Source organism: Nonomuraea rhodomycinica (assembly GCF_013363995.1).
Taxonomy (GTDB): Bacteria; Actinomycetota; Actinomycetes; order Streptosporangiales; family Streptosporangiaceae; genus Nonomuraea; species Nonomuraea rhodomycinica.
In genome coordinates this window covers 57,672-111,786 of the sequence record NZ_JABWGO010000009.1, presented here as the reverse complement: position 1 = coordinate 111,786, position 54,115 = coordinate 57,672, and the positions used below count along the sequence as shown (strand labels likewise).

General features: G+C 72.3%; 62 protein-coding genes, 1 tRNA gene and 1 riboswitch (1 of these 64 running past the window's edge). Of the genes, 36 read left to right on the top strand and 27 right to left on the bottom strand.

The window, feature by feature from the left end; translation table 11 throughout:
• The 3 genes from HT134_RS30535 to HT134_RS30525 all read left to right on the top strand — a co-directional run.
• Window positions 1–65, top strand: partial view of an HAD domain-containing protein gene (locus tag HT134_RS30535; protein ID WP_246365889.1) — the end only. Its footprint begins 454 nt before the window's first position; the window shows 65 of its 519 coding nt (coding positions 455–519); its start codon lies beyond the left edge, outside the window; its stop codon occupies window positions 63–65.
• Between the two features lie 119 nt (window positions 66–184).
• Window positions 185–856, top strand: a complete 672-nt coding sequence (locus HT134_RS30530; protein WP_175603939.1) for an HNH endonuclease family protein — start codon at window positions 185–187, stop codon at window positions 854–856.
• 239 nt (window positions 857–1,095) lie between these two features.
• Window positions 1,096–1,536, top strand: coding sequence for a nuclear transport factor 2 family protein (locus HT134_RS30525; protein ID WP_175603938.1), 441 nt, complete (start codon window positions 1,096–1,098; stop codon window positions 1,534–1,536).
• Here the strand turns inward: HT134_RS30525 and HT134_RS30520 are convergent.
• Window positions 1,530–1,946: a hypothetical protein gene (locus tag HT134_RS30520; RefSeq protein WP_175603937.1), complete on the bottom strand. Its 417-nt coding sequence runs from the start codon at window positions 1,944–1,946 to the stop codon at window positions 1,530–1,532. The genes HT134_RS30525 and HT134_RS30520 overlap by 7 nt on opposite strands.
• Window positions 1,947–2,068: 122 nt before the next feature.
• The gene (locus HT134_RS30515; protein ID WP_246365888.1) at window positions 2,069–2,809 is read right to left on the bottom strand and encodes a TetR/AcrR family transcriptional regulator; all 741 of its coding nucleotides are present in this window, start codon (window positions 2,807–2,809) and stop codon (window positions 2,069–2,071) included.
• A gap of 112 nt (window positions 2,810–2,921) precedes the next feature.
• Here HT134_RS30515 and HT134_RS30510 point away from each other — a divergent pair, with 112 nt between their 5' ends.
• Genes HT134_RS30510 through HT134_RS30495 form a run of 4 tightly spaced genes read left to right on the top strand, consistent with a single transcriptional unit; the run spans window position 2,922 to window position 6,885 of the window.
• Window positions 2,922–4,055, top strand: a complete 1,134-nt coding sequence (locus HT134_RS30510) for an FAD-dependent oxidoreductase (RefSeq protein WP_175603936.1) — start codon at window positions 2,922–2,924, stop codon at window positions 4,053–4,055.
• Between the two features lie 56 nt (window positions 4,056–4,111).
• On the top strand, window positions 4,112–4,729 hold the full coding sequence (locus HT134_RS30505; RefSeq protein ID WP_175603935.1) for a DUF4291 domain-containing protein: 618 nt from the start codon (window positions 4,112–4,114) through the stop codon (window positions 4,727–4,729).
• Between the two features lie 10 nt (window positions 4,730–4,739).
• Entirely contained in the window at window positions 4,740–5,615 is an 876-nt protein-coding gene (locus tag HT134_RS30500) for a DUF72 domain-containing protein (RefSeq protein WP_175603934.1), read from the top strand.
• A 46-nt stretch (window positions 5,616–5,661) separates the two neighbouring features.
• A complete protein-coding gene (locus HT134_RS30495; RefSeq protein ID WP_312888565.1) occupies window positions 5,662–6,885 on the top strand; it encodes a cytochrome P450 in 1,224 nt (407 codons plus the stop codon).
• A 97-nt stretch (window positions 6,886–6,982) separates the two neighbouring features.
• Here the strand turns inward: HT134_RS30495 and HT134_RS30490 are convergent, their stop codons facing one another.
• A complete protein-coding gene (locus tag HT134_RS30490; protein ID WP_175603933.1) occupies window positions 6,983–8,392 on the bottom strand; it encodes an AlkA N-terminal domain-containing protein in 1,410 nt (469 codons plus the stop codon).
• Between the two features lie 204 nt (window positions 8,393–8,596).
• On the opposite strand from HT134_RS30490, the gene HT134_RS30485 reads away from it, so the two are divergent.
• Window positions 8,597–8,893, top strand: coding sequence for a putative quinol monooxygenase (locus HT134_RS30485; RefSeq protein ID WP_175603932.1), 297 nt, complete (start codon window positions 8,597–8,599; stop codon window positions 8,891–8,893).
• 4 nt (window positions 8,894–8,897) lie between these two features.
• On the opposite strand, the gene HT134_RS30480 is transcribed toward HT134_RS30485, so the two are convergent.
• Window positions 8,898–9,395, bottom strand: coding sequence for a hypothetical protein (locus tag HT134_RS30480; protein ID WP_175603931.1), 498 nt, complete (start codon window positions 9,393–9,395; stop codon window positions 8,898–8,900).
• 219 nt (window positions 9,396–9,614) lie between these two features.
• Between HT134_RS30480 and HT134_RS30475 the strand changes: the two genes are divergently transcribed.
• The 6 genes from HT134_RS30475 (at window position 9,615) to HT134_RS30450 (ending at window position 13,689) form a co-directional block, all read left to right on the top strand.
• Entirely contained in the window at window positions 9,615–9,959 is a 345-nt protein-coding gene (locus HT134_RS30475) for a hypothetical protein (RefSeq protein WP_175603930.1), read from the top strand.
• 9 nt (window positions 9,960–9,968) lie between these two features.
• On the top strand, window positions 9,969–11,147 hold the full coding sequence (locus HT134_RS30470; protein WP_175603929.1) for a sensor histidine kinase: 1,179 nt from the start codon (window positions 9,969–9,971) through the stop codon (window positions 11,145–11,147).
• Window positions 11,135–11,779 carry a response regulator gene (locus HT134_RS30465; protein WP_312888563.1) on the top strand — a complete coding sequence of 215 codons (645 nt, stop codon included), beginning with the start codon at window positions 11,135–11,137 and terminating at the stop codon, window positions 11,777–11,779. The genes HT134_RS30470 and HT134_RS30465 overlap by 13 nt, the downstream gene beginning before the upstream one ends.
• Before the next feature lie 10 nt (window positions 11,780–11,789).
• Window positions 11,790–12,596 carry an MBL fold metallo-hydrolase gene (locus HT134_RS30460; RefSeq protein ID WP_175603928.1) on the top strand — a complete coding sequence of 269 codons (807 nt, stop codon included), beginning with the start codon at window positions 11,790–11,792 and terminating at the stop codon, window positions 12,594–12,596.
• A gap of 78 nt (window positions 12,597–12,674) precedes the next feature.
• Window positions 12,675–13,310 carry a PadR family transcriptional regulator gene (locus HT134_RS30455; RefSeq protein WP_175603927.1) on the top strand — a complete coding sequence of 212 codons (636 nt, stop codon included), beginning with the start codon at window positions 12,675–12,677 and terminating at the stop codon, window positions 13,308–13,310.
• Window positions 13,279–13,689, top strand: coding sequence for a hypothetical protein (locus HT134_RS30450; protein ID WP_175603926.1), 411 nt, complete (start codon window positions 13,279–13,281; stop codon window positions 13,687–13,689). Before HT134_RS30455 ends, HT134_RS30450 begins: the two co-directional genes overlap by 32 nt.
• 8 nt (window positions 13,690–13,697) lie before the next feature.
• Here the strand turns inward: HT134_RS30450 and HT134_RS30445 are convergent, their stop codons facing one another.
• Complete coding sequence (locus tag HT134_RS30445) at window positions 13,698–15,386, bottom strand: sensor histidine kinase (RefSeq protein ID WP_175603925.1); 1,689 nt, start codon at window positions 15,384–15,386, stop codon at window positions 13,698–13,700.
• Between the two features lie 122 nt (window positions 15,387–15,508).
• Window positions 15,509–16,204: a response regulator transcription factor gene (locus tag HT134_RS30440; RefSeq protein WP_175603924.1), complete on the bottom strand. Its 696-nt coding sequence runs from the start codon at window positions 16,202–16,204 to the stop codon at window positions 15,509–15,511.
• 110 nt (window positions 16,205–16,314) lie between these two features.
• On the opposite strand from HT134_RS30440, the gene HT134_RS30435 reads away from it, so the two are divergent.
• Window positions 16,315–16,854, top strand: coding sequence for a hypothetical protein (locus tag HT134_RS30435; RefSeq protein ID WP_175603923.1), 540 nt, complete (start codon window positions 16,315–16,317; stop codon window positions 16,852–16,854).
• Window positions 16,855–16,869: 15 nt separating this feature from the next.
• Here HT134_RS30435 and HT134_RS30430 read toward each other — a convergent pair whose 3' ends face one another.
• Window positions 16,870–17,955, bottom strand: a complete 1,086-nt coding sequence (locus tag HT134_RS30430) for an Rv3169 family protein (protein WP_175603922.1) — start codon at window positions 17,953–17,955, stop codon at window positions 16,870–16,872.
• A 102-nt stretch (window positions 17,956–18,057) separates the two neighbouring features.
• Window positions 18,058–18,600, bottom strand: coding sequence for a hypothetical protein (locus HT134_RS30425; RefSeq protein ID WP_175603921.1), 543 nt, complete (start codon window positions 18,598–18,600; stop codon window positions 18,058–18,060).
• A 157-nt stretch (window positions 18,601–18,757) separates the two neighbouring features.
• Here HT134_RS30425 and HT134_RS30420 point away from each other — a divergent pair, with 157 nt between their 5' ends.
• Both HT134_RS30420 and HT134_RS30415 read left to right on the top strand, forming a co-directional pair.
• Complete coding sequence (locus HT134_RS30420; RefSeq protein WP_175603920.1) at window positions 18,758–19,294, top strand: peptidylprolyl isomerase; 537 nt, start codon at window positions 18,758–18,760, stop codon at window positions 19,292–19,294.
• A 103-nt stretch (window positions 19,295–19,397) separates the two neighbouring features.
• Window positions 19,398–20,258, top strand: a complete 861-nt coding sequence (locus HT134_RS30415; protein WP_175603919.1) for a rhomboid family intramembrane serine protease — start codon at window positions 19,398–19,400, stop codon at window positions 20,256–20,258.
• Between the two features lie 50 nt (window positions 20,259–20,308).
• On the opposite strand, the gene HT134_RS30410 is transcribed toward HT134_RS30415, so the two are convergent.
• On the bottom strand, window positions 20,309–20,557 hold the full coding sequence (locus HT134_RS30410; RefSeq protein WP_175603918.1) for a cell division protein CrgA: 249 nt from the start codon (window positions 20,555–20,557) through the stop codon (window positions 20,309–20,311).
• 143 nt (window positions 20,558–20,700) lie between these two features.
• Here HT134_RS30410 and HT134_RS30405 point away from each other — a divergent pair, with 143 nt between their 5' ends.
• From HT134_RS30405 to HT134_RS30395, 3 genes are read left to right on the top strand one after another with little or no spacing between them, the layout of a single operon-like run.
• A complete protein-coding gene (locus HT134_RS30405) occupies window positions 20,701–21,342 on the top strand; it encodes a class E sortase (RefSeq protein ID WP_312888561.1) in 642 nt (213 codons plus the stop codon).
• A 4-nt stretch (window positions 21,343–21,346) separates the two neighbouring features.
• Window positions 21,347–21,505: a hypothetical protein gene (locus HT134_RS30400; RefSeq protein WP_175603916.1), complete on the top strand. Its 159-nt coding sequence runs from the start codon at window positions 21,347–21,349 to the stop codon at window positions 21,503–21,505.
• Window positions 21,502–22,074, top strand: a complete 573-nt coding sequence (locus tag HT134_RS30395; protein ID WP_175603915.1) for an anthranilate synthase component II — start codon at window positions 21,502–21,504, stop codon at window positions 22,072–22,074. Before HT134_RS30400 ends, HT134_RS30395 begins: the two co-directional genes overlap by 4 nt.
• Before the next feature lie 235 nt (window positions 22,075–22,309).
• Here the strand turns inward: HT134_RS30395 and pknB are convergent, their stop codons facing one another.
• The 7 genes from pknB to HT134_RS30360 all read right to left on the bottom strand — a co-directional run bounded on the left by pknB (window position 22,310) and on the right by HT134_RS30360 (window position 31,132).
• The gene (pknB, locus tag HT134_RS30390) at window positions 22,310–24,169 is read right to left on the bottom strand and encodes a Stk1 family PASTA domain-containing Ser/Thr kinase (RefSeq protein WP_175603914.1); all 1,860 of its coding nucleotides are present in this window, start codon (window positions 24,167–24,169) and stop codon (window positions 22,310–22,312) included.
• A gap of 84 nt (window positions 24,170–24,253) precedes the next feature.
• On the bottom strand, window positions 24,254–25,702 hold the full coding sequence (locus HT134_RS30385) for a serine/threonine-protein kinase (protein ID WP_175603913.1): 1,449 nt from the start codon (window positions 25,700–25,702) through the stop codon (window positions 24,254–24,256).
• 21 nt (window positions 25,703–25,723) lie between these two features.
• On the bottom strand, window positions 25,724–27,187 hold the full coding sequence (locus HT134_RS30380) for a peptidoglycan D,D-transpeptidase FtsI family protein (protein ID WP_175603912.1): 1,464 nt from the start codon (window positions 27,185–27,187) through the stop codon (window positions 25,724–25,726).
• Window positions 27,184–28,572: an FtsW/RodA/SpoVE family cell cycle protein gene (locus HT134_RS30375; RefSeq protein ID WP_175603911.1), complete on the bottom strand. Its 1,389-nt coding sequence runs from the start codon at window positions 28,570–28,572 to the stop codon at window positions 27,184–27,186. Before HT134_RS30375 ends, HT134_RS30380 begins: the two co-directional genes overlap by 4 nt.
• Window positions 28,573–29,907 carry a Stp1/IreP family PP2C-type Ser/Thr phosphatase gene (locus HT134_RS30370; RefSeq protein ID WP_175603910.1) on the bottom strand — a complete coding sequence of 445 codons (1,335 nt, stop codon included), beginning with the start codon at window positions 29,905–29,907 and terminating at the stop codon, window positions 28,573–28,575.
• Window positions 29,904–30,374, bottom strand: a complete 471-nt coding sequence (locus HT134_RS30365) for an FHA domain-containing protein FhaB/FipA (RefSeq protein ID WP_175594525.1) — start codon at window positions 30,372–30,374, stop codon at window positions 29,904–29,906. Before HT134_RS30365 ends, HT134_RS30370 begins: the two co-directional genes overlap by 4 nt.
• A 17-nt stretch (window positions 30,375–30,391) precedes the next feature.
• Window positions 30,392–31,132, bottom strand: a complete 741-nt coding sequence (locus tag HT134_RS30360; protein ID WP_175594526.1) for an FHA domain-containing protein — start codon at window positions 31,130–31,132, stop codon at window positions 30,392–30,394.
• Between the two features lie 199 nt (window positions 31,133–31,331).
• Between HT134_RS30360 and HT134_RS30355 the strand changes: the two genes are divergently transcribed.
• A tRNA-Leu gene (locus HT134_RS30355) sits at window positions 31,332–31,417 on the top strand.
• 247 nt (window positions 31,418–31,664) lie between these two features.
• Here the strand turns inward: HT134_RS30355 and HT134_RS30350 are convergent.
• The 4 genes from HT134_RS30350 to HT134_RS30335 all read right to left on the bottom strand — a co-directional run bounded on the left by HT134_RS30350 (window position 31,665) and on the right by HT134_RS30335 (window position 35,588).
• Window positions 31,665–32,558, bottom strand: coding sequence for a hypothetical protein (locus tag HT134_RS30350; RefSeq protein WP_175603909.1), 894 nt, complete (start codon window positions 32,556–32,558; stop codon window positions 31,665–31,667).
• A gap of 7 nt (window positions 32,559–32,565) precedes the next feature.
• Window positions 32,566–32,937, bottom strand: coding sequence for a peptidase inhibitor family I36 protein (locus HT134_RS46130; protein WP_175603908.1), 372 nt, complete (start codon window positions 32,935–32,937; stop codon window positions 32,566–32,568).
• A 264-nt stretch (window positions 32,938–33,201) separates the two neighbouring features.
• Complete coding sequence (locus tag HT134_RS30340; RefSeq protein WP_175603907.1) at window positions 33,202–34,233, bottom strand: hemolysin family protein; 1,032 nt, start codon at window positions 34,231–34,233, stop codon at window positions 33,202–33,204.
• Window positions 34,230–35,588, bottom strand: a complete 1,359-nt coding sequence (locus HT134_RS30335; RefSeq protein ID WP_175604175.1) for a hemolysin family protein — start codon at window positions 35,586–35,588, stop codon at window positions 34,230–34,232. The genes HT134_RS30340 and HT134_RS30335 overlap by 4 nt, the downstream gene beginning before the upstream one ends.
• A 243-nt stretch (window positions 35,589–35,831) precedes the next feature.
• Between HT134_RS30335 and HT134_RS30330 the strand changes: the two genes are divergently transcribed.
• Window positions 35,832–37,172 carry an LCP family protein gene (locus HT134_RS30330; RefSeq protein ID WP_312888558.1) on the top strand — a complete coding sequence of 447 codons (1,341 nt, stop codon included), beginning with the start codon at window positions 35,832–35,834 and terminating at the stop codon, window positions 37,170–37,172.
• A gap of 54 nt (window positions 37,173–37,226) precedes the next feature.
• On the opposite strand, the gene HT134_RS30325 is transcribed toward HT134_RS30330, so the two are convergent.
• Window positions 37,227–37,886 carry a GOLPH3/VPS74 family protein gene (locus HT134_RS30325; protein ID WP_175603906.1) on the bottom strand — a complete coding sequence of 220 codons (660 nt, stop codon included), beginning with the start codon at window positions 37,884–37,886 and terminating at the stop codon, window positions 37,227–37,229.
• 45 nt (window positions 37,887–37,931) lie between these two features.
• Between HT134_RS30325 and HT134_RS30320 the strand changes: the two genes are divergently transcribed.
• The 5 genes from HT134_RS30320 to HT134_RS47830 are packed head-to-tail and all read left to right on the top strand — an operon-like array spanning window position 37,932 to window position 41,030.
• Window positions 37,932–38,537, top strand: coding sequence for a TenA family protein (locus tag HT134_RS30320; RefSeq protein ID WP_175594530.1), 606 nt, complete (start codon window positions 37,932–37,934; stop codon window positions 38,535–38,537).
• A 15-nt stretch (window positions 38,538–38,552) separates the two neighbouring features.
• Window positions 38,553–39,431 carry an Fpg/Nei family DNA glycosylase gene (locus HT134_RS30315; protein WP_175603905.1) on the top strand — a complete coding sequence of 293 codons (879 nt, stop codon included), beginning with the start codon at window positions 38,553–38,555 and terminating at the stop codon, window positions 39,429–39,431.
• A gap of 50 nt (window positions 39,432–39,481) precedes the next feature.
• Entirely contained in the window at window positions 39,482–39,895 is a 414-nt protein-coding gene (locus tag HT134_RS30310) for a winged helix-turn-helix transcriptional regulator (RefSeq protein ID WP_175603904.1), read from the top strand.
• Complete coding sequence (locus tag HT134_RS30305; RefSeq protein ID WP_175603903.1) at window positions 39,892–40,215, top strand: rhodanese-like domain-containing protein; 324 nt, start codon at window positions 39,892–39,894, stop codon at window positions 40,213–40,215. The genes HT134_RS30310 and HT134_RS30305 overlap by 4 nt, the downstream gene beginning before the upstream one ends.
• 59 nt (window positions 40,216–40,274) lie before the next feature.
• Window positions 40,275–41,030 carry a GNAT family N-acetyltransferase gene (locus HT134_RS47830; protein ID WP_175603902.1) on the top strand — a complete coding sequence of 252 codons (756 nt, stop codon included), beginning with the start codon at window positions 40,275–40,277 and terminating at the stop codon, window positions 41,028–41,030.
• Between the two features lie 2 nt (window positions 41,031–41,032).
• Here the strand turns inward: HT134_RS47830 and HT134_RS30295 are convergent, their stop codons facing one another.
• Complete coding sequence (locus HT134_RS30295) at window positions 41,033–41,932, bottom strand: LysR family transcriptional regulator (protein ID WP_175603901.1); 900 nt, start codon at window positions 41,930–41,932, stop codon at window positions 41,033–41,035.
• A gap of 80 nt (window positions 41,933–42,012) precedes the next feature.
• On the opposite strand from HT134_RS30295, the gene HT134_RS30290 reads away from it, so the two are divergent.
• The 4 genes from HT134_RS30290 (at window position 42,013) to HT134_RS30275 (ending at window position 46,615) form a co-directional block, all read left to right on the top strand.
• Window positions 42,013–43,266, top strand: a complete 1,254-nt coding sequence (locus tag HT134_RS30290) for an MFS transporter (RefSeq protein WP_175603900.1) — start codon at window positions 42,013–42,015, stop codon at window positions 43,264–43,266.
• 2 nt (window positions 43,267–43,268) lie between these two features.
• A complete protein-coding gene (locus HT134_RS30285) occupies window positions 43,269–44,162 on the top strand; it encodes an SDR family oxidoreductase (protein ID WP_175603899.1) in 894 nt (297 codons plus the stop codon).
• Complete coding sequence (locus HT134_RS30280; protein WP_175603898.1) at window positions 44,159–45,079, top strand: SMP-30/gluconolactonase/LRE family protein; 921 nt, start codon at window positions 44,159–44,161, stop codon at window positions 45,077–45,079. Before HT134_RS30285 ends, HT134_RS30280 begins: the two co-directional genes overlap by 4 nt.
• A gap of 68 nt (window positions 45,080–45,147) precedes the next feature.
• A riboswitch (TPP riboswitch) is annotated at window positions 45,148–45,260 on the top strand.
• On the top strand, window positions 45,251–46,615 hold the full coding sequence (locus HT134_RS30275) for a purine-cytosine permease family protein (RefSeq protein ID WP_175603897.1): 1,365 nt from the start codon (window positions 45,251–45,253) through the stop codon (window positions 46,613–46,615). (Overlaps the previous riboswitch by 10 nt.)
• Here HT134_RS30275 and HT134_RS30270 read toward each other — a convergent pair.
• A complete protein-coding gene (locus tag HT134_RS30270; RefSeq protein WP_175603896.1) occupies window positions 46,593–47,153 on the bottom strand; it encodes a methylated-DNA--[protein]-cysteine S-methyltransferase in 561 nt (186 codons plus the stop codon). The two genes, HT134_RS30275 and HT134_RS30270, sit on opposite strands and share 23 nt — an antisense overlap.
• 93 nt (window positions 47,154–47,246) lie before the next feature.
• Between HT134_RS30270 and HT134_RS30265 the strand changes: the two genes are divergently transcribed.
• Both HT134_RS30265 and HT134_RS30260 read left to right on the top strand, forming a co-directional pair.
• Window positions 47,247–49,115: a PAS domain S-box protein gene (locus tag HT134_RS30265; protein ID WP_175603895.1), complete on the top strand. Its 1,869-nt coding sequence runs from the start codon at window positions 47,247–47,249 to the stop codon at window positions 49,113–49,115.
• Between the two features lie 142 nt (window positions 49,116–49,257).
• Window positions 49,258–49,698 carry an ATP-binding protein gene (locus HT134_RS30260; protein ID WP_312888556.1) on the top strand — a complete coding sequence of 147 codons (441 nt, stop codon included), beginning with the start codon at window positions 49,258–49,260 and terminating at the stop codon, window positions 49,696–49,698.
• Between the two features lie 30 nt (window positions 49,699–49,728).
• On the opposite strand, the gene HT134_RS30255 is transcribed toward HT134_RS30260, so the two are convergent.
• The 3 genes from HT134_RS30255 to HT134_RS30245 form a co-directional block, all read right to left on the bottom strand.
• A complete protein-coding gene (locus tag HT134_RS30255; protein ID WP_175603894.1) occupies window positions 49,729–50,376 on the bottom strand; it encodes a YidC/Oxa1 family membrane protein insertase in 648 nt (215 codons plus the stop codon).
• A 118-nt stretch (window positions 50,377–50,494) separates the two neighbouring features.
• Window positions 50,495–50,716, bottom strand: coding sequence for a DUF6412 domain-containing protein (locus HT134_RS30250; RefSeq protein ID WP_175603893.1), 222 nt, complete (start codon window positions 50,714–50,716; stop codon window positions 50,495–50,497).
• 18 nt (window positions 50,717–50,734) lie between these two features.
• Window positions 50,735–50,905: a hypothetical protein gene (locus HT134_RS30245; protein WP_175603853.1), complete on the bottom strand. Its 171-nt coding sequence runs from the start codon at window positions 50,903–50,905 to the stop codon at window positions 50,735–50,737.
• Window positions 50,906–50,998: 93 nt separating this feature from the next.
• On the opposite strand from HT134_RS30245, the gene HT134_RS30240 reads away from it, so the two are divergent.
• A complete protein-coding gene (locus tag HT134_RS30240; RefSeq protein WP_175603892.1) occupies window positions 50,999–51,697 on the top strand; it encodes a response regulator transcription factor in 699 nt (232 codons plus the stop codon).
• Window positions 51,694–52,863, top strand: a complete 1,170-nt coding sequence (locus HT134_RS30235) for a sensor histidine kinase (RefSeq protein ID WP_312888555.1) — start codon at window positions 51,694–51,696, stop codon at window positions 52,861–52,863. Before HT134_RS30240 ends, HT134_RS30235 begins: the two co-directional genes overlap by 4 nt.
• Before the next feature lie 124 nt (window positions 52,864–52,987).
• Here the strand turns inward: HT134_RS30235 and HT134_RS30230 are convergent, their stop codons facing one another.
• A complete protein-coding gene (locus tag HT134_RS30230) occupies window positions 52,988–53,386 on the bottom strand; it encodes a hypothetical protein (protein ID WP_175603891.1) in 399 nt (132 codons plus the stop codon).
• Between the two features lie 245 nt (window positions 53,387–53,631).
• On the opposite strand from HT134_RS30230, the gene HT134_RS30225 reads away from it, so the two are divergent.
• On the top strand, window positions 53,632–53,979 hold the full coding sequence (locus HT134_RS30225) for an STAS domain-containing protein (RefSeq protein WP_175594545.1): 348 nt from the start codon (window positions 53,632–53,634) through the stop codon (window positions 53,977–53,979).
• Window positions 53,980–54,115: the final 136 nt, after the last annotated feature.

Sequence of the window (54,115 nt, the reverse complement as noted above, 5' to 3'; positions counted from 1 at the left end):
ACCCTTGCCGCGGCCTCACCGAGGGCGACGTCATCGTGATCGCACGGTGGCTGGCCGAGGTGTGAGACGGCAGGTCAGGACCGGTTGGCGTCCTGATGTGGCGACGGCGGGAGACGCTTGGCTCACCCTTTGGTGCGCGGAGTATCGCTGCCACCACTTCTGACTTCCTGGTAAGGGTGGAGTCATGATCTTCTTGAGGCGGGCGGTCCAGGTCGCCGTACTCACCCTCGTGGCCCTGCCCATCGCCGCCGTCGTCGCGGCCCCTCCAGCGGGAGCCGCCCCGCGCAAGCGATCACAGGTCGAGGCCGAGGCCGAGGCCGGGGCGCTGGCCCGGCGCATGCTGGTCCAGCTCAAGGTCGCCCGGCCCCTGTCACTGCGCGGCTACAGTCACCGGCGCTTCCAGCCCAGATGGGCGCACCACAAGGGCACCTGCGACACGCGCGAGGTGGTGCTGGCCCGCGACGGGCGGCGCGTGCGCAGGAACGCCGCCTGCCATCCGGTCAAGGGACTCTGGTACAGCCCGTACGACGGCAGATGGCTCAAGAGCGAGAAGCAGGTGGACGTCGACCACGTCGTGCCGCTGGCGTACGCCTGGCGCTCCGGGGCCCGCAAGTGGAGCCAGGCGCGGCGACGGGCCTTCGCCAACGACCTCACCCGGCCGGAGCTGATCACGGTCAGCCACTCCGCCAACATCGCCAAGGGCGGCCAGGGGCCGCAGAGCTGGCGTCCGCCGCGCCGCGCCCACTGGTGCCGCTACGCCACCTCGTGGATCACCGTGAAGCACCACTACCGGCTCTCCGTCACCCGCCGGGAGCGGGTGGCCCTGCTCAACATGCTCCGCACCTGCCGCGGGTGAACGGCGGAGACCCCTGGCGTCGCCGGTTCGGCCGCCGCCCGCATGACGGTCGCCCTGCGCGCGCTGATCACCTCAGAGGCCCGGCGCTTCCCCGAGCTCGGCCGCGCCTGGCGGGAGCTGCTGTACCCGCATATCGTGCACAGCCGCTACGGTGACAGACTCGACCCCGAGCTCGCCGATGACCTCATCGCCACGGGTGTCGACATGTCCGTCACGCGGCTCACCAGGAGGTCTGCCAGGTGTCCGAGGCCAACAAGCTGTTCCTGCGAGGAGTCTTCGCCGAGACCGCGAAGGGCAACGGGCGGCCCTTCGTCGACGCCCTGGCCGACGACGTCCGCTGGACGATCATCGGGCACACCGCGTGGTCGCGCACCTATGAGGGCAAGCGGGCCGTGCTGGAGGAACTGCTCCGCCCGCTCTCGGAGCAGCTCGGCGGACGCAACGTCGTCAGCGCCGGGCGCTTCGTGGCCGATGGCGACGTGGTCGTCGTCGAGGGCCGCAATCACAGCGTCACGGCGTCGGGGCGGGACTACCCGAACCGTTACTGCTGGGTCTTCGTCATGCGCGACGGCGAGATCGCCGAGATCACCGAGTACACCGACACGCAACTGATCGCCGAGGTTCTCGCTCCGCCTGCGGCTCGGCCCGGGCCGCAGGCGGAGGGGCCGTCCGGTCAGTAGCAGCGCATGTCGAAGCCGCCGTCGTAGGCGCCGTCCAGGTCGATGATCAGCGATCTCCTGGAGGTCGGCCCGCTCTCCGGCGTCCCTGACTCGTCGAAGATCGTCCAGGCCGTGACCTCGTAGTCGCCGAGGTCTCCGTCGGGGTCCTCGATCCTCGCCTGGCGGTAGTGGCTCAGCACCTCCTGGACGGTCGCGCCGGTGGACAGCTCGAAACGGATGGTGTACCAGCAGTCGCCGGAGTCGCCGCTCACCTCGACCTGCGGGTCGAAGTACCCCCATTCGGCCGTGGCCGGCAGCGGATGCTCCTGGATCCGGTCCACCATGCGTGCCAGCTTGTGGTCGCTGATCCAGACGGGCGCCATGACGACCATTCCGAGCAGCGCGAACGGCGCCAGCAGCGCCGACGGCACGACCAGGCAGCTGATGCGGAGGGCCCTCCAGAAGCCTCGGGACCGTCGGGGCGATGGCGCCTCTGGCGCCTCTGGCGCGTCTTGGGGGGACGACATGCGTCACATGATCGCGTACCGAGGGCTCACGCGCGGGGCAGGCGGGCGGCGATGCCGTCGAGGACGCAGTCCAGCCCGGTCTCGAACGTGGTGTCCGCGTCGGTGTGGCTGGCGTCGCGGACGAACCGGGCCAGCGTCGGGTAGCGCCCCGTGGCCAGCATCCGGGCGAGGTACGGGTAGGCGGCGTGCTGCCACTCCCGTTCGTCCATGCCGGTGGCCCGGGCGGCGCGCAGGTCGGCGATCTGCCGCTGGAGCGCCCCGAGCACGTAGACGTTCACCGTCCCGACCGCCAGCATGATGGTGTCGATGTGGTCGAACCCCGGGGCGCCGTCCAGCGCGGCCAGTGACGCCTCGCCGTGGGCCAGGGCGTGGGGGCCGAGATTCGGCCGGCCGCTGAGCAGGTTGATGAGCCACTCGTGGCGCAGGCCGGCGGCTCTGACGCCGTGGGCCAGGGAGCGCAGGGCGCCGCGCCAGTCGTCGCCGGCGCGCACCGGTGGCGGGATCTCGCCGTACACCGCGTCGGCCATGAGGTCCAGCAGCTCTTCCTTGGTGGACAGGTAGCCGTACAGCCGCATCGGGCCGGCGTCCAGCGCGGCGGCGACCTTGCGCAGCGACACCGCCTCCAGCCCGTCGGCGTCGGCCAGCTCGATCGCGGCCCGCACGATCCGGTCCCGGCTCAGGGGGCTCGGCGCAGGCCGGCTCGGCGGCTCGGGCCGCTCCCAGACCAGCATGGGCTCGCCCTCCCCGGCTTCTCGTCGCGCCGCCATCGTGCCGCCTCCCCTTGCGCGGTGCCGTTCGTACGAGCTTAGGATACGGCACATCGGTACGATACGGTGTATCGAGTATATACGCCGTATCGAGACATCTGGAGGAGAACCCATGAGCACGGACATCGCCATCGTCGGGGGCGGCCCCGGCGGCCTCACCCTGGCCCGCGTCCTGCGCCTGCACGGCATCGACGCCGTCGTGTACGAGCGCGAACCGTCCCCCGCCGCCCGCGGCCAGGGCGGCATGCTCGACCTGCACGTGGACAGCGGCCAGCGGGCCCTGCGCGAGGCCGGGCTGGAGGCGGAGTTCCACGCCATCGCCCGCGGCGAGGGCCAGGACATGCGGCTGCTCGACCACACCGGCGCCCTGCTGCTCCAGGAGGACACCCCCGACGACGCCCCGCTCCTCCGCCCCGAGGTGGACCGCGCCGACCTGCGCGACGTCCTGCTCGGCTCGCTCCCGGAGGACGCCGTCGTGTGGGGGCGCGCCTTCCGGCACGCCACGCCCCTGCCGGGAGGCGGCCACACCCTGCACTTCGCCGACGGTTCCACCGCCGTCTGCGACCTGCTCGTCGGCGCGGACGGCGCCTCCTCCCGGGTGCGCCCGCTCGTGACCGACGCCCGGCCGTTCCACTTCGGCGTCAACTTCGTCGAGCTGGGCGTCCCCGACATCGACCGCACCCATCCCGAGCTGGCCGCCGCCGTGGGACGCGGCACCTACTGGGTCATGGGGCCGGGCCAGTCCCTGTCGGCGCAGCGCAACGGCGACGGCCGCGTCCGCCTCTACCTCGGCTTCCACACCCCTGAGGACTGGTTCGCCACCTGCGGCGTCCCCTTCGACGACCCGGCACGCGCCCGGGCCGCCCTGGCGGAGCTGTTCGCCGGCTGGGCGCCGGACGTGACCGCCCTGATCCGGGCCTGCGACGACACCGTCATCCCGCGCCCGCTCACCATGCTGCCCGTCGGCCTGACCTGGCCGGCCACGCCCGGTGTCACGCTGATCGGCGACGCCGCCCACCTGATGCCCCCGGCCGGCGAGGGCGTGAACATGGCCATGCTCGACGCCCTCGAACTCGCCCTGGCCCTCGCCGCCGACCCCGGCGACCCGGCGGCGGCCGTCGCGCGCTACGAGAAGGAGATGTTCGAGCGCACCGCCCCCGTCGCCGAGCGGTGCGTCCGGATCACGGAGATCATGACGGCCCCGGACGGCGCCCAGCGCATGCTCCGCTTCTTCCAGGGACACTGACCGGCGCGTCGTAATCCGGTTGCGGGACGGGGTGCGGGTTGCGCATCCTCACCAGGATGAACGTCCCCCATCGGCAGATCCGCGCCGTCCACACCGACACCTCCATCACCGTCTACCAGGCGTACGACCTCGCCATCGCGGAGCCGGCCGTCGCCGCGCGGCGCTTCGTGCCGCCGTTCAAGCGCGAGCGGATGACCTGGATCAAGCCGTCGTTCCTGTGGATGATGTACCGCTGCGGCTGGGCCACCAAGCCCGGCCAGGCGAGGGTCCTGGCCGTCGAGATCACCCGCGCCGGGTTCGCGTGGGCGCTGGAGCACGCCTGTCTCAGCCATCCCGAGCCCGGGGCCGACGCGGCCGGGTGGAGGCGGCGGCTGCGGGCCAGCCCGGTGCGCGTCCAGTGGGATCCCGAGCGCGACCCGCACCACCGCGCCCTGCCGTACCGGTCGATCCAGGTGGGCCTGTCCGGTGAGGCCGTGACCCGCTACCTCGACGAGTGGATCACGGGGATCACCGATGTGACCGGCATGGTCCACGACGTCCACCGGGCCCTGCGCGCCGGCCGGGACGTCACCGACCTGCTGCCCCGCGAACGCCCGTACCCGCTGCCCGCCGACCTGGCCCGGACCGTCGGCGCCACCCCGGACGATCCGCTTCCGGGAGGGCAGGGCGTGTAGCGTCGTGGGCATGCGGCTTCACGTCGGATGCGCCATGTGGACCCACGCCCCGTGGCAGGGACGCTTCCTGCCGCACCCCCTTCCCCCCTCCGAGCGCCTGAGGGCCTACGCCACCTGGTGCGACGCGGTCGAGGGCAACACCACGTTCTACGCGACCCCGTCGCGCGGCACGGTGGAGACATGGGCGGAGCAGACCGGTCCCCACTTCCGGTTCGTGGTCAAGCTGCCCAGACCGATCACGCACGAGCGCCGTCTCACCGGCGCCGAGGAGGAGCTGCGCGCGTTCCTCGACGCGATGGAGCCGCTCGGGCCGCGCGCCCACACCCTGTGGATCCAGCTCCCGGGCTCGTTCGGGCCGAACGACGTCGGCGCGCTCGCCGCGTTCCTCCACCGGCTGCCCCCGCACCACCGGTACGCCGTCGAGGTGCGCCACCGCGCCTTCTTCGCCGACGCGCGCGCCACGGGCCTGCTGGAGCGGGTCCTCGGCCGGGCCGGGGCCGAGTGGATCCCGTTCGACACCACCGCGTTCTTCGACACCCCGCCCACCAGCGACGCCGAGCGCGACGCATGGATGAAGAAGCCGCGCGTGCCCCGCCGCGCCGCCGCACTCACCGACCGCCCGATCGTCCGCTACCTCGGCCGGGACGACGTCACCCGCACGGTCGAGGGCTGGCGGCCGTGGGTGGCCACGGTCGCCGGGTGGCTGCGCGAGGGCCGTTCGCCGACGGTGTTCATCCACACCCCGGACAACGCCGAGGCCCTGCCGCTGGCCCGGCGCTTCCACGAGGACGTGCGCGCCGTGCTGCCCGGGCTGGAGCCGCTGCCGGAGCCCGTGTCGCCGTCCGACGTCCCGTCCTCCGGCGACGAGCCGCTGACGCTCTTCTGACCTCCGGCTCTCTGACACGCCGGGCGCCCTCTGTCACGATGGGCGGGTGACCTCTGACGCCTTAGAGCGCTTGCAGCGTCTGCACGGGTTCTACCGCGACCCGTACCCGGTGTACGCCGAGGCCCGCCGCGCGCGTGGCCTGACGTTCGTGCCGGAGCTCGACGCCTGGCTGGTCAGCCGGCGTGCGGACGTCCGCGAGGTGCTGAGCAGACCCGACCTGTTCTCGTCGGCGGGGGCGCTGCGGCCGGACGTCCAGCCCGGCGGGCGCGCCCTGTCCGAGCTGGCCAAGGGGTACGGCGGGGCGCGGGCGGTGCTCTCGGCCGACGGCGAGGCGCACCGGCGCCTGCGCAGGCCGCTCGTCCGGGGCCTGTCCGCGGCGCGGGTCGCCGCGGCCCTGCCGTTCGCCACCGGACGCGCCGAGGCGCTGATCGGCGCCTTCGCCGGCGACGGACGGGTGGAGTGGATGGCCGCCTATGCCAGGCCGCTGCCCGCCGAGGTGATCGGCCACCTCATGGGCCTGGACCCGGCCGACACCCCCGGCGCGATCCACGGCGGGCACCAGGCCGAGGCGCTGCTGTTCGCCCCGCTGACGGAGGACGAGCAGGTCGAGGCCGCCCGGGAGGTCGTGGCCCTGCACCACCTGCTCGACCGGTACGCCCGCGCGCGCAGGGCCGAGCCCCGCGACGACCTGATCACGGAGCTGGTCCGCGCCCTCGCCCCCGGCTCCGGCGAGCTCACCCACGACCAGCGCAGGGAGATCGTCTCCAACGTCCAGAACCTGCTGCTGGCCGGCCACCTCACCACCACCGCCCTGCTCGGCACGGTCATGCTCAACCTGCTGCGCGACCGGAGCCAGTGGGAGCTGCTGTGCGAGCGGCCGGAGCTCGTCCCGGCGGCCGTCGAGGAGGCGGTCAGGTTCGAGGCGCCGATCCAGGGCTTCCGCCGCACGGTCACCGAGGACGTGACGCTCGGCGGCACGCGGCTGCGCCGGGACGACGTGGTGTTCGTCTCGTACGCCTCCGCCGGTCGCGACGCCGACCCCGCCACCCGTCCGGACACCTTCGACATCACCCGGCCGGCCGCGCGCCACCTGTCGTTCGGCCACGGCGCCCACGGCTGCCCGGGCTCGCAGCTCGCCAGGGAGCAGGTGCGGATCACGCTGGAGATCCTCATCCGCGAGCTGCCGGGCCTGCGCCTGGAGCGCGCGGACGTCACGATGGCCCCCACCCTGATCCACCGATCTCCGGAAGAGCTGCACCTGACCTGGTGACCGCTCGATGCGGATTTCTCGCGCTCCGGAAAGACTGCCCCATTCGCTGATTCAGGGTGCCCGAGTTCCGTACCCGATAAAAGAATTCTGAACGGTTTCATTCGGCGTAAAGCGACGAGGCGGGTTTTCTCCGGCGGTCGCCGTACGCCATGAGGTGGGTGGCGGCGAGGGCACGCCAGGGGCGCCATCGGCCGGCCGTCCACGAGTCCGCGTTTCGCGGGGGCACGCCCAGCTCCTCCAGCGCCGCCCGCAGCGAGGGGTCCGCGAGCGGGAACGCCTCGCGCCGCCCCAGCCGGAGCCCCAGGGCCTGGCGCAGGTCCTCGTCCAGGTACGGCAGCGCCGCGAACGCGTCGGGGTCCGTGCCGTACCCGAGCCTCCCCGCTCCTTCGGCCAGAGCCGCGACCGCCCCCACCTCGTCCGCGGGCAACCGCCTGCCGGGGGTCACGGTCAGGGACGCCAGCCGGGCGCGGGTCAGCGCCTCCGGCGGCGGGAACGCGTGGGTCAGCCCGTCCGGCAGGCCCGGTACGGGCGTCCCGAGCGCCTCCACCAGCGCCTTCAGCCACCGGGCGGCCTCCTCCGGGTCCCGGTCCCGGCCCAGGACCTCCCGTACGCCCACCTCCAAGGCGCTCCACGCGCCCGGCACCGCCAGCCCGGGCCGCTCCCGCACCACCGGTCCGAGCACCGGGTCGGCGGACAGCGCGGCGACCCCGGCCGCGTGGTCGGTCTCCGTGCCGAGCAGGCGGCCCACCTGGTCGACGACATGGATGAGCCCCTCCCAGTACGGCAGGTGCGCCACCAGCAGCAGGTGTCCCGCGGCGTCGCCGGGCGACACCTCCAGCAGGCCCGGGGCGCCGTCCACGGTGATCGTGCGCCGGTACGTACGGCCCCGCACCGCCTCGACCCCCGGCGTCGCCCGCGCGGCGAGGAAGTCCCGCACCGCGTCCCAGTCGTAGCCGGGCAGGACCGGCAGCCGCAGCGCGAGCCCGCCGTCGGCGACGAGCCGGTCCGCCCGGTGCCGCCGGTCGCGCAGGTCGGTCGGCGAGGCGCGGAACACCTCCCGCATGATCCGGTTGAACTGCCGCAGGCTGCCGAACCCCGACGCGAACGCGATGTCCAGCACCGTCAGGTCGGTGTCGTCGAGCAGCCGGCGGGCGAAGTGCGCCCGGCGGGAGCGGGCGAGCTGGTCGGGACTCGCCCCCAGGTGCCTGAGGAACAGGCGCCGCAGGTGGCGCGGCGACAGGCCGACCCGCTCCGCGAGCGCCGCCTCCGTGCCCTCGTCCAGGATCCCGTCGATGATGAGCTGCCACGCCCGGCACACCAGCTCCGGCGTCTCGGCGGCGACGGGCCCGGCCACCCGGTACGGCCGGCAGCGCAGGCAGGCCCGGAACCCGGCGGCCTCGGCGGCGGCGGCCAGCTCGTACGTGCGGGTGTTCCTCGCCAGCGGCTTCGCGCCGCACCCCGGCCGGCAGTAGATGCCGGTGGTGACGACGGCGGAGTACGTGGTCATGGACCAGATCTACGGCACCGCCCCCGCCGACGCCAGACAGATCCGGACATGACCGGACGCAGGAGGCGTGTCCGCATCTGACCGGACCCCGCCGGGGCGCCGGGTCGAGGATGTCGGTCGTCCGATCACAGCGCCCGGGCTCCGGAGGCGCTGCCCGACCGCGGCGCCCGAGCGACGCGGGCGCCCGACCGACCAGGAGGATCCGTGCTCGCCAAGGTGTTCCCCATCAAGCTCAAGGACGGCATGCAAGAAAGGGCCGAGGAGATCGTGCGGGAGTTCGCCCCCGAGGGACCGGCGGTGGAGGACGGCACGCTGTCGTTCCGGGTGTACCGGGACCCGGCCAAGCCTGACTACCTGCTGTTCGTGGAGCATTTCGCGGACAAGGCGGCCTACGACGTCCACACGGGCTCGGCGGCGTACCAGGAGCTGATCGCCGGCCGGTTCGGCGAGCTGATCGTGGAGTTCGTGGAGATCGACCACGAGCTGCTGGTCGCGCTCTAGCGGGTCAGAGGAAGCGCCTGAGCCGGAACGGGCGCACCACCAGGGGCACGGTGAAGCGGCTGATCACGCGTACCTTCCTCAGACGCGTGTGCTCGTCGATCGTGACCTTCACGCACTTGAGGTGCGCCAGGTGGTCGCCCGGGAAGGCGTAGTAGGAGATGCCGACGCCGCGCCGGCCGAGCCCCCGGTCGGACAGCCCGAGCCCCACCTCGCGGTAGATCCGCCACGAGCCCTTCAGCGTGAACGCGGTGGACCCGATGAGCGCGTGGTTGGCCTTCGTGGGGCAGTGGACGAAGACGCGCACGGTGTCGTTCTGACGCGGCCACTGCGGCAGGATCCGCAGGGAGGTGCGCTTCTTCCAGTCCTTGGGCAGCGGGCCGCGGGAGGCGGCCACAGGGGCCGCGGCGTTCGCGGCGGCGGGCGGGCACGGGACGGCCGCGAGCGTGGCCGTGGCCGGGCTCGCCAGGAGAACGGCGGCGGCCGTTCCTGTCACGGAACGCATGGGAGCCTCCCCGCCGGGCGTTCGCCACCAGGATGATCACCTCATTATGGCGAGCGTTCACGGCGGAAAAGGACGCCACGCCGTACATCCCCTCATGAATGCTTCACCGCCGAATTCGGCACCGAAATCAGCGGCCGGCGCGGCATAACCGAGTACGTGATCAATATGTGATCGCACATGTCCTTGATGGCGTTTGACGTGTTTTAGGATCGCTGTCTTGTGAACCCGCCTGAAGACCAGCCCGAGCTGGACGTCGACGCGGCCTTCGCCCGCCTGACGGCCGGCGTGCGCCTGAAGCCGCCGGGGCTGGGCTGGCGGCTCCGGCTCGCCTTCGCCCCGGGCGGCCGCCTGCGCCGGCGCGTGCTGATCGTGGTGGTCTGCCTGGTCGTCCTGGCCGCGGGCGCGCTCACCCTCCAGGCCGTGGACCGCCGTCCGGATCCGGTGCCGCCCCCCGCCGACGACACCCCGCCCGTCCTGACGGCCCTGCCCGCCGTCGGGAAGGCCCGGGCAGAAGGGGCGAAGGTCTACCTGGCACTACTGACCTCGGGCGCCGTCCGCGGATAGTGTCGCCGGGTGCTCGTCAGGACCGCGCTGGAAGCGCTCGCCCAGCGGCCGATCCCCTTCCTGCGGTCGGCCTGGCCGTGGCGCTCCCTGGCCTACCTGCTGGCCGGGGCCGTGCCCGGCCTGCCCGTTCTCGGCGTCGTGGCCGCCGTGGCGGTGACGTCCTCACCGGCCGTCCTGGCCGCCGGCGTGGCGGTGGCCGCGCTGATCACCCCGATGGCGGGGAGGTACGAGCGGTGGCGGCTGCGGCTGGTGGACGGCGTGCCGCTGCCCGCCGGGGACACCGCCTCCCGCGGGCGGCGGGAGGAGGGCCGGGTGGTCGCGCTCGGCGGGCTCGCGCTGCTCGTGCTGTGGTGGATGGACCTGGTCATGGCGGCGTTCGGCGCGGCGGGGCCCGTCCTGCTGATCCTGTCGCCGGCCGTGCAGCCCGAGGTGGAGCCGGTCGCCGCCGTCGCGGCCTCGGCCGCCGGGGTGCTCCTGGTGCCCGTCGCCGCGTACACGCTGACCGCCTGGGCGGGCGCCCGGGGCGCCATGACCCGGGCGATCCTCGCCCCGCAGGCCACCGAGCTGGCGGAGGTGCTGCGTTCGCGCGCCCGGCTCGTCGACGCGTTCGAGACCGAGCGGCGCCGGATCGAGCGCGACCTGCACGACGGCGCCCAGCAGCGGCTGGTGGCGCTCACGATGACCCTCGGCATGGCGCGGCTGGACCTGCCGGAGGACAGCCCCGCCGCCCGGGCGGTCGAGCGGGCCCACGGCGAGGCCAAGCAGGCGCTGGCCGAGCTGCGCGCGCTCGTCAGGGGCGTGCACTCCCAGGTGCTCACCGACCGGGGCCTGCCCGCGGCCGTGCGCGATGTCGCCGGCCGCTCGCCCGTCCCGGTGGAGGTGGACCTCGCGCTGGAGGAGCGGCTGCCCGCGGCCGTCGAGGTCACCGCGTACTACGTCGTGACGGAGGCCCTCGCCAACGTCGCCCGGCACAGCGGCGCGAGCGCGGCCCGCGTCACCGGCGGCGCGGCGGACGGCACGCTCCTCCTGGAGATCCACGACGACGGCCGGGGCGGGGCCGACCCCCGGCGCGGCACCGGCCTGACCGGGCTGGCCGACCGGCTGTCCGTCGTGGGCGGCAGGCTGTCGCTGTCGAGCCCGGCCGGCGGCCCGACCCGGATGCGAGTGGAGATCCCGTGCGCGTCGTGATCGCCGAGGACGCCGTCCTGCTCCGCGAGGGCCTGATCGGTCTCCTCGAACGCTTCGGCCACACCGTGCCCGCCGCCGTCGGCGACGCGCCGTCGCTCGTCGCGGCCGTCGAAGAGCACCGGCCGGACGTCGTGCTCACCGACGTCCGCATGCCGCCCGGCTTCTCCGACGAGGGGCTGCGCGCCGCCCTGGAGCTGCGCCGCTCGCGCCCGGCCCCGGCCGTGCTCGTGCTCAGCCAGTACGTGGAGCAGACGTACGCCGCAGAGCTGCTCGACTCCGGCGGCGGCGCCGGGGTCGGCTACCTGCTGAAGGACCGCGTCGGCGACGTGCGCGAGTTCGTGGACGCGCTCGGCAGGGTCGCGGCGGGCGGCACGGTCGTCGACCCCGAGGTGGTGCGCCAGCTCCTGCGACGCTCCCGCGACCCGTTGCTGCGGCTCACGCCCAGGGAGCGCGAGGTGCTGGCGCTGATCGCCGAAGGCCGCTCCAACGCCTCGATCGCCGGCGAGCTGTTCGTCACGGAGGCGGCCGTGGCCAAGCACATCGCCGGGGTCTTCACCAAGCTCGACCTGCCGCCCGCGGCCGACGGTCACCGGCGGGTGCTGGCCGTGCTCGCCTACCTTCGCCGTCAGTAAGGTTTCGTCCATGAGAGAGCAATGGCGGGAGGTCGGCGACCGGGTCTACGTCCGGCGCCACAGGTCGTACGACATGAACGTCGGCCTCGTCGTGGGCGACGGGCACTGCCTGGTGCTCGACACCAGGGCGTCGCACCGTGAGGCCGCCGACCTGATCGACGCGGTCCGGCGGATCACGAGCAGCCCCTGGACGGTCGTCAACAGCCACACTCACTTCGACCACGTGTGGGGCAACGCGCTGTTCCGCCCGGCCGAGATCTGGGGACACATCCGCTGCGCCGAGGAGATGGAGCGGCACGGCGAGGAGCAGCGGGCCAACGTCATCCGGATGATGCCCGAGGAGCGGCGCGAGGAGTTCGAGGAAGTGGTGATCGTGCCGCCCGACCACACGTTCACCACCGCGGCGTCGCTCGACATCGGCGGGCGGATCGTCCACCTGCGCCACTTCGGGCTGGGCCACAGCAGCAACGACATCGTGACGTACGTGCCCGACGCCGGTGTGGTGTTCGCCGGTGACCTGGTCGAGCAGGGGGCGCCGCCGGCGTTCGGCGACTCCTACCCGCTCGACTGGCCGGTGACGACGGCCGCCATGCTGGCCGAGCTGCCCGGCGAGGTGATCGTGCCCGGTCACGGCGCGGTGGTGGACCGCGCGTTCGCCGAGGCGCAGGGGGCCGAGCTGGCCGCCGTGGCCGAGCTGGCGAGGCGGGCGCACGCGGAGGGGCTGCGCGACCTGATCAAGCAGTTCCCGTATCCCGAGGACGTCAGCCGGCAGATCATCGAGCGCGCCTTCCTGCAGCTCGACAGCAGCCTCGCCTGACGCATCCCGCCCCGGCGGGCCCTCGACAGCCTCGGCGGCTCCTTCTATAGTGCAAAATGCACTATAGAAGGAGGCACTATGGCGCAACGCCATGACCTGGTCGGGCTGACCGTGCTCGCCCTGCTCTCGGTACGCGCCGGTCACCCGTACGAGCTGCACCGCCTCATCGTCGACACGCACAAGGACTACGTGACCGGGCTGCCCAGGAGCCTGTACCACGCGGTCGCGCGGCTGGCCCGCGACGAGCTGATCACCCCGTCCGCCACCGGACGTGAGGGGCGGCGGCCGGAGCGGACCGTCTACGAGATCACCGCCGAGGGCCGCGAGGAGCTGGCCACGCGCCTGCGCCGCCTGCTGGAGCGGCCGGACCCCGACCAGCGCGTGCTCGTCGCGGGGATGTCGCTGATCGGCGCGCTGCCGGTGCCCGAGGCGCGGCGCGCGCTGCGCAGCCGGGCCGCGGCGTTGGAAGCGGCGGTCGCCGGCCTCGACGCGCACCTCGCGGGCATGGCCGACAACGGCCTGCCGGAGGTGCTGGCGCTGAAGCTCGACTGTCAGCGGGCCGCCCAGGCGGCCGAGCTGGCCTGGGTGCGGGGGGTGCTGGAACGGCTGGAGAGCGGCGCGCTCGACTGGCCGGACACGGTCAAGCGGTCACTGCTGGAGCGGGCTTCCCAAGGAGGCGGGCATGAGCGGCAAGGACAGGAAACTGATCACTGAGGTGTCGGGCGTGGTCGAGGCGCCGGTGGGGCGCGTGCGAGAGGCCCTGCGGAAGGCGCTGCTGCCGGACCCGGTGCCCGACGGCGACCGCTTCACCGTCGAGGACTTCCCGGGGCACAGGAGCACCGTCGAGGTCACCGACCGGATGATCGCCCTCCAGGGCGGCTGGTGGTACCGGGCCGAGTGGACGCTCGCCCCCCACCCCGACGGCACGCGGCTCACCCACCGGGTCTACAACGTGGCCACGAGCCTGCGCTGGGGGGTGCCGCTGGCCAACCGGTTCTTCGTCGGCTACGACCGGGCCACACGCGACTCCTTCGCGACCGGCCTGACCCGGCTGGGCGCCGACCTCGGCTGCCCGGTCCACCTGACCCCTTAGCCGAACGCTCAGGTGGTCGTGAGGAGGGCGGCACGGTCATCAGTCGAGACCGCGGGGAGGGCGGCGCCGTCAGGGGAGATCGCCGGGAGGGTGGCGCGGAAGCCGCCGTCGATCGCCACCAGCGTGCCGCCGTGCAGGCCCGCGATGTCCCGGGCTATGGGGAGCCCGAGCCCCGCGCCGCCGTCGTCCCTGGCGCGGGCCTCGTCCAGCCGGGTGAACCGGTCGAACACCGCCTCCCGGTGCTCCGGCGGGATCCCCGGCCCGTCGTCCAGCACCTCCAGCACCGCCACGCCGTCGCCCGGCCGCACCCGGACCGTCACGGTCGTCTCGGCGTGCCGGCGCGCGTTGTCGAGCAGGTTCGTCACCAGCCGGGCGAGGTGGCCGCGCGAGCCCCGGACCACCACGTCGGGTTCGATGTCCACGACGACCTTCGGCTCCGCGGCCGGGCCCGAGCGCACCGACTCCTCGAAGGCCACCTGCCCGAGGTCGAGCGAGGTCGTGCGCACCGGTTCGCCGGCGTCGAGCCTGGCCAGCATGAGCAGGTCGCCGGCCAGGGCCTGGAGGCGTTCGACGTCGGCCAGCGCCTCGCGGGTCAGCTCGCTCGGCGGGGCCAGCTCCAGCCGGGCCCGCAGGGTGGCGATCGGGCTGCGCAGCTCGTGCGCGGCGTCGGCGACGAACCGCTGATGGGTCCCGACGGCCGTCTCCAACCGGTCGAGCGTGCCGTTGACGGTCGTGGCCAGGGCCGCGATCTCGTCGCGCGAGCGCGGCACGGGCACGCGCTGGTGCAGGTCCCGGGCGGTGATGTCGGCCATCTTGGCGCGGATCGCGGCGACCGGCTTCAGCGCCCGGCTCACCGAGAACCAGGTCATCGCGGCCACCACGCCCAGCAGCGCGGGCACGCCGGGCAGCAGGGCGCTGTCGAGCGTCTGCAACGCCTCGTCGGCCCCCGCCCGGGAGGCCCTGGCCCACACCGTGGACGTGCCCTGCTTGGTGTCCACCTTCAGGGCCGCCACCGCGTACTGGTCGGGCTCCGCCCATCCCTTGTCCACGGCCGCCTTCCCCGCCGCGTCGACGAGGACGACGTCGGGATCGCCGACCGGCTTGAGCTCCGTGCCCTGCACCACCGAGGCTTTCGTCGTCCCGTCGGCGGGAGCGGCCGGGGTCCCCTGGATCCGGCCGACGAGCGCCGCGACGTGGCCGGCGGGTGACACGGCCACGGTCTCGGCGGGCGATACGGCCACGGTTTCGGCGGGCGGTACGGCCAGGGTTTCGGCGGGTGGTACGGCCACGGTGCGAGCCGGTTCGGGCATGGTGCGCGAGGTGCCGGCCACGCCGTCGGGCCCGGCGCCGGTCGTGGGCGCGGCCTGGATGCCCTCGATCGACTGGATCAGCATCGGCGCGGCGGCCACCGCGCGTCGCGCGGCCTCGGCGTCGGTGCTGGCCTCCAGGCTGCCGCGCAACGTGACGACGAGCACGGCCGCGGCGGCGCCCAGGGCGAGCGCCACCACCAGCGTCGCCGCCGCCGTGGCCCGCAGCCGCACCGACGACAGCCCGGCCGACAACCCGGCCGGCAGCCCGGCCGGCAGTCCGGCCGACAGCCTCGCCGACAGCCTCGTCGGCAGCCTCGCCGGCAGTCCGGCCGGCAGCCTCGCCGACAGTCCCGCTGACAGCCTGCTCGGCAGTCCCTTCGGAAGCATCGCGGGGATCCTCATCCGCGGCCGGGCCGGCGGCGGATGAGGATCCCCGCTCGTCCCGCCACCCGTCGCGCGACTCCTCCCGCCGCGCGCGTCGCCCCCCGTGTCACCGTCCATGTCGCCGTTCATGTCGCCTCCAGGCGGTAACCGGCGCCTCGCACCGTGATCAGCGAAGACCGGCCGAACGGCTGGTCGATCTTGCGGCGGAGCGCGCTGATGTAGACCTCGACGATGTTCGGGTCGCCGTCGTAGGCGAAGTCCCACGCCTGGGCCAGCAGCTCGCTCTTGGAGACCACCTCGCCCGGCCGCCGCGCCAGCCCGTGCAGCACCGCGAACTCCTTCGGCGTCAGCGCGATCTCCACCTCGCCCCTGCGGCAGCGCAGCCCGGCCGGGTCGAGCACGAGGTCGCCCACCGTGATCGACACCGGCCGCTCCCTGCCGCCCCGCCGCACCAGGGCGCGCAGCCTCGCCAGCAGCACCACGTACGAGAACGGCTTGGACAGGTAGTCGTCGGCGCCGGTGTCGAGCGCCTCGGCCTCGTCGTAGACGCCGTCCTTGGCGGTGAGCATCATGATCGGCGTCCAGTTCCCGGCCTCGCGCAGCCGCGCGCACACGGTGTAGCCGTTCATCCGGGGCAGCATCACGTCCAGGACGATCACGTCGTAGGCGTGCTCCGTGGCCATCCACAGCCCGTCGCGGCCGTCGTGGGCCACGTCGACCGCGAACCCCTCGCCCGACAGCCCGTCCCGGACGAGGCCGGCCAGCCGCCGCTCGTCCTCCACCAGTAAGACCCGCACGCCGACCAGCGTGCCGTACGCCACCTAAAGCCAACCTGAAGATCATTTCGGCTGTGTTCAGGCTCGCTTCAGGTACGACGGGCCACTGTTCGGTCCGTCAGATCGCTCGATCTCTTCCACGAGAGGGAGATTCCATGTTCAAGAGGCGTGTCGGGATCATGGGCGCGGTGGGCGTCCTCGCGCTGTCGATCCTGAGCGGGTCCGCCATGGCCGACGAGACCCCGGCCCCGGTGCCGGACGTCACGATCGTCTGCCGGACCGGCGACGGCCAGGTGGTGCGCTTGGCGAAGGCCGCCAAGGCCGTCAAGGTCGAGAAGCTGAAGGACGGCAGGGTCGTCATCTCCGAGGGCGAGCCGGTGGAGCCGGGCAAGATGACCAGGATCGAGCGGAAGCCGCTCTCGCCCGAGGAGGCGGAGAAGCTCGCCAAGGCCCTCCCCGAGGGCACGCCGCGGATGCACGTCGAGCGGGCCGAGCCCGCGGACGAGGCGGGCGCCGCGCGGATCGAGGACGACGAGAAGGCGTGGATCCAGGACGGACGGAAGGTCAAGGAGGGCGAGATCCTGGACGCCGTGCCGGCCGTGCCCGCCCTCCCGGCGGACGGGCCCGACGGCGCGCCGCCCAAGGGCGTGACGGCCCCGGCCGCCACCGTGACCTGCGAGGCGGGCGACAAGTAGCGGCCCGGGGCCCGGTCAGGCGAACGACGGGTGCGGGCCGAGCGCCCAGTACTCGAACAGGCCGTGCCCCACCAGGCCGTCGTACTCGAAGCGGCCCACGGCGTCCACCATGCCCCACATGCGGGCGGCGTCGGCCGGCAGCGTGTAGGTGACCCCTTGCACGACGGGCCCGGCGCCCTGGTACATGCCGTGCTTCCAGTCCGGCTCCAGGCCGTACCCGGTGCCGACCATGAGGTGGACCGGCAGGAGCGGGGTGCAGCGGACGTCGAAGGGCTTGCCTCCGGGCGGCGCGAAGGTGATGGTGGCCTCGACCACGTCGCGGGTGCCGGGTGCGTACACGGGGCGGTACTCGGGCCGGCCGAGGTACTCCTCCTCCCGGCCGTCCGACCACACCCGGGTGGCCTCCTCCAGCACCCGGCGGCCCCGCTCGTCCTCCTGCACGATGCAGAGGATGGCGTGGTCGTCGAACATCATCGGCGCGTACAGCCAGTAGAACGTGCCGGGGTTCTTCGCCTGGACGCCCGGAGGCTCGGGCTCGCCGACCGGTCTGATGCCCCAGGACCGGTCCCTGGTGCCCAGCCAGCGGTCCGGGGTGACGGGGATCTCCTCGGACCCGACCCGGATGTGCCCGCTCCAGCGCCCGGTCTGCGCGAGCCGGACGGAGTCGAACATGACCCGCTCCTGCCAGCGCAGGAAGTGCCGGGGCTCCAGCGTCGCCGGGATCGTGCCCGTCCAGGTCAGGTCGAAGGACAGGCCATGCTCGTTCGGCTCCAGCACCACGCGCAGCCGTTCGAGCCCTTCGATGACCTCGACCCGGAACGGGCCGATCCCGGTGTCCATCCGGTCGGCGCCGAGCTCGCGGGAGGCGCGCACCACCCGGTGCAGGTCGTCGCCCGCGCCGCGGCGGCGCACGCAGGCGAACGCGTCGGTGACGCCGAGGTTGGGGTACTGGCCCAGGCCGACGATCAGCATCAGGTCGTCCGTGCCGGCGTGGCAGTTGAAGTAGTAGCGGTCGTAGAAGTTGCGGTCGGAGGTGGTCACGTGCCGCATGACCTGGGCGGCCTGGTGGACCGGGTAGTCGTCGAGCGGTGACAGGCTCATGCCGCCGGTTCTAACAAGCGCTTGGTACGGAGTCAACGAGGAACGGGCCGGGAAACGCGAAAGTGCGCCCCCCTCAGCTCGGGGGCGCACTTTCGCGCTGATTCACTGCGTCTTGTGCGCTGCCTCGTCCGCCTTCTCCGAGACGGTGGACGCGGCGTTCTCCGCGGACTGGGCGGTCTTGTCCGCCTTCTCACTCACCCAACGCGACGCGTCGGACGCGGAGTCCTTCATCTGCTCCGTCCACTGCTGCGCGTTGCGGCGATAGGCCATGTAACCCATCGCGCCCACAGCGAGACCGGTGATCAGAACCATGATCGGCCAACGCCGCGATCTGGCGGGCGTCGGGTCGATCTTCTCGGCGGCCGCGGTCAGCATCGAGCTGACCTTGGGAGCGAGCTGGTCCTCCACCCGATGCGCGGCGTCCTCCAGCACCGGGGCCGCCCAGTAACGGGCGTCCTCGATCCGCTGGGCGGCGCTCGTCCTGGCCTGGTCGGCCATGACCTTCGCCTGGTCGGCCATCATCCTGGCCTGATCCGCCATCGGTGTAACACGCTGGCCGGTCTGGACGGCCCGGGCCTTCATCCGGCCCATCCACGTGGCGGGAACCTCTATGACCACGCGGCGTTTCCTCAGTGTCAGGGACACGACAACCTCCCCTGTCGTTGGGGCCCCGAGCCTGACCTTCCCGGTAGAAGGCGGCTCAATCATGACGAGCCGTGGGAGGATGGCCCGGAGGCCGAACGGCCATAGTCAACAAAAGACCACAGAACCAACCCTGTGTATAGAGGGGGGCAGCTGTCTCGTGGCTGAGAAGCTGATCGCAAACCTGCAGACCAATCACGGCACCATCAAGGTCGAACTCTTCCCGAACCAGGCGCCCAAGACCGTCCGCAACTTCGTCGAGCTCGCCGAGGGCGGCCGCGAGTGGACGCACCCGGGCACCGGCGAGAAGAGCACCGGCAAGTACTACGACGGCACGATCTTCCACCGGGTGATCTCCGGTTTCATGATCCAGGGCGGTGACCCGCTCGGCCAGGGCATCGGCGGCCCGGGCTACGAGTTCGACGACGAGATCCACCCGGACCTCTACTTCAACCGCCCGTACCTGCTCGCCATGGCCAACGCCGGCATCCGCTTCGGCAAGGGCACCAACGGCTCGCAGTTCTTCATCACTGTCGTGCCGACGCCGCACCTGAACGGCCGGCACACCATCTTCGGCGAGGTCGTCGAGGGCCAGGAGGTCGTGGACGCGATCGCCAAGACCCGCACCGGCCGCAACGACCGCCCGGTCGAGGACGTCGTGCTGGAGTCGGTGACGATCGACCGCGTCCAGGGCTGAGGCCCGGCCGGGGACGCAGGGGCCGGCCAGGCCCGCGGACCGCGACGCCCCGCGCGCGGGCGGGGCGCACGCGGCACGGTCGGCGAGGCCGTAGGCTGCGGGCATGACCAGCCAGCCGCCCCTGCCCCCGGAGCAGCCCGCGGAGGCGGTGCCCACCTGTTACCGGCACCCCGAGCGCGAGACCTGGGTCCGCTGCCAGCGCTGCGAACGGCCCATCTGCCCCGACTGCATGCGCGACGCCGCCGTGGGCTTCCAGTGCCCCGAGTGCGTGGCCGAGGGCAACAAGGGGCTGCGGCAGGCGAGGTCCACGTTCGGCGGCGCGGTGGTCGGCACGCCGTACGTGACGTGGATCCTGCTCGGGCTCAACGTCGTGGTGTTCGGCATCCAGCAGCTCACCAACGAGGGCATCACGAGCCAGCTCATGATGTGGCCCAACGGGGTGGCGCGGCTCGGCGAGTACCACCGGCTGATCACCGGCGCGTTCGTCCACGGCAGTTTGATGCACGTCCTGTTCAACTGCTGGGCGCTCTACGTCCTCGGACCCAGCCTGGAGCGCGCCTTCGGCCACGGCCGGTACCTCGCCCTCTACCTGCTCAGCGCGCTCGGCGGCTCGGTGCTCGGCTACTGGCTCGACCCGCTCAACCAGCCCTCGGTAGGTGCCTCCGGGGCCATCTACGGCCTGTTCGGCGCGGCGTTCCTGGTCGGCCGGAGGCTCAAGCTCGACGTGCGCTACCTCGCGGTGCTCATCGGCATCAACCTGGTGATCACCTTCGTGGTGCCGGGCATCAGCTGGACCGGCCACATCGGCGGACTGATCACCGGCTCGGCCGTCGCCGCCGCGCTCGCCTACGCGCCCCGGAGCAACCGGCTCCTGTGGCACGCGCTGGCGCTCGCGGGGGCACTGGTCGTCCTGGTGGCGCTCGTCGCGCTGCGGACCACGGCCATCACCGGCACCATGGGGTGAACGATCGGTGACCCGGTGTCCCCAGGGTGTGGAAAAGACTGTGGAAAGATCTAACGCCAGCGGGTGGAGAGCACCACACCGAAGATGATGAAGACGAACCCGATCAGCAGGTTCCACGCCTGGAGATCCTTGATCAGCGGCGCCTGCTGCGGGGCGACGTAGTAGGTGGCGATCCACAGGATGCCGATGATCCACGACGCCACCATCGTCGGCGCCAGCCAGCGAGGGCTGATCTTGACCTGCTGGGACTTCTGCGGCGGCGTGTAGACCGCCTTCTTGCGCGTCTTCGACTTGGGCACTGGATGACTCCTGCTGAGCGCCTGGGCTTCCGGATCGTCCACAGGCTCTTCGATAAGCGTAGTTGAGACTGGGCCAGGATAGTCGCCACGCGAGGAAGATGGCGATCCCTCACGGAGTGTGGTCGCGCGCTTACGCTGATGTGGTGAGGGCCACGTTCCGGGCCGCGGGAGAGCTGTGCATCACCGCGGGCCTCGTACTCCTGCTGTTCTGCGCCTACCTGCTCTGGGGGACGGGCGCCTACACCGACCGCGAGCAGCCGCTGCTGGAGCAGGAGCTGGCGCGTGAGCAGGCGGACCCGGGCCCGCAGGGCGAGGACAAGCCGAAGCGGCTGAAGAAGATCAAGCTCGGTCACGCGGTGGCGCTGCTGCGCATCCCCCGGCTGGGCGACGACTACAAGTACGCGGTGATCGAGGGCGTGACCACCGAGCACCTGCGCAAGGGGCCCGGCCACTACCCCGGCACCGCCATGCCCGGCCAGACGGGCAACTTCGTCGTCTCCGGCCACCGCACCACCTACGGCGCGCCGTTCAACGAGATCGACGAGCTCAAGCGGGGCGACGAGATCGTCGTCGACGCGCGCGAGGCCCGTTACACCTACCGCGTGACCTACCACGAGGTCGTGCTGCCGACCGACCTGGACGTCATCGCCCCGGTGCCCGGCAAACCCGACCGCAAGCCCTCCAAGGCGTTCATCACGCTCACCACCTGCCATCCCGAGTACTCCGCCGCGCAGCGCTACATCGTGCACGGGGTGCTCGACCGCGTCGAGCTCAGGAAGGTCTGATCACGTGTACGGCTGGATCTGGCGAAGGCTCCCCGGTCCCAAGCCGGCCAAGGCGCTCATGGCCGCCGTGCTGGCCGGCATCGTGGTGGCCGTACTGTGGTACCGGGTGTTCCCGCTGCTCGAACCCCTGGTGACGCTGGACGAGGTGACCGTTACGCAATGACCCGTGTGCTGGTGGTGGACAACCACGACAGCTTCGTCCACACCATCGTGCAGTACCTCCGCGAGCTGGGCGCCACGTGCGACGTGCGCCCGCGCGACGAGGTGGCGGTGACCGACTCCGCCGGCTTCGACGGCGTCGTCATCAGCCCGGGGCCCGGCACGCCCGAGGCCGCGGGCGTCAGCGTGCCCCTGGTGCTCCGGGCCGCCGAGGAGCGCCGGCCGCTGCTCGGCGTCTGTCTCGGGCACCAGGCCATCGCCCACGCCTACGGCGCCACCGTCGAACGCGCGCCCGAGATCGTCCACGGCCGCACCAGCGCGATCTCCCACGACGGGCGGGGCGTGTTCGCGTCGCTGCCCTCGCCGGTGCGGATGACCCGCTACCACTCCCTCGCCGTGCGTCCCGGCACGGTGCCGGACGAGCTGGAGGTGACGGCCCGCACCGCGGACGGCGTCATCATGGGCCTGCGCCACCGCACGGCCCCCGTCGAGGGCATCCAGTTCCACCCCGAGTCGGTGCTGTCCGAGCACGGCCACCGGCTGCTGGCCAACTGGCTCCGCACTCTCCCGTAAACAGCCCGCCGAATCGTGTAACGCGCGGGCCCGCCGGCACGACTCACAGATGAGCGTCCCCGCCGTTGCCCCCGAGCGGCGGGGGCGCTTCTCGTTGTCCCGGACGGCCCCGGAGAGCCGCCAGGGCGTCCAGAGGGTTCCTGGACGCCCGGAGCGCCACCCGGGGCCCCGGGAAGCGGAAGGGCCGCCTCCCGCCCGGGAGGCGGCCCTCCAGCCGCTCAGAACTCCGTCGGCGTCAGAAGCCGTCGTCGCCCGTCGGGTCCTCGATCGTCGTCTGCTCGTCCGTCGGCTCGTCGGTGGGCTGCGTCGGGTCGGGCTGCTCCGTGAACGTCGGCTGGTCGGTCGGCTGCTGCTGCGACTGGTCGGGCCCCTTGGAGACCACGATCGTGATGGTCGTGTTGGGCGACAGCTTGGCGTTGGGCCCGGGGTTCTGCTGGATGACCGTGTCTTCGGGCTGGTCGCTGAACTGCTTGGAGATCCTGACCTGGAAACCGGCCGACTCCAGCGCCGCCTTGGCCTCGTCGGCCGTCATGCCGGTGACGTCCTGGAGCGTGATCAGCTCCTTCGGCACGTACAGCGTGACGCTGCCGCCGTCCTCGACCTCCTCGCCGGCGGCCGGGTCGGTGGAGATGACCGTGCCCTGCTTCCTGGACGACGTCTTGGTCTTGACCGTGGTGGTCAGCCCGAGGTCCTTGAGGCGCTGGGTCGCCTCCTCCTTGGTGAGCCCGACGAGGCCGTCGGGCACCTTCACCTTCTTCTTGCCCTTGGAGACGAAGACCTTGACCGTCGCGCCCTTGTCGACCTCCGTGCCCTCGGCCGGGTCGGTCTTGATCACGGTACCGGCGTCGAACTCGTCGCTGAACTCCTTGACCACCTCGGACTTGAGCTGGAGGTCCGTGAGCTCGGCGACGGCCGCCTTCTCGGTCTGCGTCTGCAGCGACGGGACCTTGATGGCCGCCGCCTTAGGCCCGTCGTTGTTGCTGAGGAACGCGTAGCCCACGCCGATGAACGCGCCGATGACGAGCAGCGGCACGAGGATCCACGCGGCGGTCTTCAGCGCGGTGTTGCCCCCGCCGTTGTTGGCCCGGCGACGGCCGCCGCCGCCCCTGCCCCCGCCGCCGTCGTCGTCGTACTCGTACGGCGGCACGGCGGTGGTGCGCTGCGTGGCCGGACCCGCGGCGGCCTGCGTGGAGGTCATCATGCGGGTGGACGGGGCGTAGGTGTTGTTCATGGCCATCGTCTGGGCGTCGACCGGCATGCCGGTCATCGCCCGCTGGATGTCGGCCCGCATCTCGCTCGCGCTCTGGTAGCGGTGCGCCGGGTCCTTGGCCATGGCCTTGAGCACGATCGCGTCGGCCCACTGCGGGATCTCGGGGTCGATCTGCGACGGCGGGATCGGCTCCTCGCGCACGTGCTGGTAGGCGATCGCGACGGGGGAGTCGCCGGTGAACGGCGGCTGGCCGGTCAGCAGCTCGTACAGGACGCAGCCGGTGGAGTAGATGTCGCTGCGCGCGTCGACCCGCTCGCCGCGCGCCTGCTCGGGCGACAGGTACTGGGCGGTCCCTATCACCTGGGCGGTCTGCGTCATCGTCGCGGCCGAGTCGGCCATCGCGCGGGCGATGCCGAAGTCCATCACCTTGACGTCGCCGGCCCGGGTGATCATGACGTTGGCCGGCTTGATGTCGCGGTGCACGATGCCGCCGCGGTGGCTGTAGTCCAGCGCCCGCAGGATGCCGTCGACCAGCTCGGCCGCCCGCTCGGGCATCAGCCGCCGGTCGGCGCGGAGCAGGTCGCGCAGCGTGCGGCCGTCGACGTACTCCATGACGATGTAGGGCACGGGGGTGCCGTCGGTGACGTCCTCGCCGGTGTCGTAGACCGCGACGACGGCCGGGTGGTTCAGCGAAGCCGCCGACTGCGCCTCACGGCGGAAACGGGCCTGGAAGGTGTGATCGCGCGCCAGGTCCGACCGGAGGGTCTTGATCGCGACTATGCGGTCCAGCCGGATGTCTCGGGCACGATACACCTCGGCCATGCCGCCGCGCCCGACGACACCGTCGAGCTCGTAGCGACCTCCGAGTAGCCGAGGCTGAGTCATTTCCTGCACTGTCCCTTACCGTTCATCTTGGGTACCGCGGTCTGCGCGGAGCCGCCGGTGTCCATCATCGACCCCCATGGCACATCACGTCCCTTCCTTCGGCGGGTTTGTCTCCCCAGGGTCAGGTGAGGCGCTCTGTGTCGGACTTGTTGGCGTCGTCGTGGGCTTCGGAGTCGGTGTGGGGGTCGGGGTTCGGGTGGTCGGGGTGGGTCGGGGTGTCGGCTTCTGGGTAGGAGTCGCCGACTTGTCAACGGTAGCCGACCGTGAGGGTACCGGCCGCGTGGACTTCGCCGTAATCGCGGGCGGCCTTCGCGTGCGCTTGGGCTTGGGGCGGGTCTTGTCCGGCGTCGGGGTGGCCGAGCCGGCCCGCGACGGATCCGTGATGTCCGGCGGCCTGGCGGGCACCTCGCGCTGCTGGACGATCGTCATGGCGCTGAGCCCCACCGCGGCCAGGCAGCCGGCCGTGGCCACGACGGCCAGCGCCCGCGCGCCCGTGCCGCGCCGCCGCCCGGGCCCGCCGGGGTGGCGCCGCGACGGGGACGCCGACATCGTGGCCGGAGCGGCGCCGCCCATCAGGTCGTACGTGGACTCCCTGTCGTGGGGGCGCACCGGGCTCGCGGCCGGCACCGTGCCACCCGGGCCCTCGCCCGTCCCGTACGGGTCGCGCCCGTGGGCGCGGAAGCCGTCGGGGTCGGTGAGCATGCTGAGCTCCACGCCCCGCTCGTGCCCCACCAGCGAGTCGCGCAGCACGTACGCCCGGTCGGCCAGCGCCCGCGCGGACCCGGGCCGCGAGGCCGGGTCCTTGGCCAGCAGCGCCATGACCAGGTCGCGCACCGGGGCGGGCACGTCGACGCCGAGCGGCGGCGGCTGCTCGTTGAGGTGCTGGAGCGCGATCGCCACCTGGGTGTCGCCCCGGAACGGCGTGCGGCCCGCCAGGCACTCGTAGACCACGATGCCCAGGGAGTACAGGTCGGTGGCGGGCGTGAGCGGCAGGCCCTGCGCCTGCTCGGGGCTGACGTACGGGGCGGTGCCGAGCACGGTGCCGGTCTGCGTCACCGGCGCGGCCTCCAGCGCCCGGGCGATGCCGAAGTCGGTGACCTTGATGTGGCCGTCGGGCGTCACCAGCAGGTTGCCCGGCTTGACGTCGCGGTGGACGACCCCGGAGGCGTGGGCCACGTGCAGCGCCTTGGCCGTCTGGTGCAGCACGTCCAGCGCCACCTCGGGGCCCAGGGCGCCGTTGCGGGCCAGGATGGCCGACAGCGGCTCGCCGTGGACCAGCTCCATCACGAGGTAGGCCAGGTCGTCCTGCTCGCCGTAGTCGAAGACCTGCGCGATGCCGGGGTCGGACAGCGCCGCGGTGATGCGCGCCTCGTTGCGGAACCGCTCGCGGAAGGTGGGGTCGGCGTGGATGTGGCTGCGCAGCACCTTGACCGCCACCTCGCGGCCCAGCAGCTCGTCGCGGGCACGCCAGACCTCTCCCATGCCGCCCGCGGCGATCCGGGAGAGGAGGAGATAGCGGTTACCGAGCCGCATGGCCCGGCACGTTGCCGTCGATCAATTCTTCAGCACCGCCTCCATGACCTGCTTGGCGATCGGCGCGGCGGTGTGGCCGCCCGTCGCCTCGGCGCCCACGTTGGCGGCGCCCGACTCGACGATGACCGCGAGCGCGATCTGCGGGTCGTCGGCCGGGGCGAAGGAGATGAACCAGGCGTGCGGGGGGCGGTTGTCGGAGGTCTCGGCGGTGCCGGTCTTGCCGGCCACCTGGACGCCGGGGATCTGCGCGAGGTTGGCCGTGCCGTTGTTGACGACGCTGACCATCATCTCGCGCAGCTTGCCGGCGGTCTCGGGGCTGACCGCCTCGCTCAGCTCCTGCGGGTCGGCGTCCTCGATCGAGTCGCCCTTGCTGTCGGTGATCTTGTTGACGAGGTACGGCTTCATGACCGTGCCGTTGTTGGCGATGCCCGCGGCGATCATGGCCATCTGCAGCGGCGTCATCCGGTTGCTGCGCTGGCCGATCGAGGCCATGGCCAGGGCCGCCTTGTCCTCTTCGGGGCCGAAGTCACTCTGGGTCACCGACATCGGGACGCCGATCTGCTCTCCCATGCCGAACTTCTCGGTCTGCTCCTTCATCTTCGCGTAGCCGAGCTGCATGCCGATGGAACCGAACGGCGTGTTGCAGGACTTCTCCAGTGCGAAGACCAGCGGGACCTGGCCCGCGCCGCACGCCGCGCCGCCGTAGTTGGGCAGGCTGATGGTGGTGCCGGGCAGGGGCAGGCGCTGCGGCGCCTCCACGGTGGTGTTCGGACCGCGCGAGTCGTCGTCCTCCAGGTACGCGGCGGCCGTGACCACCTTGAACGTGGAGCCGGGCGGGTAGGTCTGGCCGATGGCCCGGTTGAGCAGCGGCTGGCTCTTGTCCTTGGCCAGCACGTCGTAGCGGGCGAACACCTTGCTCTTGTCGGTGCCCGACAGCTCGGCGGGGTCGTAGCTGGGCAGCGACACCATCGCGAGGATCGCGCCGGTCTTGGGGTTGAGGGCGACCAGGGCGCCCCGCTTGCCGCTCGCGCGCAGCGCGTCGTAGGCGGCCTTCTGCGCCCTCGGGTTGATCGTCAGATCGACGTTGGCGCCCTTGGTGGGCTCGCCGGTGAACAGGTCGATGCTGCGCCGCAGCAGCAGGTCGGAGCTGGAGCCGTCGAGCAGCTTGTTCTCGGCCGCCTCGATGCCGGCCGCGCTCTCGGGCGAGAAGAAGCCCGTGATGTGCGCGTACAGCTTGCCGTCGGTGTACTGGCGGACGAAGCGGAACTCCGAGCTGTCGGTCTCGCGCGACTGGGCGAGGATCTCCTTGCCGCCGGCCGTGATGCGCCCGCGCTGCACCGCGTAGCGCTCGTAGAAGTTGCGCAGGTTGCGCTGGTCCTCGGAGTACTTGTCGGCCTTGACCGCCTGCACGTAGTTCACGTTGACCATGAGCAGCGCGAACATGGCCAGGCAGGCCACGGCGATGCGCTTGACGGTGCTGTTCATCGCTGGAACACCTGTGTGAGTCCTTCGTTCTGGATCGCCTGGGGCGGCGGTTGGCGCGCCGCGTCAGAGGTGCGTACCAGGAGGGCGACGAGGATCCAGTTCGCCAGCAGGGCCGAACCGCCCTGTGACATGAACGGGGTGACCAGACCGGTCAGCGGGATGAGGTTGGTCACGCCGCCGACGATGATGAACACCTGCCAGGCCAGCAGGAACGACAGGCCGCCGGCCAGCAGCTTGGTGAACGGGTCGCGGGCGGCGAGCGAGGTGCGCAGGCCGCGCTCGACGATCAGCGCGTAGACCATCAGCAGGGCCATCAGGCCGGTCAGGCCGAGCTCCTCGCCGGTGGCCGAGAAGATGAAGTCGGAGAACGACAGCGGGACCAGGTAGGGGTGCCCCTGGCCGAGGCCGGTGCCGAGGATGCCGCCCGCGCCCATCGCGAACAGGCCCTGCATGAGCTGGGCGCTGCCGCCCAGCTCGCGGTCGAAGAACTCCTGCCGGCCCGGGTCGAGCCAGACCTCGAAGCGGGCCTGCACGTGGTCGAAGATCTGACCGGCCAGGAACGCGCCGCCGACGAAGAGCAGGATACCGATCAGCACCCAGGACGTGCGCTGCGTGGCGATGTACAGCATCGCGATGAAGGTGCCGAACAGCAGCAGCGACGAGCCGAGGTCCTTCTGCAGCACGAGCACGCCGAGGCTGACCGCCCAGGTGATGAGGACGGGCCCGAGGTCACGGGCGCGGGGCAGGTCGATGAAGAGCAGCCGGCGCCCGGCCAGGGCCAGCACGTCGCGTTTGGCCACGAGGTAGCCGGCGAAGAAGACGACCAGGGCGATCTTGGCCAGCTCGGCGGGCTGGATGGTGGCGGGGCCGAAGCCGATCCAGATGCGGGAGCCGTTGACGGTCTTGCCCAGCCCGGGGATGAGCGGGGAGATCAGCAGGAACAGGCCGACGAACCCCGCGGTGTAGGTGAGCCGCTGCAGGGCGCGCTGGTCGCGCAGCACGATCAGCGTGACGGCGAACAGGACCACGCCGACGCCGGTCATGATGAGCTGGTTGGTGGCCGAGGCTCCCGCGGTTCCGCGCGCGTGCGACTCCTCGATCCGGTAGATGATCACCAGGCCGATGCCGTTGACCAGCGTGACCAGCGGGAGGATCAGCGGGTCGGCCCACGGCGCGAACTTGGCCAGCACCAGGTAGGCGGCCAGCATGAAGCCGCCGAGGCCCAGCCCGTACGTCAGCATGCCCGCCGGGACCTTGCCGTTCATGGCGAGGCCCACGTTGGCGTAGGCGAACATGGTGATGCCGACGGCGAGCGCCAGCATGAGAAGCTGCGCCCCTCGCCGCTTGGCCGGAAGGGGGACGGGGGTGGCGGCCATTTCGCTCATCTAGGGCTTCGTCCTCGTGGCGCTCGGAGATGCCTTCGTGGCGCTGGGGGACGCCTTGGCGGAGTCGGGAGAGGGCGACGCGCTGGCGTCGGGCGCCGCCTTGTCTTTCGAATCGGTCTGACCGTCGGTGAACTGCAGGCCGTTGATGCGGTCGACGCCCTCGTCGACGCTGGCCACCTCGATGCCGTCCTTGACCAGCTCCCGGTCGAGAGGGGAGAGCTGGGACAGGGGCTTGCCGGTGTGCCTGGCCACCGAGAAGAACTGGAGGGGACCCACCTCCTGCTGGATCCCCTGGAAAACGACCACCTCGTCGCCCCGTGCTCCGACGAAGAACTGCTCCTGGGTCCACTGCCAGCCGAAATAGCCGCCGACACCGACGACCGCGGCCCCGACGCCGAGCACGGAGACCAGCACGGGCCACACGCGACGACGCCGGCCCGGCCGGCCGGACGCCTGCGCGCCCGGCTCGTCGAACTCGTCGTCAGTGATCACCGGCTGGGGCGCGGTCACCGCGCTCGATCGCCCCGGGGAGGTCTCCTGCGGGCCGGGTCTCAGCCGGTTCATGCCGGCCGCGCCGACGACCGCGGCGTCCACGGGCACCTGCTGGCCCTCGGAGATCTCCAGCACGTCGGCCAGCACGCAGGTGATGTTGTCGGGCCCGCCGCCCCGGTTGGCCAGGTCGATGAGCTGCCGGACGACCTCTTCGGGGTCGTCGATGTTGGTCAGCGTCGCGTGCAGCGTCTCCGCGCTCACCACGCCCGACAGCCCGTCGGAGCACAGCAGGTAGCGGTCGCCCACCTGGGCCTCGCGGAGCGTCAGGTCGGGATCGACCTCGCCGCTCCCGTCGAGCGCCCGCAGCAGGATCGAGCGCTGCGGGTGAGTCGCCGCCTCCTCGGGGGTGATGCGCCCGTCGTCGACCAGTTGCTGCACCAGCGTGTGGTCGTGGGTGATCTGGTAGAGCTCCCCGCGTCTGAGCAGGTAGGCGCGCGAGTCGCCCACGTGCACCAGGGCCACCTGGGTGCCGTTCCAGAGCATGGCGGTGAGCGTGGTGCCCATGCCCTTCAGGCTCGGGTCCCGCCCCACCATCTCGTGCAGCCTGCGGTTGGCGTCGCGTACTGCTGCCTCGATGGCGTTGAGCAGGTCACCGCCCTGCTGGGCCTCCTCCAGGGAGGCCATTGCGGCGATGGCGACGGAGCTCGCCACCTCGCCGTGTGCGTGCCCGCCCATGCCGTCGGCGACGGCGAGCAGGCGGCCGCTGGCGTACGCCGAGTCCTCGTTCCCTTCGCGGAGGAGGCCGACGTCCGAGCGGGCGGCGTAGCGGAGTGCGATGGTCATTTGCGCAATTCAATGACTGTCTTGCCGACGCGGATCGGAACACCGAGCGGCACCGGGGTCGGACGGGTGACTTTTGAGCGGTCGAGATACGTGCCGTTGGTCGAACCGAGATCTTCCACGATCCACTGACCGTCCTGAGGAAAGAGCCGGGCATGCCGGCTGGAAGCGTAGTCATCGCTGACTACCAGCGTGGCGTCGTTCGCCCGGCCGATGGTGATGGGCGTCTCCGTGAGGTTAATGGTGGTGCCCTGCAAGGGGCCACCGGTCACGACGAGCTGGCGTGGCTCGCCCTTCTTGCTCTTCGGCTTGGCGGCAGGTTTGGTGGGTTTCGCGCTCTTTCGTGGGCCCGCCGCAGCCGTACGTGATCCGAACAAGTCAGTCCGGATCACGCCGACTGCGGCAATGACGAAGAACCACAGCACCGCCAGGAAGGCGAGCCGGATCAGCAGCAGCGTGAGCTCGGACATGGACCGTTTGTCTACCCCTAATCGCGCCGGAACACCAGAGTCGTGCGCCCCAACGTCACTCGCGTGCCGTTCTGGAGCTCGATTCTGCGTACCGGCTGGCCGTTGACGAAAGTGCCGTTGGTCGATCCCAGGTCCACCAGGTGGACCTGGGGCCCTTCCACGCGCAGCTCCGCGTGGTGGCGCGAGACGCCGGGGTCGACCAGGCGGAGATCGCAGTCGGTGCCCCGGCCGAGCAGCGTCACCGGGGTGGTGAGCTCGTAGGAGCGGTCGCCCTGCGGGTCGTCCTGGGTGGAGACGAGCAGCCGGGGCCGCCCGCCGAACGCGTTGGGCCGGGAAGGGGGCAGGTCGCTGGCGGGCTGGCGGATCTCGTCCTGCTCCACCGTGGCGCCGCGGATGACGCCCGACCTGATGCGGAACAGCCCCACAGCCAGGTCCGCCGCGGTCTCGAAACGCACCCGGACCGGTCCCACGAAGGAGTAGCCCTGCTCCTTGGCGTACTCCCTGGCGAGGTTGGCCAGCTCGTGGCTGATGCTGTCGGCGTAGACCTCGAGCCGCTCACTGTCGGTCGTGGACAGCTCCACCACGAAGTCGTTGGGCACGAGTGTGCGACCCTGTGCGACGATCGCCGCACGCTCGTCCATCTCCCGCTGAACCGCGCTGGCGACCTCGACCGGCTGAAGGTCAGATTTGAACGCCCGCGCAAAGGCCCCCTCAACCAAGCCTTCGAGCCTTCGCTCGAAGCGCTGAAGGACTCCCACCGGGTACCTCCCTTCCTCCGTGCATATGATCGCGGCCTCCAGGCGCTCGCACGCCTGGCTCCGCTCGTCCCACGTCGCGGCGATCCCGGCGCTTGGTCAGCCGTCGCGCCCAGCTCATCCGCTCCCGTGTCTTATGCGATCGTATCCGGGTTCAGTACCACCGGCTGTTCCGTGCTACTGTTTCTCCGCACCCAACAAAGGGCGGGTGGCGGAACGGCAGACGCGCACGGTTCAGGTCCGTGTGTCCGAAAGGACGTGAGGGTTCAAATCCCTCCTCGCCCACCACGGGTTCGCCGATGGAATCGGCAGACCCACCTTGACGAAGTCAGCCCCGGTTCGCAAGAGCCGGGGCTTGTTCTTTGTCCGGAGCTGGTGCGCGCGCCCGTCCTCCGCGTGTGCTCCCCGGAGACGACCGTAGACGCCTCTCCTTGCAGATCACTTTCGGATGGCTTGCGTGATTTAGCTCACATCGGCGGTCTGGACCGGCGCGGCGCCACCGCGAGCTTCACGCGGGCGAGGGGCCGCAGCGGATTCACCCGCGGGCGAGGAGCCGGCGGGCGGCACCGAGCTGCCGGTCCTTGTGGGTCTTGAGCGTCCGGAAGTATTCCGCGTGGGCGAGAACGACATCTCGCTGGATGCGTTCCTCCGCCGCGGCCCAGGTGGCGACGAGATCGCCGTCCTTCTTGCACGACACGTCCGCCTCCGCCGCGATGATCTCCTGGCGAGAGGGCTGCTGAGTGTTCAGCCACCGGTCATCGGTGACGGCCGCGATCGGATCCGGGTAGGGAAAGCCCTTGTTCCTCATGCATGCGCTCCAGGCGCGGAAGGCCCGCACGACGTTCCCGTCACGCTGTGATTCCTCGAAGGTCTGCCTGACGAGCGTGTTGAACAAGGACGCGTCGACCTTCTGGGTGTCCTTCGCCAGATGTGCCTCGGCTTCGCCCGAGCATCCGTTCGCGTCCCCGCCGGGATCGCCGTAGGCGGCACGCCGCGCCGCGGGCGACAGTCGCGTGAGCCGGTCGTTCCGTTCCGTGTCGTACCGGGCCACCGACGGCCGGTCGGGAGGGGCGTGGTAGCCGAAGAGCCGGGCGATCCGTGGCTCGATGACGCCGTAACGGCGGCGGTTCGGCGGTTCGACGTCGGCCTCCGCCGGGAGGGGCAGGAGTCTCCACTCCATCCCCTGGCCGCGCATGCAGTCACGGATGAGGAGATCCTGCGCGGCCTCGATCGTCATGATCTCGGCAGGGGAGAAGTTGTATGCGTCGAACGGGACGGCGAGCGCCCGCGCCTCCTCCCCCGGGGGCGGAACGTGCATGGCGGACGCTGCTCTCGCCCTGCTCTCGGCGGGGGGACCTGCCGTGGCCGCCGAGCAGCCACTCGCGGCGACAACGAGGACGAGAGCAGCGATCTTCAGCCGCACGGACACGTCGAACTCATTTGATCGAGCTCGGCTTGTTGTCGAAACCGTTGTTGGTGAGGTCCTTGTCCGCGCTGTGGGGCTTGGCGGTGTAGCCCGCCGGGCCGGCGCAGTTCTTGCGGTCGTACAGCCTGACGTGGCGGCCCGAATCATTGATCATCGAGCTCGCCCTGTTGTCCATGCTGCTGTTGACGTTGTAGCAGGGGCCGTGTGGCCAGAGCAGCACGTGGCGCCCGTCGCGGAACATGTTGAAGTCGTCGTGCTCGTACAGGCAGAAACTCGGGCAGTCGAATGCGGTCGAGCTGGCCTGGGCGGTCGCGTTCGAGCCGATCAGGCTTGTGGCGCCGATCAGCATCGCGGTGATGACGAGGGTGGTCCTGCGCTTCACGTGTCTCGCTCCTATCGACGGGTTCTCCCCTGGCGCCTGCCTGCTGTCTCGCAGGCGGGACCGCGCCTGGCGGACGGGCCAGGGATTCGGCGGTATCGACGGGCTGGGAACGGCCCGGAGGCGGGTCTCCCTCGCTCCGGCGCCGAGAGCAACGATACATCATTCTAGAGCGCTTGATCTGTTATTCGGCGCGCGTGCGCCACCGCGGGCGGTCCCTTCCGGGCCGCCCGCGGCGGCGGGGCCGTCGAGCCTCTCGGGCGCGCGTCAGGCGGGCACAGGGGCTGTCAGGGCGGCGCGGGTGTCCAGCAACTCCCCGATCAGGTCCGAGAGCGTCACCATGCCGATGACCTCGCCGTCCTGCCCCGTGACCAGCGCCAGGTGCGCGCGGGCCTCCTGGAGCGCCGTCACGGCCTCGGGCACCTGCGTGACGCACGCCAGCCGCGGCGCCGGGCGCGCCAGGCTCCCGGCCGTGGCGTTCGGCTGCAGCAGCGCCTCACGGGCGTGCAGCACCCCCATGACCGCGCCGGGGACGCCGACGAGCAGCCGCAGGTGCCCGCTCTCGCGGGCGGCCCGCCTGATGGCCTCGGCGCCGGCCTCCGGGGGCACGGTCACGGCGCGGCCGATGGGCACCATGAGCCGCTCGATGCCCTCCGCCTCCAGTCGGAGCGCCCGCGTCAGCAGGTCGTGCTCGTCCCTGTCGAGCAGGCCCATCCGGCCCGACTCGCCCACCAGCATGGCGAGCTGGCGCGGGGTGCGGGTCGTCGCCAGCTCGTCGCGCGGGGTGACGCCGAAGGCCCGCAGGATGAGGTTCGTCAGGCCGTTCAGCGCCGACAGCAGCGGACGCGTCACGGTCACGAACGCGCGGAAGGGCACCGTCAGCAGCATGGCGGCCCGCTCGGGCGCGGTGAGCGCCCACGACTTGGGCGCCATCTCGCCGATGACCATGTGCAGGAACGTCACCAGCGCCAGCGCGATGGTCAGCGCGATCGGCATGCGCAGCGACTCGGGAACCCCGACGGCCGCGAAGACCGGCTCCAGGAAGTGCTCGATCGCCGGCTCGGTGACCTGGCCGAGGCCCAGCGTGCAGAGCGTGATGCCGAGCTGGGCGCCCGCCAGCATCATCGACAGCTGGCGCCCGCCGCCCACCGCCGACCTGGCCGCGAAGCGGACCAGCCGGTTGCCGCCGCCGGCCGCCTCCTCCAGGCGGTGGCGCCGGGCCGAGACGAAGGCGAACTCCGCGGCCACGAAGACCGCGTTCAGCGCCAGCAGCACCAGGCTGAGCAGGATCATCGTCATCGCGCGGCCTCCGTCTGCAGCACCGGCGACAGGCGCACCAGGCCCGGCACGCGGCGGTCGAGCGAGAGCACGGTCAGCTCCGCCAGCCGCTCGCCGCCGTCGTCGTCGGCGAACAGGTCGGGCTCGGTCTCCAGCGGCACGACCACCTGGTCGCCCGCCTCGGGCATGCGGCCCAGCCGGGCCAGGATGAGACCGGCGAGCGTGTCGTAGTCGTCGCTCTCCGGCAGGGCCACGCCGGTGGCCCGCTCCACCTCGTCGAGGCGGAGGCGGCCGGGCACGTCCCAGCCGCCGTCGGGGCGCTCCACGGCGCCGGCCGGCTCCGGGTCGTTCTCGTCGACGAGCTCGCCGACCAGTTCCTCGGCCAGGTCCTCGATGGTGATGACGCCGGCCAGGCCGCCGTACTCGTCGATGACGCAGACGATGTCGTCCTTGGCCGCCCGCATCTCCTCGACCACGGCCGGCAGGGGCAGCGAGTCGGGCACCAGGCGGGCCGGGCGCATGACGTCGCCGACCCTGCCGCCCGCGGCGGCGTCCAGGCCGGAGGCCAGCAGCTCGCGCACGCCCGTCACGCCGGCCACGTCGCCGTCGGCGCCCAGCACCGGGTAGCGGGAGTGGCCGCGGTCGCGCATGACGTCCACGAGGTCGGAGATGGGCTGGGAGTCGCGCAGCGCGACCACGCGCGGGCGCGGCACCATGATCTCCTCGGCGATGCGGTCGCCGAACTCCAGGGCCCGCTCCAGCAGGTCGGACAGCCGGGGCGGCAGCTCGCCCGCCCGCGTGGACTCGGCGATGATCCGCGACAGTTCCTCGGGCGTGGCGCCGTGCTCCACCTCCTCGACGGGCTCGATGCCGACGCGCCGCAGCACGCCGGTGGCCGCCGAGTCGAACAGGCGCACCACCGGGCCGACCACGGCCAGGTAGGCCAGCGTCGAGCCGGCCAGGAACTTGGCGACGGCCTCCGGCCGGGCGATGCCGAGGTTCTTGGGCGCGAGCTCGCCGAGGACCATCTGCACGACGGTCGCGACGAACACGCCGGCGGCCACCGACAGTCCGGTGACGGCCGCGCCGGGCAGCCCCGTGTCGCTCAGCCACGGCCGTACGAGCGTGGCGATCGCCGGCTCGGCCAGGAAGCCGACCAGCAGCGCCGTCACCGTGATGCCGAGCTGCGCGCCGGAGAGCATGAACGAAAGACGGGAGGTCACCTGCAGGGCGTTGTCCGCGGCCTTGTCACCGGCCGCGGCCTGCTCGCGCAGGACGGTCCGGTCGGCCGCCACGAAGGCGAACTCCTGGGCGACGAAGTAGCCGGTCGCCGCGGTGAGAAGGAGGAGGGCCAGCAGGCCCAGATAGGCGCTCACCATGGTGAGCTCTCAGAGGCACCCGTGCGCACGCACGGGCCGCTACTCCAGGGGTCCGGAGCGGACACGATCATCCCTTCGATAGAGGTCGTCCATAACCGTAACGATCCACCTCTCCACTATGTTTCCAGCGTGACTGCCCGCTAGTTCTGCGTACTTTTCCGTGGGAAAAGCCGAGCGGGCCGTCTTCACTGGCGCAGGTACGACGTAGCGTTTATGGCAGCCGAAGGGAAGTAGGGGGAAGTGTCTGAGGACGACCGCACGCGGGCCATGCGCTCGCCGGGCGACGGGCGCCCGCTGCCTCCCCGCACCGACGGTGGCCCGCTCTCGGGCGGCGCCCCGGCGCACCAGCGACCCGCGATGCCCGGCCGTGACGCGTCCCGCCCGCCTTCGGGCCCGCCGCCCGGCGCGCGGCCGGGCGCCGGCCCCGAGTCGGCGTCCACGCACCTGCTGCCGGCCCACTCCGAGCCCGCTCCGCCCTCCGGCGACGCGCCCCGCCCCGGGGCCGGCCGCGTGTACGGGCGTGAGCGCTCGGGCAAGTCGCCCGTCAGGCCCCTCGGCCGGCGGGACGAGCCCCCGGGCCCCGGCGAGCCGCCCGGCCCGCCGCGCCCGCGCTCGCCCAGGAAGCGGCCCTCGGGCCGCACCATCCTCAAGATCGTGGCGGCCGTGGTCGCCGTGCTGCTGGTCGCCACCGTGGGGCTGTTCTTCTGGATCAACTCGCGGCTGGCCGGCATCGAGGGCGTCCTGGACAACTACCCGGGCCGCGTGGCCGACACCCCGGGCACCAACTGGCTGCTCGTCGGCTCCGACAGCCGCAAGGGCCTGTCGGCGGCGCAGCGCCGCAAGCTCGCCACCGGCCGCGCGGCCGGGCAGCGCACCGACTCGATGATGCTGCTGCACATCCCCGACGGCAGCGACAGGCCCACGCTGGTCAGCCTGCCCCGCGACTCGGCCGTCACCATCCCCGGCAAGGGCCGCAACAAGCTCAACGCCGCGTACGCGATCGGCGGGCCGAAGCTGCTGGTCCGCACCGTCGAGACCGTCACCGGCGTGCACGTGGACCACTACATGGAGATCGGCTTCGCCGGGTTCGTCGGCATCGTGGACGCCATCGGCGGCGTCGAGATCGACGTACGGGCCGCCGTGGACGACCCCAAGGCCGGGCTCAAGCTGAAGAAGGGCCGCCAGGTGCTCAACGGCAGCCAGGCCCTCGGCTACGTGCGCACCCGCAAGGGCGGCGCGCTGCCCGACTTCGAGCGGACCAAGCGGCAGCGGCAGTTCCTGGGCGCGGTGGTCAAGAAGGCGGCCGGGCCCGGCGTGCTGCTCAACCCGTTCACCTCGATCCCGCTGGCCATGAGCGCCACCGACGCCGTCACCGTCGACTCCGACACCGGAGCGCTGGACATGCTGTCGCTGGGGCTCGCGATGGGCGACAGCCCGGTGACGACCGTGGTGCCGTTCGGCGGCAACGAGATCGCGGGCGGCGGCTCGGCGGTCAAGTGGGACCGCACCCGCGCGCTGGCGCTGTTCGACGCGCTGAAGAACGACAAGCCGGTGCCGCAGGAGATCCTCGACGCCAACTGACCGGCCTCCCGGGCCCGGCCCCCACGCGGGCGGCCGGGCTCGGCCCGTGCCGGCTCAGCTCGTGCCGGCGCTGCTCGCGGCGGCGACGGCGGCGGAGGTGACCGCGGCCATCATGGCCGCGTTGATGGCCGCGATGGTCTTGGCCACGGCGTCGGCCGCCCACGCGCCCTCGGCGATCTCCTTGACGCGCTCCTTGCTCGCCCCCGGGAACGCCTTGCGGTCGATCTTGGCGGCGTGCAGCAGCGCGATGAGCACCGCGGTGCGCGGGTCGGGGTCGGCGCCCGCGAGCGCGCTCGCGACCCGCTCGCGCACGTTCGCCTCGACGGAGCCGTCGGCCTCCGGCCAGCGGGTCGTCGTGAAGATCCCCAGCACCTTGCCGCGCTGCTCGGCCAGCACGCCCCGCTCGACGAGCCGGGTCAGCAGCCGCCGGCGCGGCTTGCCGGACATGAGCTTCTGCACCCACCAGACGGGCTTGCGCTCCTTGCCCTCGGCCGCGATGCGGGCCAGGACGCCGTCCAGCTCGTCGTCGCCGAGAGGGGTGGGGTCCTTGACCGTCACGGTCTTGTCCGACAGCTCGATCCGGTCGTTGACGGCGAGTTCGGCCAGGAGCGCGCCGCCGATCGCGGGGTCGAGCTGGGTGGAGCCGACGAGCTGCTTGCCCTCGTCCTCGCTGTGGGCCAGCAGGAGGAGTTCCTCGGCGATCGTCACAGTCATGCCCTCGACACTAACGCGCGGCCCCGCCGGTTAACGTGGCCGTTCATGGCCATCTCCGAGAAGTTGCACGCCGTCGGCCGCCCGCTGCTCGACGCCCAGCTCGCCCACCCCACCGTCGCCGGGATCGGGCGCGGCGACCTGCCCGAACCGGTGTTCCGGTCCTGGCTGGAGCAGGACTACCTGTTCCTGCTCGACTACGTGCGGGTCTTCGCCCGGCTGGCCTGGCAGGCGCCCGACGGGCACCTGGGCGACCTGGTGGACCTGGCGCACGCGACCTTCCACGACGAGCTGAGCCTGCACCGGTCGATGTCGGCGGAGTTCGGCGCGGACCTGGAGGGGGCCGTGAAGGGTCCGGCGTGCGCCGCGTACACGTCGTTCCTGCTGGAGTCGGCCGCCACGTACGCGGAGGGGCTGGCGGCGCTCTACCCGTGCATGTGGGGGTACTCGACGCTGGGCCGGATCCTCGCGCAGGACCCGCCGGCCGAGCCGCGCTACCGCGCCTGGGTCGACACCTACGCCGACCCCGGCTTCGCGGCGCTGACCGGGCGCATCGCGCAGATGATCGACGAGGCGGCTCCGGACCCGGCGCGGGCCGAGCGGCTCTTCCGTGAGGGCATGGCCCACGAGCTGGCCTTCTGGGACGTGCCGTGAACGTACCCTGATTGCATGCCGGAACTTCCCGAAGTCGAGTCGCTGGCCGGGTTCCTGCGCGAGCGGGCGGTCGGCCGCACCGTGCTGGCCGTGGACGTGGTGGCCATCCAGGCGCTCAAGACGTTCGACCCGCCGGTGAGCGCGCTGGGCGGGCTGACCGTGACCGGCGTGTCCCGGCACGGCAAGTTCCTCGACCTCGACTGCGACGGGCTGCACCTGGTCATCCATCTGGCCCGGGCCGGCTGGCTGCGCTGGCGCGACGACCTGTCGGGGGCCAGGCCCGTGCGTCCCGGCAAGGGGCCGCTCGCGGCGCGGGTGCGGCTGGCGCCCGACGAGGAGGGCCTGGCGCCGGGGTTCGAGCTGACCGAGGCGGGCACGCAGAAGCGCCTCGCCCTGTACGTGGTGCGGGACCCGGCCGAGGTGCCCGGCGTGGCCTCGCTCGGTCCCGACCCGCTGGCCGAGACGTTCACGGCCGACGCGCTCAAGCGGATCGTCGGCGGCAACCGCACCCAGATCAAGGGGCTGCTGCGCGACCAGAAGGTCATCGCGGGCATCGGCAACGCCTACTCCGACGAGGTGCTGCACGCGGCCAGGATGTCCCCGTTCAAGATCGCTTCCACGCTGACCGACGCGCAGATCGCCGACCTGCACGAGGCCATCGTCCAGACGCTGCGCGAGGCCGTGGAGCGGGCCCGCGGGCTGGCCGCCAAGGACCTCAAGGCCGAGAAGAAGTCGGGCCTGCGCGTCCACAACCGCGCCGGCCAGCCGTGCGACGTCTGCGGCGACACCATCCGCGAGGTGTCGTTCGCCGACTCCTCGCTCCAGTACTGCCCGACCTGCCAGACGGGCGGCAAGCCGCTCGCCGACCGGCGTCTGTCGCGCCTGCTCAAGTAGTATCGGTTACCTCTTGTAACCGACCGCCGCCTGAGCCAGCATGGGATGCCATGGACGACCCTGCCTCCTGCGAGACGACCGACGACTACGACGTCCGGCAGTGGGACACGCGTGAGGGCTGCGAGGTCCGCCAGATCCTGGACCGCGTCGCCGACAAGTGGTCGCTGCTGGTCATCGCCCTGCTCGACTGCCAGAGCCTGCGCTTCAGCGAGCTGCGCCGCGAGATCGACGGCGTCAGCCAGCGCATGCTCAGCGTGACCCTGCGCCACCTGGAGCGCGACGGCCTGGTGAGCCGCACCGTCCACCCCGTGGTGCCGCCGCGCGTCGACTACGCGCTCACCCCGCTCGGCCGCACCCTGCACGAGACGATCAAGGCGCTGGTGACCTGGACCGAGGACCACCAGCGCGAGATCGCCGAGGCCCGTGCGGCCTACGACCGGGGACGCGAGATGATGGACGCATGACGGTTCCCGAGGTAGAGGCACGCGACGTCCCCGCCGACGCTTTCCTGCTGGACGTGCGTGAGCGCGAGGAGTGGGTGGCGGGCCACGCTCCCGAGGCCGTGCACATCCCGATGACCGAGATCCAGGGACGGGTGGACGAGGTCCCCGCCGACCGGAAGGTCTACGTCGTCTGCCGGGTCGGCGGCCGGTCCTACCAGGTCGCGGCCTGGCTCAACCACCTCGGGCGCGAGGCGGTCAACGTCGGCGGCGGCATGCAGTCGTGGGAGGGCGCGAGCCGCCCGATGGTCAGCGAGACCGGCCGGCCGCCGTTCGTGGCCTGAGCCGCAAACCGGCCGCAAACCGGTTGCCGGGTCCGTGTCCCGGCTGATGAGCTGTGCCGGTGAATCGTGACGAGGTGCTGGCGGCCTACGAGCGCCAGGTACGGATCCGCCGGGGCGAGCGGGTGGGCCGCGTGGTGCGCAAGGCGGCCGAGGGCGGCTGGAACGGCATCCTGTGGTCGGACCTCGACGAGGACACGGCCGACGCGGAGATCGCGGCGCAGGTGGCCTACTTCACCTCGTTGAACCGCGACTTCGAGTGGAAGCTCTACTCCCACGACCGCCCCGCCGACCTGGCGGAGCGGCTGCTGGCGGCGGGCTTCGCGGCCGAGCCGGAGGAGACCCTGCTGGCCGCCGAGGCCGCCGCCATGGCCGCCGAGCCGCTGCTGCCCGACGGCGTCGCCCTGCTTCCGGTGGAGGACCCGGCCGGGATCGACCTGCTCGTGCGGGCGCACGAGGACGCGTTCGGCATGTCGCTGCCCGGGCTGCGCGAGCGGCTGGTGCGCCGGCTGGCCGAGCGGCCCGAGTCGATGGTCGCGGTCGTCGCGATGGCCGGCGACCGGCCGGTCAGCGGGGCGCGGCTCGACCTCGACCCGGACACCGAGTTCGCCGGGCTCTTCGGCGGCGGCACCGCGCCCGGCTGGCGCGGGCGCGGCGTGTACCGGGCGCTGGTGGCCCACCGGGCGCGGGTGGCCGTCGAGCGCGGCTACCGCTACCTCCACGTGGACGCCTCCGACGAGAGCCGCCCCATCCTGCTGCGCCTCGGGTTCGAGCCGCTGGGCACCACGACCCCGTACGTCCGCGCGCCGGGCGCCTGACGTCACGAGTCCGGGGATCCCGAGCACTCGGCCGCCGAGACGCCGAGGGTGGCGAGGAACGCCGCGGCGACGGGGGAAGGCGCGAACCGGCTCCAGATCAGGTGCTCCATGCGGGCGGGGGCGTCGCTGAGCTGGAGGACGGGCAGGCCCGGGAGCTCGGAGACGAAGGCGGCGGGCATCATCCCGATGCCCAGGCCCTCCCGGATCAGGCGGGCGATGAAGTCCACGGTCGTCACCTCGAAGGCGACCTCGCGCCGGACCCCGGCCGCCGCGAACGCCTCGTCCGTCTGGGCCCGCGCGGCGGTGCCCGGGGGGAAGTCGACGAACGGCTCGTCCGCGAGCCGGCGCAGGTCCACGCGCTCCTCCTCCGCCAGCGGATGACCCGGCGCCACCACGGCCACGAGGTCGCCGCGCGCCAGCTCGCGGCCGCGGACGCCCTTGGGGCGCATACCGAGGGGCAGCCCCAGGAAGGCGGCGTCCAGGGTGCCCTGCTGCACCTGCTCGATGAGCCGCTCGCTCGCGCCGGAGCGGAGGGTGATCCGTACCTGCCGATGCCGCTGGTGGAACCGCTTGAGCGCGGCCGGCAGATCGACCGCCGCGACGGTGGGGATGGCGCCGACGGCCAGCCGGCCGCGGATCTCGCCCGCGGCCGCCGCCACCTCGGCGCGGGCGCGTTCGGCGGCGTCGAGCGCCTGACGGGCCGCGGGCAGGAACGCCTCGCCGGCGGGGGTCAGCCGGACGCGGCGGCTGGTGCGCTCGAACAGCTTGGCGCCCAGCTCGCGTTCGAGGCGGGCGATCTGGTGGCTCAGCGCGGACTGGACGACCAGGCACTGCTCGGCGGCGCGGGTGAAGTTGCTCGTCTCCGCGACCGCGACGACGTAGCGCATCTGCTGCAGCTCCATGGATCAATCGTGATGCACGATCGGTTCGATGACAAACATGCGTTGGACTCATAGATGCTCCGGGTCCGAAGCTTGGGGGCATGACGGCGACGACACCTCACCCAGCCGGCGGCCTGCCGCGCGGGCTGCTTCTGCTCATGTCGGTCGCGACCGGGCTGGCGGTCGCGGGTAACTACTTCGCGCAGCCGCTGCTCGACCTGATCGGCCGGGAGCTGGAGGTCGCACCGGCGTCGGCGGCGCTGCTCGTGACCGCCGCGCAGGCCGGGTACGCGCTGGGCCTGATCCTGCTCGTGCCGCTCGGCGACCTGATGGAGCGGCGGCGGCTCGCCGTGACGCTCTACGGAGCGACCGCGGTGTTCCTGCTGGTGTCGGCCATGGCGCCCAACGGCGCGGTGCTCATGGTGAGCACGGCCCTGACCGCGCTGACCTCGGTGGGCGCGCAGGTCGTGGTGCCGTTCGCGGCGACGCTGGCGGACCCGGCCGAGCGCGGCAAGGTGGTCGGCACGGTGATGACCGGGCTGATGCTCGGCCTGCTGCTGGCACGCACCGCCTCAGGGGCGCTGTCGGAGCTGGGCGGCTGGCGCACCGTCTACTGGGCGGGCGCGGTGCTGATGGCGCTGATGGCCGTGCTGCTGCGCGCCTTCCTGCCCCGGCTCGGCGGGGACGGCGCGCGCCAGTCGTACCTCGGCCTGCTGCGCTCGACGGTGGCGATGTTCCGGCTGGAGCCGTTGCTGCGGTGGCGGGCGGGCATGGTCGCGTTGAGCCTGGCCACGTTCAGCGTGCTGTGGACGTCGCTGACCTTCCTGCTGGTGGGGGCGCCGTACGCGTGGTCGGAGTCGGCCATCGGCCTGTTCGGGCTGGTCGGCGCCGTGGGCGCGCTGACCGCCACGGTGGCGGGGCGGCTGGCCGACCGCGGGCTGGTCCAGGTCGTGAGCGGCGCCGGGACGGTCCTGCTCGTCGCGTCCTGGGCGGCGATGGCGGCCGGGGCGAGCTCGCTGGGCTTCCTGCTCGCCGGCGTGGTCGTGCTGGACCTGGCGCATCAGGCGGTGCTCAACAGCAGCCAGAACGTCGTCTACGCGCTGCGGCCCGAGGCCCGCAACCGGATCAACTCCGCCCTCATGACCAGCATGTTCGTCGGCGGCGCGGCCGGGTCCGCGCTGGCCTCCGCGGTCTGGGCGCGCGGCGGCTGGACCGGCGTGTGCGTCCTGGGCGCCGCCCTCTCGGCCGGGACCGTCGTGCTGTGGGTCCTGGAGCGCGTCACCGTCAACCGGGCCGCGGGCAGGCCCCCGCTGGCCCTGGTCCGTACCCCCGTCACCACCACCAAGGGAGAATGAGCGTGCCTCGCACCGTGCTGATCACCGGAGCCACCGGCACCGTGTCCACCGCGCTGATCGACGCGCTGGACGGCGCCGAGGTGAACCTCCGCGCCCTCGTCCGCGACCCGGCCCGGAGCCCGCGCGCGGGCCGCGCCGAGGTCGTCCGCGGCGACCTCGAAGACCCCCGGTCCCTCGCGCCCGCCTTCGAGGGCGTGCAGGACGTGTGGCTGCTCGTCCCGAACGGCCCGCGCGCTCCTGAGCACCACATGAACGCCCTGTGGGCCGCGCGCCAGGCCGGCGTGGAGCGCGTCGTGCGCCTGTCCGTCGTCGGCGCGGCGCACGACGCGCCCAACCGCAGCGGCCGGCTGCACGCGCTGTCCGACCGGGAGATCGAGCAGTGCGGCATGCGCTGGACGATCCTGCGTCCCCACTGGTTCATGCAGAACCTGCTGAACGAGGCGGGCGACATCTCCGCCACCGGCACGTTCCCGCTGAACATGGCCACCGGGCGGGTCGGCATGATCGACGTGCGCGACATCGCCGCGTGCGCCGCCCGCGTGCTGCTCGACGACCCCGATCGCCACCACGGCAGGACGTACACCCTCACCGGCCCGCGCTCGCTCGGGTTCGACGAGGTCGCCGGCGAGCTGGGCCGCGTCCTCGGCAGGCCCGTCACGTACCTGCCGGTCAGCGACGACGCCAAGCGCAAGTCCCTGCTCGGCCACGGCGTCCCGGCCTGGATCGTCGACATGCTGGAGGAGTACGCGCAGGCGTACGCCGCCGGCTGGGGCGACTTCACCACCGGCACGGTCGCCGAGCTCCTCGGCCGCCGTCCGCGCGACATCGCCGACTTCGCCCGCGACCACGCCGCGGCGTTCACCGCGGCCCGCCACGACCAGGAGGACGTCCGATGAAGGTTCTCGTCGCGGTCACCGCCGCGCTCGCGCTGGCCGTCACCACGGGCGGCTCCGCCGGAGCGGCGACGGACGGGCAGGCCGGGAGGTTCCCGCGGTCGATCCCGCTGCCCGACGGCTTCCGGCCCGAGGGGATCGCCATCGGCCCCGGCCCGTACGCCTACATCGGCTCCATGGCCGACGGCTCGATCTACCGCGCCGACCTGCGCACCGGGCGTGGTGAGATCTTCAGCCGGGGACCGGGCACGCCGGCCCTCGGCATGACCCTCGACTCCGGCGGACGGCTGTTCGTGGCCGGCGGCACGGGCGGTGACCTGCGTGTCCTCGACGTGCGCACCGGCGGGACACTGGCCACCTACCGGTTGGCGAGCGGCCCGGCGTTCGTCAACGACCTCACCATCACCCACGGCGCCGCGTGGATCACCGACTCCACCAACCCCGTGCTGTACGAGCTGCCGCTGCGCGGCGGACGCCTGCCCGCCGCCGCGCGGCGGATCAGGCTCACCGGCGACCTGGTGTACCACAAGGGCTTCAACGCCAACGGCATCACACCCACGCCGGACGGCCGGGGCCTGCTCGTCGTGCAGTCGAACACCGGCGGGCTGTTCCGCGTCAGCCGGTCCGGCCGGACCCGCCGGGTGAACCTGCACGGTGAGTCGCTGAAGGAAGGCGACGGCCTGCTGCTGCGGGGCCGGACGCTGTACGCCGTGCAGAACCGGCTCAACACCGTGACCGTCCTGCGGCTGAACGAGACGGGGACCGACGGCCGCGTCGTACGGCGCGTGACCGACCGCCGCTTCGACGTACCGGCGACCATGGCCGCCTTCAGGGACCGGCTCTACCTGCCCAACGCCCGCTTCGACACCACCCCGACCCCCACCACGCCGTACACCGCTGTGGCCATCCCCCGCCCCTGAGCCTGAGATATCGGGGGCTCACTGTGGCCAGATGTCCGCTCATGAGGCAATATGAGGGCGCCAACTTCATGAGCCAACGCGGGAGCTCGGGGTCACCGGGCTGAGAGGGCAGCTATCGCTGCTGCCGACCGCATGAACCTGTCCGGGTAATGCCGGCGTAGGGAGTGTGTGATGACGCATGCCGTCAACGAAGTCCCGCTGACCCTCGACGAGCCGCCGCCGAAGACGCTCGGCGTGCTCGACCAGGGGGCGCTCTGGGCCAACCTCGGCGTCAGCCTGCTGGGCTTCTCCGGCGCGCTCTTCCTGCTCGACCCGCTTGGCGGCGCGCCGCTGAGCCTCGCCGCCGCCCTCACCGCCACGGTCGTGGGCAGCCTGATCGGCACCGCGATGGTGGGGCTGGCCGCCATCCCGGGCACGCAGACCGGCCGGCCGGCGATGGTGCTGCTGCGCGGCCTGTTCGGGGCGCGGCAGTCGTACGTGCCGACCGTGCTCAACATCATCCAGATGGTCGGCTGGGGCGCCTTCGAGCTCTGGGTGATCGCCATGGGCGCGAGCGCCATCTTCGGACCGGCGGTGCCGTACGCGGTGTGGGTGGTCGCGGCCGGCGTCCTGACCACCTCGCTGACCCTGTGGCCGCTCGGCTCGGTGCGGCTGCTGCGCCGCTACGTCACGGTCGCCGTGATCCTCGCGCTGATCTGGTTCGCCGTGGACTTCCTCGGCCACGTCCAGCCGCAGACCGGCGGCTCGTGGCAGGCGTTCGCGCCGGCCGTCGACTACGTGATCGCGCTGTCGGTCTCGTGGGTGCCGATGGCGGCCGACTTCGCCCGGCACTCGCGGTCCAGCGCCGCCGCGTTCACCGGCGTCGTCGGCGGCTACACGGTGGCCCAGGTGGCGTGCTTGGGGCTCGGCGTGTACGCGGTGGCCATCACCGGGGCGGCCGCGATCCAGGCCGACTCCACCGCGGTGTTCGGCGCGTTCGTCGCGGCGCCGCTGGGCGCGCTGTTCTTCGCCGTGCTCGTGGTGCGCGAGACGGACCAGTCGTTCGCGAACGTCTACTCCACCACCGTCTCGCTGCAGAACCTCATGCCGCGTGTCGACCGGCGGATCTTCACCGTCGCCATCGGCGTGTTCACCACCGGGCTCGCGCTGCTGGTCGACGTGAACTCCTACGGCGCGTTCCTCGGCGTCATCGGCGCGGTGTTCGTGCCGATGTTCGCGGTGCTCGCCGTGGACTACTTCCTGCTCGGCGGCGCCGCCCGGTGGAACACCGAGGAGGACGCGCCGGCCCGCCGGTCGATGCTGGTGCCCTGGGCGCTCGGCTTCGTGGCGTACTGGCTGACCACCTCGACGCCGACCGTCGCCGTCTGGGACGAGTTCTGGGCGTGGGCGCGCGCGGCGATCGGCTTCACCCGGCAGCCGTGGATGAACGGCGCGCTGGGCGCGGCGCTCGTGGCCTCCCTGGTCACGCTCGCCATCGGCCTGGTCGCGCGCCGGGCCGGCCGGTCGCCGGCGGTCAGGAGCGGGACTCCACGGTGAGCAGGTGCCGCTTGGCGGCCACGCCACCGGCGTAGTCGCCGAGCTCGCCGTCGCCGGGCACGATCCGGTGGCAGGGCACGACCACGCACACCGGGTTGGCCATCAGCGCGTTGCCGACCGCCCGCAGCGCGCGCGGCCGCCCGATGCGCTCGCCGATCTCGCCGAGCGTCGTCGTCGTGCCGTACGGCACCGCCATCGTCTTCTGCAGCACCGTACGCGCGAACGGGGTGGCCAGGGCCAGGTCCACCGGCGTGGTGAAGGCCCGCAGCCGCCCCGAGAAGTACGCGTCGAGCTCGCGGCGCACCGGGTCCAGCCGCCCGGGGTCGGGCCCGATGAACGTGCCCACGTGCCGCATCACCCGCTCGTACACCGTGTTCTCGTCCTCGAAGCTGCACGCCACGACGCCCTTGCCGGAGACCGCGAGCACCAGGCGTCCCACGGCGCCGTCGTAGGTGCCGAACGCGATGTCCGGGGGCGTCTCCCCGCGGTAGGTGGCGGAGGTCACCCGTAGCAGGGCATCGAGATCACCGCTCGACATCCGCTCACCCTCTTCTCACCTGGTAGGTCGTGATCGGCAGCGTATCGGACGGATCGGCCGACGGTGGCCCCGCAGCGCGGGCACTATGGAGGTGTGGGTGACGAGTGGGCCGGCAGTGACGACGAGATCGCTCGCGCGGTGCTCGCCGGCTCGCCCAACGCGCTGATCGCGCTCGACCGGGACCAGACCGTGCTGGTGTGGACCCCGGCCGCCGAGCGGCTCTTCGGCTGGAGCGCCGAGGAGATGCTGGGCCGCAGGGCGCCGATCGTGCCGGGGGAGCTGACGGCCGAGCACAACGCGGTGCTCGAACGCGTGCGCACCGGCGACCAGGTGACGCTGCGCACCAAGCGGTTACGCCGCGACGGCCGCGTGCTCGACGTGACGGTGGACATCGGGCCGCTGGTCATGGGCAGCTCGGTGGTGGGCTACGTGTGCGTCCACCACCGCGCGGCGGCCGAGGAGGCGGCGAGCGAGCGCATGGCGCGCCGGGTCCGCCTGGTGCGCCGGCTGACCGACGTGGTCGGCGACATCAACGCCGAGCTGGAGCTGCCGGCCGTCCTCGACCGGATCGCGGGCAGCCTGACCGAGCTGACGGGCGCCGACGCGGGCGGGTTCGTGCTCATCGAGGGGGAGCGGCTGCGCCTGGTCAGCGCGCACCGGCTGCCCGAGACGCTCAAGGGCGCCACGGCCGGCCTGCGCACCAGCCTGGTGGACAAGCTGCTGCGCACCGGCAAGACGGTCCTGCTGGAGTCGCAGGGGCTGGACGAGCTGGTGTGGGCCGAGCTGAGCGGCCTGCACACGATCGCGCTCGGCCTCGCCGCCGTGGGCGGGCGGCCGTACGGCGCGCTCTACGCGCTGTACGCCCGGCGCAAGCCCGGCCACCTGGAGCTGGAGCTGCTGGAGCTGCTGGCCGGGCACGCCGGCATCGCCGTGGGCAACGCCATGGCCTACCAGGAGGCGGTGCGGCAGCGGGCGCACGAGCAGGCGGTGTTCGACGCCAGCGCCGACGGCATCGCGGTGCTCGACGGGGCGGGCCGGGTCATCCGGTGGAACCCCGCGGCGGCCGAGCTGACCGGGCTGGCCTCCGACGCGGTGAAGGGCGGGCCGCCGCCGTTCCCGCTGCCCAGGCCGGGGGAGAAGCTGACGTTCCAGCTCGGCACGGGCCGCTGGCTCGACGTGGTGAGCGCCCGCGTGGACGCGACCGGCGAGACTGTGGTCGACTTCCGCGACGTGACCCGGGCCAAGGAGCTGGAGGAGGCCAAGGACCTGTTCCTGGCGACGACCAGCCACGAGCTGCGCACCCCGATCACGATCGTGCGCGGCTTCGCCAGCACGCTCGACGCGCGCTGGGACAAGCTGAGCGACCCGGAGCGCCGCTCGGCCGTCCACACGATCGCCGAGCGGGCCCGCTCGCTGGGGCAGCTCATGGACCATCTGCTGCTCGGCTCGCGGGCGGGCGCCGACGAGCTGAAGGTACGGGTGGAAACCTTCGACCTGGCTGAGCGGATAAATGCGGCGACGTTAGGATTGCCCGAGTTGTCCGATACGCACCGGGTCGAGGTGGACATCCCCGACGGCCTGCCGTACGTGAAGGGTGACGCGCTGGCCACCGACATCGTGCTCGGCCAGCTGCTGGAGAACGCCTTCAAGTACTCACCGAAGGGCGGGCTGATCAGGGTCGAGGCGTGGCCGGAGGACGACAGGGTGGTCGTGGTCGTGGACGACGAGGGCGTCGGCATCGCCGCGCCCGACCGGGAGCGGATCTTCGAGAGGTTCGTCCAGGTGGAGAGCGGCGACCGGAGGAGGTTCGGCGGAGTGGGGCTCGGGCTCTACATCGTGCGCAGCCTCGCGCGGGCCCAGGGGGGCGACGTGAGCGCCCATCCGCGACCGGGTGGAGGCACCCGGATGCGGATGGTTCTCGCCGCGGCTCCCCCTATCGGATCCGACACACCGGTGTGGTAACGAGGTGGTCACGGTTGAGCTGACCTATCGTCCGATGTGGACAAGCTGTGATCGAGATCCGGTTTCTGGGATTGAGTAACGGGGCATTTCGGTCGTACCGGGGGTGTTCCCGCGGGGGGCACATGAAGACGGGGAGGTGGGTGTGTCAAGCGTGGTGCTGCTGCCGTACGCGCCGTCCAGCGTCGCTGTTGCCCGCCAGCGTCTGAGCACTGACCTGCACGATTGCGGGGTCTTCGCCGCCGCGATCGACGACGCGGTGCTCGTGGTGAGCGAGCTGCTCAGCAACGCGCTGCGGCACGCGCATCCGCTGCCGTCGGGCATGGTCAAGGTCGCGTGGCTGCGCAACGACGACCACATCGAGGTCGCGGTGAGCGACGGGGGCGCGGCCACCGAGCCGCGGGCCGGCCGTCCCACGCTGTCCTCGCTCGGCGGCCGGGGGCTCGGCATCGTCGAGTACGTCGCCGAGAGCTGGGGCGTGCGCCACGACGGCGACACCACCACGGTCTGGGCCATCCTGCCCGCGCCCAACGGGACGGGCAACGGCATGAACGGGCAGGTCGCGGCCCTGCGCGAGGCCGGCTGAACCGGCCTCGGGCATCGTGGGGGCGACTCGTCAGGCGAACCGGCGGGTCAGCACCGTCCGTTCACCGTACGTCCACGCGGTGGACACCAGCAGGTAGAGACCGGCCGCCAGCGGGAGCACCAGGGCGGCGAGCACCGAGCCGAACGGCATCAGCGGCATGATCCTCCGCAGCAGCGGCGGCTGCTCCGCGGGCAGCGTGGCCGCGATCCGGCGCGCCTGGAGCCACGCCACCAGGATGACCAGGGCGATCACCAAGGCAAAGACCGAAACAGGCCAACTGATCAGTCCGTAATTGGCGACAATTCCGGCAACCTGCTGGCCCAGCGGGGCGCCCAGCAGATCGTGCCCGGCCAGAGCGGTCGGGTGCGTGGCCACCCGGTAGACCAGCCACATGAACGGCGCCTGCGCCAGTCCGGGCAGGATGGCGGCCATCGGCGAGCTGCCCTCCTTCGCGTAGAGGGCGGACATCTCCCGGGCGAGCCGTTCCGGGTTGCGCCCGAACCGCTCGCGCAGGGCGCGCACCTTCGGCGCCAGCCGCTCGGTGATGCGCGCGGCACGCGCCTGGCGGACGCTCAGCGGGAGCAGCAGCAGCCGTACGGCCACCGTGAACAGCACGATGGCCAGGGCCGCGTGGCCTCCGGACATGCCGATGAGAAACGCGACAAGAGAATCGAACATGAGCCCTTCCTCGACGAACGGGGTGAACGAGGGCTCTGCATCGAGACATCGGCATGTCGGCGTATCGACATACCGACGAACAGGCCCTCGGCGGGCTCGACAGGAACGGCGAGCCCCGCTAGACGGAAGCGGGGCGGGATGAGGGCGCTCTCGGCCGGGGCCGGCCGGCGGCCCCGGGGTCGCGCTGGCGCTGGAAGGCCGTGCGGCGGGCGTACACCAGGGGGAAACTCGGCGCCCGGCCGCTCGCGACGGGCAGCAGCCTGGCGGCCCAGCTCACCAGGAGCAGGACCGCCACCATGGTGACGCCGGCCAGCCACGGGTCCAGCAGGAACAGGGTCACGTCAGCTTCCCGGCGGGATCACCGCGAGGACGTCTTGCCGACCAGCGAGACGGCGACGAAGACGAGCAGACCGATCACACCGATGATCAGCGCCACCTTCAGCAGTCCCACCACCATGGGCAGGACGAAGTTGAACAGCACGAAGAGCGCCAGAAGGGCGCCCAGCACGAGCATGACGACTCGACTCATGAGCACACCGTACGTCCTGCGACCAAGATCCGCGAGGCTTACGAACCGATGACGTGAGTGTCTCACCGGGGCCGCGGGCCGTACGGTGAAGGTGTGAGCGCGCGCATCCTGGTGGTCGACGACGACCCCACCGTGGCCGAGGTGGTGGCCCGCTACCTGGAGCGCGACGGCCACGAGGTGGAGTGCGTGCGCGACGGCGCCGAGGCCTTGCGGCGCGCCCTCGCCCGGCCGCCCGACCTGATGGTGCTCGACCTCATGCTGCCCAAGGTCGACGGGCTCCAGGTGTGCCGCAAGCTCCGGGAGCGCTGGCCGGTCCCGGTGATCATGCTGACCGCGCTGGGCGAGGAGATCGACCGGGTCGTCGGGCTGGAGACGGGCGCCGACGATTACGTGACCAAGCCGTTCAGCCCGCGCGAGCTGGCGCTGCGGGTGCAGTCGGTGCTGCGGCGGGCGCGCGGCGCGTCCGTGCCCGGCGGCACGGGGGTGCTGCGCGACGCCGACCTGATGGTGGACGTGGGCGCGCACGAGGTGCGGCTGGGCGGCGCCGAGGTGATGCTGACGGCGCGGGAGTTCGACCTGCTGGCGTACCTGATGCGCAACCCGCGCCAGGCGTTCAGCCGGTCGGCGCTGCTCGACCAGGTGTGGGGATGGTCGTTCGGCGACTCCTCGACGGTGACGGTCCATGTGCGGCGGCTACGGGAGAAGATCGAGCCCGACCCGACGGAGCCGCGCCGGATCGTGACGGTGTGGGGGGTCGGCTACCGCTTCGAACCACTGGAGGCCGGCGGGTGAGCTTCGCGGCGGTCCTGGGCGGTGGGAGGGTCGCTCTCGCGGCGGCCCTGGAAGCCGGGGCGACGATGGACGACCTCGGGATGATCGTCGCCGTCACCGCCGGGCTGGGGCTGCTCGTGGCGCTCGTCGGGGTGTGGGCGATGTGGGCGCTGCGCCGCAGGTCCATCGGCGTGATGCTGGCCGTGGTCATGGTCGTCTCCATCGCGGCCACCCTGGCCGGCGTCGTGGCCATCACCCTGAAGATGATCATCGAGGGGGAGGTCAGGGACATCGTCCTCAGTGTCGTCGCCGTGGGCGGCCTGGTGGGCCTCGGGGTGGCGTACGTGCTGGCCAGAAGGGTCGTGGGCGAGAGCAGGAGGCTGGTCGCCGCCGTACGCGAGCCGCCGTTCACCGCCCCGTCCGGGCTGCCGGCCGAGCTCCAGACGATCGCCGACACCCTGGAGGAGGCGTACGCCCGCGAGCGCGCCCTCGAAGGCGCGCGGCGCGAGCTCGTGGCGTGGGTGAGCCACGACCTGCGCACGCCGCTCGCCGGCATGCGCGCCATGGCCGAGGCGCTGGAGGACGGGGTCGTCACCGACCGGGCCACGGTCGAGCGCTACCACCGGCAGATCAAGCTGGAGGTGGAGCGCCTGTCGGCGATGGTGGACGACCTGTTCGAGCTGTCACGCATCCACGCGGGGGCGCTGCGGCTGTCCCGGGCCCGGGTCGGGCTGGCCGACCTGGTGGCCGACACGGTCGCGGGCGCCGAGCCGCTGGCCAGGGCGAAGGGCGTGCGGCTGACCGCCGAGGCCGCCGAGCCGGTGCCCGTGGAGGCCGACGCCACCGCGCTGGGACGGGCGCTGGGCAACCTCGTGGTCAACGCGATCCGGCACACTCCCTCGGACCGGGCCGTGGTGCTGCGCGCGGGGGTGGACTCCGGGATGGCCTGCCTGTCGGTGTCGGACGGTTGCGGGGGGATACCGGAGGAGGACCTGCCTCGGGTGTTCGACGTCGCCTTCCGGGGGGAGGCCGCCCGTACCCCCACCCGGGAGGCCCGGGAGGGGGGTGGGGCCGGGCTCGGGCTGGCCATCGCTCAGGGCATCGTCGAGGCGCACGACGGGATGATCGGCGTGGTCAACGACGGGCCGGGCTGCCGGTTCGAGATCCGGCTGCCGTTGGTGCGTTGAGGCCGGGTGCGTCGAGGTGTTCGCTCGGAGGCTCGCCGCGTACGGGACGGCTGCCGCCGCCCTCGCCCGGGGACAGGCGGTTGGCTTCAGGACCGGACGGGCTGGTTCAGACGGGTGAAGGACTTCATGCGGGCTCTGAGAGGCCGTCGAGAGCCCCGCCGAACGACTCCGACATTGCTCGAAATGTCGGGCACGGCCAGCGCCACATGCAACTCCGGCAGCGCAGGATCGGATGGGCGGAGTCGCTGGTGATGCCGCCGGCGTCACGGGGCTGATGCAGGTCGAGCAGTCGCAGGGTCAGCTCGGCGAACGTCAGCACTTCCTGGCGGGCGCCCGCCAGGAACTCCAGGTCCTCGATCGCCAACCGCGTGCGTACAGGGACGAATCCCTCGTGATTGACCAGGCTGCGCAGGCGTCCGGCCTCGTCATGCCAGGGCGCGGCCTTCTCGGTGCGGATGAGGATGGTCTCCAGGTGCTCGCGGAGCCGTTGACGCTGAGGATCTTCGGGTTCTTCGGTATTCATCAGATACTCGGGCCCGTGGTCGCGCCCAGCCCCTCCTTCTCGGTGCGGCGATCCGTCTCGGTGCGGCATCGGAGCGGTGACCGGACGCGGGTGCCGGGCCGCCCCCTTCCGGCCGTGCCGGTGTCACACCGTCAAGCTTCGCGTACTCTGCGTTCCTGTGGAGCCCAAACGGAGGACAAAAACCTGCGGTTCGCCTCTCGGCGTGACAACGTGACCGGAAGGCTCCGCGCCGCTAGCCTGCCCCTGTGGAGCTCAAGGTCTCGACTCGATCACATGCCGGTCAGGCGCTCGTCGCCATCACCGGCGAAATCGACCTCTACACGGCACCCCACCTGCAGTCCGAGTTCACTCGCCTGCTGCAGGACGGGCCCAGCCGCGTGGTCATCGACATGTCCGGCGTGGATTTCTGCGACTCCACGGGGATGAACGTCCTGCTCTCTGCGCTCAAACGCATGAAGGAGCGGGGCGGCGCCCTGGACGTGGCCGCCCCTCGTCCCGCCGTACGGAAGATCCTGCAGGTCACGGGGCTCGACTCGGTCTTCACCGTGTACGACGCGGTGCCGCAGGAGCTCCTGATCACCGAAGGGTCGTGAGGCCGCCCTTGCAACGCGCGTACCCGACCCCCCGGCCCACCACGGACCAGCCGCCCTCGCGAGGGGCGGGCCGTACGACCATGCCAGGTGCGGGCCCGACGCCCGCACCTGGCGCGACACCTGCACCTTTCGCGCC

What these genes read in the sequence shown, in the direction of transcription:
- HT134_RS30315 (WP_175603905.1), top strand. Translation starts at nt 38,553, where the DNA reads ATGCCGGAACTTCCCGAAGTCGAGTCGCTGGCCGGGTTCCTGCGCGAG.
- HT134_RS30430 (WP_175603922.1), bottom strand. Translation starts at nt 17,955, where the DNA reads ATGAGCCTGTCACCGCTCGACGACTACCCGGTCCACCAGGCCGCCCAG.
- HT134_RS30515 (WP_246365888.1), bottom strand. Translation starts at nt 2,809, where the DNA reads ATGGCGGCGCGACGAGAAGCCGGGGAGGGCGAGCCCATGCTGGTCTGG.
- HT134_RS30280 (WP_175603898.1), top strand. Translation starts at nt 44,159, where the DNA reads ATGAAGGTTCTCGTCGCGGTCACCGCCGCGCTCGCGCTGGCCGTCACC.
- HT134_RS30530 (WP_175603939.1), top strand. Translation starts at nt 185, where the DNA reads ATGATCTTCTTGAGGCGGGCGGTCCAGGTCGCCGTACTCACCCTCGTG.
- HT134_RS30320 (WP_175594530.1), top strand. Translation starts at nt 37,932, where the DNA reads ATGGCCATCTCCGAGAAGTTGCACGCCGTCGGCCGCCCGCTGCTCGAC.
- HT134_RS30270 (WP_175603896.1), bottom strand. Translation starts at nt 47,153, where the DNA reads ATGTCGAGCGGTGATCTCGATGCCCTGCTACGGGTGACCTCCGCCACC.
- HT134_RS30480 (WP_175603931.1), bottom strand. Translation starts at nt 9,395, where the DNA reads ATGCGTTCCGTGACAGGAACGGCCGCCGCCGTTCTCCTGGCGAGCCCG.
- HT134_RS30460 (WP_175603928.1), top strand. Translation starts at nt 11,790, where the DNA reads ATGAGAGAGCAATGGCGGGAGGTCGGCGACCGGGTCTACGTCCGGCGC.
- HT134_RS30290 (WP_175603900.1), top strand. Translation starts at nt 42,013, where the DNA reads ATGACGGCGACGACACCTCACCCAGCCGGCGGCCTGCCGCGCGGGCTG.
- HT134_RS30505 (WP_175603935.1), top strand. Translation starts at nt 4,112, where the DNA reads ATGAACGTCCCCCATCGGCAGATCCGCGCCGTCCACACCGACACCTCC.
- HT134_RS30385 (WP_175603913.1), bottom strand. Translation starts at nt 25,702, where the DNA reads ATGCGGCTCGGTAACCGCTATCTCCTCCTCTCCCGGATCGCCGCGGGC.
- HT134_RS30500 (WP_175603934.1), top strand. Translation starts at nt 4,740, where the DNA reads ATGCGGCTTCACGTCGGATGCGCCATGTGGACCCACGCCCCGTGGCAG.
- pknB (WP_175603914.1), bottom strand. Translation starts at nt 24,169, where the DNA reads ATGACTCAGCCTCGGCTACTCGGAGGTCGCTACGAGCTCGACGGTGTC.
- HT134_RS30365 (WP_175594525.1), bottom strand. Translation starts at nt 30,374, where the DNA reads ATGTCCGAGCTCACGCTGCTGCTGATCCGGCTCGCCTTCCTGGCGGTG.
- HT134_RS30295 (WP_175603901.1), bottom strand. Translation starts at nt 41,932, where the DNA reads ATGGAGCTGCAGCAGATGCGCTACGTCGTCGCGGTCGCGGAGACGAGC.
- HT134_RS30450 (WP_175603926.1), top strand. Translation starts at nt 13,279, where the DNA reads ATGAGCGGCAAGGACAGGAAACTGATCACTGAGGTGTCGGGCGTGGTC.
- HT134_RS30380 (WP_175603912.1), bottom strand. Translation starts at nt 27,187, where the DNA reads ATGAACAGCACCGTCAAGCGCATCGCCGTGGCCTGCCTGGCCATGTTC.
- HT134_RS30510 (WP_175603936.1), top strand. Translation starts at nt 2,922, where the DNA reads ATGAGCACGGACATCGCCATCGTCGGGGGCGGCCCCGGCGGCCTCACC.
- HT134_RS30395 (WP_175603915.1), top strand. Translation starts at nt 21,502, where the DNA reads ATGACCCGTGTGCTGGTGGTGGACAACCACGACAGCTTCGTCCACACC.
- HT134_RS30455 (WP_175603927.1), top strand. Translation starts at nt 12,675, where the DNA reads ATGGCGCAACGCCATGACCTGGTCGGGCTGACCGTGCTCGCCCTGCTC.
- HT134_RS30435 (WP_175603923.1), top strand. Translation starts at nt 16,315, where the DNA reads ATGTTCAAGAGGCGTGTCGGGATCATGGGCGCGGTGGGCGTCCTCGCG.
- HT134_RS30445 (WP_175603925.1), bottom strand. Translation starts at nt 15,386, where the DNA reads ATGCTTCCGAAGGGACTGCCGAGCAGGCTGTCAGCGGGACTGTCGGCG.
- HT134_RS30305 (WP_175603903.1), top strand. Translation starts at nt 39,892, where the DNA reads ATGACGGTTCCCGAGGTAGAGGCACGCGACGTCCCCGCCGACGCTTTC.
- HT134_RS30230 (WP_175603891.1), bottom strand. Translation starts at nt 53,386, where the DNA reads ATGAATACCGAAGAACCCGAAGATCCTCAGCGTCAACGGCTCCGCGAG.
- HT134_RS30255 (WP_175603894.1), bottom strand. Translation starts at nt 50,376, where the DNA reads ATGTTCGATTCTCTTGTCGCGTTTCTCATCGGCATGTCCGGAGGCCAC.
- HT134_RS30310 (WP_175603904.1), top strand. Translation starts at nt 39,482, where the DNA reads ATGGACGACCCTGCCTCCTGCGAGACGACCGACGACTACGACGTCCGG.
- HT134_RS30245 (WP_175603853.1), bottom strand. Translation starts at nt 50,905, where the DNA reads ATGAGTCGAGTCGTCATGCTCGTGCTGGGCGCCCTTCTGGCGCTCTTC.
- HT134_RS30325 (WP_175603906.1), bottom strand. Translation starts at nt 37,886, where the DNA reads ATGACTGTGACGATCGCCGAGGAACTCCTCCTGCTGGCCCACAGCGAG.
- HT134_RS30340 (WP_175603907.1), bottom strand. Translation starts at nt 34,233, where the DNA reads ATGACGATGATCCTGCTCAGCCTGGTGCTGCTGGCGCTGAACGCGGTC.
- HT134_RS30370 (WP_175603910.1), bottom strand. Translation starts at nt 29,907, where the DNA reads ATGACCATCGCACTCCGCTACGCCGCCCGCTCGGACGTCGGCCTCCTC.
- HT134_RS30275 (WP_175603897.1), top strand. Translation starts at nt 45,251, where the DNA reads ATGACGCATGCCGTCAACGAAGTCCCGCTGACCCTCGACGAGCCGCCG.
- HT134_RS30490 (WP_175603933.1), bottom strand. Translation starts at nt 8,392, where the DNA reads ATGACCACGTACTCCGCCGTCGTCACCACCGGCATCTACTGCCGGCCG.
- HT134_RS30415 (WP_175603919.1), top strand. Translation starts at nt 19,398, where the DNA reads ATGACCAGCCAGCCGCCCCTGCCCCCGGAGCAGCCCGCGGAGGCGGTG.
- HT134_RS30375 (WP_175603911.1), bottom strand. Translation starts at nt 28,572, where the DNA reads ATGAGCGAAATGGCCGCCACCCCCGTCCCCCTTCCGGCCAAGCGGCGA.